Origin of the sequence: Acetobacter garciniae (genome assembly GCF_017377735.1) — a bacterium.
Classification (GTDB): domain Bacteria; phylum Pseudomonadota; class Alphaproteobacteria; order Acetobacterales; family Acetobacteraceae; genus Acetobacter; species Acetobacter garciniae.
The window spans coordinates 1-56,561 of the sequence record NZ_JAFVMH010000008.1 but is presented as its reverse complement, the minus strand read 5'-3'; the positions used below and the strand labels follow the sequence as shown (position 1 = coordinate 56,561).

Genomic DNA, 56,561 nt, shown 5'->3' with positions numbered 1-56,561 from the left:
GAAACTCCTCGGCCAGCAGCTTTGCCGCGATCTCGTAGGCCTTCTCATATCGCTCGGCATCCGTGAGTGTGGCAGCCTTTTCGTCCGTCAGGACGGTCTTGTGGCTCCAGCCCATTTCGGCCGCCTGTTCCCGCCATATCTCGCGGTCATTGGTGCCATCGTATTTCTTCGAGCGGTATGCCAGATTGGCCTGGTGGAGCACCTTGAACTTCTGGTCGGCCGACATCGTATTCCAGTCACCGCCCTGGCGTTTGACAAAGGCTTTCGCCTGCTGTTCGGCCTGCTTGCTCCGCTTCGAAAACGCCTCACACACCTCGCGCGGAATGGCGTCGATGACGATTGCCTTGCCTCGCTCGTCGGGACGAACCTGAACCCCCAGTTCCCGAAGAAGCTGGCCCAGCTCCGCCTGAAAATAGGCGCCGAACAGATGGGAGGTCGTCTTCGTGATACGGGCCGTGTCGAGGGAGCCAAGATGGCCGCTTTCCGTTGCGACCGCGTTGAAGACCGGATTATGGATATGGGCCTGCGGATCACCGGGAACCGGAATTTCCACGGACGCCGTAGCACCCCCGGCACCATCCTGGATGTGCATGGCAGGACGCGCCGTGTAATGGCGAAATGAGACCCAGGCCACCTCTCCCTTCTCGATCGAGACCAGTCCACCTTTCCCTCGCCTTGCGACCCCGATCTCGTTGGCGATCAGAGACATCGCCCTGTCATTGGCGCGCTGGATCGCATGCCAGATCAACGCCTGTTCGGCTTTCGTCGCAGCAAATTCGGCGGCAAGCGTCACCGACTTGTCAGGGGAGGCCGTGAAATCAACCGCAGAGATTGTGCGGTTCGCGTGATTACCTTCCCATTTCTCACCGTCGGACGCCCGCTTGCACTCAAACAGCCTTGCAAGGTCCAGGTCAGATGGCGGCCGACTGATATCAATGCCAAGAGCATCCGCTATTCTGGAATCAATATTCGGCCCCCAGCATCCACGGCCATCCCGCCCTGTGTAATAGCTGTTAAGCCTGTCACCGGTCTCAACGTCACGATTCACGTCGCGATCCGTCCGGACATCCGTCTCCGGCGCCAACTGATGTTCGCGAAGGTACGCGACAATCAGTTTCCCGGCCCCGTCAGCCGAAAGCTTGCGATAGGTGATCATGGCGCGGATGCCCCACCTGCCGCGATCCGCTCGACGGTGTCCTTCAGCCCACGAAGCTCAACGGTCTGCGCCTGAACGGCCGCCGTCTGCTGGGTGATGGTCTCCACAAGCTCCTGAATTACCAGCGCGATCTGGTTCTCACCCGCGTCATCAGGTTGAAGCACTGAGAGAATGGTTTTCAGAAGCTCGTGGGTCTCGGCCTGCCCCACGGAGATCTGTGTCAGAGACCTGAAGACAGCCTGAGCCACATCTGGCTCTGTCGTTTCGCGTTGCATGAATACCTCTCAAAGCCATGGCATGAGAGGCCAGCATGACGGATCAGATTGTGACCGCGCGTCGTTCGTTTACAGGTCGGCTGCAGCCTCATTCGGCAGGGCGCTCAGAGCTTCGGCAAGCACAGCCTTAACCGCGACACGATTGCCCGTTGGCAGTTTACCGATCGCCTGGGCATCGGACGCATCGATCGTGGCAATTTTCGCCGTCCGCACCATGGACGGCGCAGGCAACCCCGCAGCCGCAAAATCCGTGATGACGACATCCTGGGGCCACTGCCTGTGTGCGGACGACGTGACCATCAGGACCCACAGAAGATCCGGAGCCCCGTCCGCCACGACAACCCGCACGACCAGCGCCGGCCGCTGCTGTCGCACGGGCCGGTTAGTATACGGAAATGGCACCTTGATGATGTCCCAGACCTCAAAGCCCGGCATAAGCTTCCGCGTCTTCACGGCTGTTCCATTCGCCAAAGGACGCGAACGGATCATCCTGCTCGGGCTCGGTCGTGGCCCGGGTAAGAACCACACGCCCCTGCTCGATCACGTAAGCGACCGCATCGCCCGGCTGGAGCCCAAGGGCCAGCCGCACCGACTGCGGGATGGTAGTCTGAGACTTGCTTGTGAGTCTGCTTGTAATCATGATCCGAAGGTAAGGATTATCCTTACTGAACGCAAGGGTAATCGATCACGATGCTCGCCTGCCCGGCCATCGTTTGTTCAGGCCTGGTCGCTATGTGGCCCGCCCGTCTCAGTCAACATGGCCCGCGCGGGCGCAGACGTCGCAATGTAAGCGGCCACCCTCGCACTGCTTTCACGAATACGCTGGCGCCGGGCGTCGCGCACCGCAGTGGCAAGAATATCCCGGATCAGGGAGGCAAGAGGCACACCACGTGCTGTCGCCTCTTCCTCAAGATCGCGACGAAGATGCTCATCGAGACGAATGGATACAGGCCCTGCCATCGCACTCTCTCCTCTCACGGGACCGCAAGCGTCTAACCGATATTCATATCGCCGTGCCGCAGAACGCAACCACTGCGACCTGATTCCCCGGCCGTCAGACGCCTGCTGACGCTCTCGAGACCAGACCTTCTGGGGCGCAGACGCCCCTTACCTTCTTTCCGGTTGGAGAGTCCCCGAATAGGGGGCACCCGAAAGGGTGCATTTGTATATGGAAAAACTCTTGAGCTGACGTATGAGTGAAGTACTCATGATGGAGTCAGTATGCAAACATGACATGATATTGATGTATCCACGATGGCATGTTAATGGGCTCAGACAAGGCCATAGAAGCCGCGAGAGCACGAGGAACGGCAAAAATGTCGGCAGCAAGCATCGGGATCGAAGGGGCATTGGCGGCGCTTGATGGCGCTGCTAATGGCAAAGCCCTGCGTGCGTGGATGGAGCAGCATCGCGAGGCATTGCTGGCGCACCAGGACGGCCGCCGGATCGACTGGCGAGCACTTTGCGACTGGTTCGCCTCAGCAGGGCTACTCAACGGTAAAGGCCAGACGCCGACAATCCGCTGCGCCCAACTGACATGGTATCGTGTCGGCAAATGGCTTGAGCGACGACACGCACGCGCGGCCTCTCGTGAGGCCGAAGCGCTTCAGCGCGAGGCCGAGCGTGAAGCGCTGCTGGCGACAGCCAGGCAGGAAGCGGTGGAAAGGCAGCAGGGCAAGGAGCGGGAGCGCCAGGCGGTCATGGAGCGCATGGCGTCAGCCGAGCGGGCCGCAGCCTGGCAGCGTTCGGAAAAAGCACGGCTGGAGGCTGAAGCGCAGCGCGCCGCAGCGATGCGCCAGGCCCGTGCGACACCCATTGCAAGCGAGGTTCCCGCGCGCCAGATCGAACCGGTCCTATCGGAAAGCGGGGTTGAACTGGTGACACTGGACCTGCCCAAGATCGATGGCGTGTCGCTTGCGGCCTACACGCCTTTCGACCCGTCGCTGCCGCCGGTGCGTCAAGGCGACATAAACCCGTTTACAGGGAACGCGTGGGAATATGGTGACGACCTGCCGGGTTATCCAAGCAAGAGACATTACAGACTTGAGGATGACTGGCTCCGCGACATCGGTCGTCTGCTACTGTCTCGCCACAAGACGACACTAACGATGACTGAGGACGAAAAATCTGCCTACCGCGTAGCACGTGCCCGCATCCGCAATCTCAGACTTTAGGACATTGGTGCTGCTCTAAAACGCGGTCACAAACTGCTGGGCGATACTTTCTGAACGCGGGCATGTCGCTCGCTGTTTCAGGAGATATCGACCTTATGACAGCTTCACCCTCCATGCCCTCTCCGACGAAGAAGCGCGCCCTGTGGCGGATCGGGCGCGGCCGCAGCGGCGGCAGCCTTGGCTGCGGCGCGATTGCGCGTCGGGCTATCGGTCTCGGCCATGGCGTCCTGGTGGCGGATGGCGACATCAACAACCCGATGCTTTCGCGGATGTTCCCGCCCGAAGGCGCACACGGCGTCGCACGACCGAAGGACGCGACGCTTGAGACCTGCAAGACGTGGCTGGCCGACACGCTTGCCAGGGCTCTGGAAACGCAATCCTCCATCGTGATCGACATGGGCGGGGGAGACCGGATCAGCGAAGAACTCGCATCGGAATCCGATCTGGGACATTTCCTCGCCTCGTGCGACCTCGTGCCAACCTACGCCTATTTCACGGGCCCGGAGCGTGACGATTTCGAACATGTCTATCGCATATGGGAAACTGACGCTTTCAAGGGGGGCGACAGCGTTCTTTTCCTGAATGCAGGCCTTCAGCGCAATGCAAGCCGGACTGTCGATCCATTCAAATGGCTGCGCAACGATCCCCGCTTCAAAGCGATGCTTCAGGCAAAAGTTGTCCCGGTGGACATGCCTGCCCTGACCTGCATGAAGCACATCGAAGAAGTCGGGCTTACAGTCTTCGATGCGGTCGATGGAAAACCCGGCCGTGACGGGCGCCCTCTCAACCCCCTCTGGGCGCACATGGCCAGGAAGTGGCTGACGGACTTCTCCACGGAAATGGAAGTTGAAGGGGTCACGGAATGGCTGCCCTGACCGGAGCCGTTTCGGCGACGGGGCCGGGGGAGGCGCGCGAGCGGCTCCTTCTGGCCCTGCACGACGCCGGTATTGCGGTGGACAGTCCACTTGGCATCCTGTTCGCCCTGCTGGGCGAACAGGTCGCGCTGAGCCGCGAGATGGTCGGGCAGGCCATTACGCGGATCGAGCACGCAGAAAAAATGGCGTGCTCGGACCTGACGCGCCTGCGCGATGAACTGGCCACCGGATACGAGCGCATCCAGGGCATGAACCTGTATGTGGAAGGCCGGATCAAGGTCGAGCAGCAGCAACTCGCGCAGCGCCAGCAGGAGACGATCGACCGACTTGTCGCGTCGGTCGTCTCGGGGCTGAAGGACGCGGTGTTCGACAAGCTGCGCCAGCGCATTCCGCTGACGGAAGGGCTGTTCTACCGCGAGATGCGCTGGCGGGCCTATGCGCTGGTCTTTGTCGCGGCCGCGACACTTCTGGTGTCGGGAGCCGGGCTGGCCCTGTTCGTGACATGGCCCGAAACCCAGCGGGGGCGGTACTGCCTGACGCATGGCCACCGCGATGTCCACAAGGGACAGGACTGGTGCGAGCTGACACCGCTGACCGATCCCGGCACCCCCTGACCAGAGTGCGGCCGCGCCTGCGCGGCCGCGACGCATATTTCCGCCTTCCCCCGAATTTTCAGGCCGACCCCGGACGGCTTTGCCAGGACAGACGACGATGCCCCAGACCCAAGCAGACAGCGCGCACGACCTGTCGAGTGTGCAGCGCCGCCAGGCGTTCATGGCGCTCGGCGAAGCCGAATGCGACGCGATCCGCGCCGTTCAGGCGCTGATCGACCGTGAAATGCCCCGCGCCCTTGAAGGCTTCTATTCCCAGCTCCGGGCGACACCGGAAACACAGCGCTATTTCTCGTCCGACGCACAGATGCAGCGGGCGAGCGCCGCCCAGCAGGACCATTGGCGACATATTTCCACCGCCCGCTTCGATGAAACCTACGCCGCGCGCGTCAGCGCGATCGGGAGCGTGCATGCCCGGATCGGGCTTGAGCCGCGCTGGTATATCGGCGGTTATGCTCTGGTACTGGATCACCTGATCCACGCCATTGTCGCGGAGCTGATGCCCCGCCCTGCCCTGCTGTCCCGCAAGGGTAAGGTCGACGCCCAGGAACTGGGCGACATTCTGGGGAGCCTCGCGAAGGCGGTCCTGCTGGAAATGGACCTGACGATTTCGGTCTATCTGGATGAGGCGGAACGGGCGCGGGAACAGGCCCGCGCGCAGGCTATCCAGCATGAGCAGGATATCGTCACCAGCTCGTTTGGAGCGATCATCCAGGATGTCGCGCGCAGGAACCTGGCGCGTGATCTGGTGGCACCGGTCCCAGACTCCTATGCGCCACTGCGCGATAACCTCAATGTCGCACTGGGTTCCCTGCGCGAAGCGCTGGACACGGCGTCCGAGACGGCCCGGCTGGTGGATACACAGGCGGGCGAGCTGCACAGTGGCGCGCGGCTGCTGGCGCGCAGGACCGAGCACCAGGCGACATCCGTGGAGCGGACCGCCGCCGCAATCGAAGAGATTTCAGCCACCGTCACCTCGACGGCGTCGCGGGTTTCCGAGGCTTCGGCCTTCGTGGGCCGATGCCAGACGATGGCGGAGACGTTCTCGGACATGATCGAACGCGCGACAACGGCCATGGAGCAAATCGAGCGGTCTTCGCAGGCTATCGGGGAAATCACCGAGGTCATGGACACGATTGCGGCTCAGACCAATATCCTCGCCCTGAATACGGCGGTGGAAGCCGCGCGGGCCGGTACTGCCGGGGCCAGTTTCCGGGTTCTGGCGGAAGCGATCCGGGATCTTGCGGGCAAGGCGGGCGACGCGTCGAAAGACGTGCGACATCTTGTCGCGGGTTCACGCGAGCATGTCGCGGCCGGTGTGAGGGTGATGAACGACGCCACGGGCGGCATGCGCACGATTGTGGAAAACGTGACGGAAATCGGCGCGCATCTTCAGGCAATCGCCAATGCCGCACAGGAACAGGCGGCGGCGCTGCAGGACGTGAATGGAGCGGTGGCGACAATCGACCAGGGCACACGGGAGAACGCGGCGATGGTGGACCAGACTTCGACCGCCAGTGTGGCGATGGTCCACCAGACCCATGAACTCCGCGCCCTGCTCGAAACCTTCGCGCTTGGAACAGAGACAGCCGCAAGGCACGTGGCACGCTAAGCGTGTGTCCAAAACCGCGCAATGCCATACCACCGGCAACAGAAAAGGGCCGCACCTGGTGGCACGGCCCCTTTTCGATGGAAGCGCCTGGCGGGCTCAAAAAGGTATTTCGTCGTCCAGGTCCTGGGATACCTGCCCGCCCGCATCGGTTCGGGGAGCGGCCGCCCGCGACGGTGCCGCGTAATCGCCACCGTCCTGCCGTTCGCCACTGCCAGCGCTATCGAGCAGCACCAGCTCGCCCCGGAAACGGTCAATGATCACTTCGGTGGTAAAACGTTCCTGCCCGCCCTGATCGGTCCATTTGCGGGTCTGCAACGCGCCTTCGAGATAGACCTTGCGACCCTTGCGCAGGAAGCGTTCGGCCACATCGGCCAGACGCTCGTTGAACACGACAACGCGGTGCCATTCGGTGCGCTCACGCCGCTCGCCGGAAGCCCGGTCATTCCATGTGTCGCTGGTTGCCAGCGGGAAAGACACGATCTTCGCCCCGCTCTGAGCATGACGGACTTCGGGGTCCTTGCCGAGGTTGCCCACGAGGATGACTTTGTTAACGCTACCGGCCATGTGATTTCTCCTGTTTGACTGTGAGGCGGGATATCTTCAACCGCTCTCGATAAATACAGATTAGTACAGACCAACAAGCACAGCAAGAGAAAAACGCCACAAAACCGCAGAAAACAGCCACTAAAAGCGATATTTATTGTCCGAACAGCGCCTTTTATTGCTTGCTCGCAGAAGTAACGCGGACTGTTTTACTAGACCATATCCTGCCGGGGCGCGGGGCGGCGAGCGCCCGCGACTGCAACGAGAGTGCAGGGGATGGAGGCGTTTTTCTGAGCCACATCCTGCCATCAGGCCTGACGGGGACAGGTGCGGGTGGTCCTCACCGGAGCGTCCTGAACAAACCGGTTGTCCTGCGGGCAGCGCGGGGCCTCGGCCCTGCGATGCACGCGGGACAGCCCAGGTGCGGTGAGGGTCGCGCAGCCGCGCCAGCGGGGGCCGCAGGCCAGTGTGGACGACCCGCACCTGGCCCCGTCATGATGAACGCTGGATGCTCGGCCGCAATCCCCGGAACGTGCCCCCTGTCGCGCCCCGCGCGACAGGGGGTTGAGGCGCAGTCACGCTCCCCTCCCCCACCATCCGATACCCCTCACACCAGCGCACCAGGCCAGACCGGCACCCGCGTTACCGGGATCCGCCGTATGGCCGAGACCCCGCAGGGGGCTCGGGGCGCAGCCCGGGTCACGGGACCCCGAAGGGGGAACGCCCGATAGCTTCCCCTGCCCGTGCGGACTGTGGTCACAATCGCGAGGCGTATCCTGCCTGTGCGACAACAGGAGGATTGTATGGGATGGGCATAGAAGATCGAGACTATTACCGCGAGGAAGCGCGGGCGCGCCTGCGCCGTGCGGCGCGGTGGCGTCCCCGTCGCAAAGAGACCGGCCCGCTTTTGTGGCCGCAGGTTGTTGGCTTCCTGGTGCTGCTGGGGTTGATTGCGCTTTTGAGGTAAGCGACACGGGCGCTGAGAGGACCGCAAACACGGCGCACGGCGCGTGTTGGAATACAGCGCGTCGCATAGTTTTTTTCCGTGAAGCGTTACCGGGGCTCTGCCCCGGCTTAAGCTCTTCCGGGGCGAAGCCCCGGTCGATCTTCACCCCGGCCTGGCTTCCGCCAGGTTGGTGGGGCGTGGGCGCGTCAGTTGCGCTCCAAGGACTCCCGCCATTTGGCAAGGCGTGTCATGACCGGGCCGATAGAAAGCCCTGCGACAAGAGTAAAAATAGCGGCCGGAAGCAGGATCAACAGGAGCGACTGCGTAAAAACATCCATCTCAAGATCCCTCCTTTGTGTCGATAGTATAGGGAACATAGGCCAGCAGAGTCAAAGAACATAGTTCCAGCATAGCCCCCAGCACAAATGACAAGCCCGCATGAAAAAGGTTGAGTGCGGTGTAAGCTGTTATCAGGGGCGTTAGAATACCGAGCCCCCACGCGCTAAGGGCCAAAGTCTGAAAAATCGTCGCCAATGCCTTGAGCCTGTCTTCCTGATGCTTTGGTGTCTGTGGGGGCGGTAGCAACGCCCGCAGGATGGGGTGTGAGGGGGGTTTGTCCATTCTTTTTCCCGTGTCTGTATCAGGCCGGGGCGTGAGCCCCGGCCTTCTGGTATCAGATACCGAGTGCGTCGTCGGCCAGCGCGGCGGCTTCCTGCGTGAGGGTGCGGCTGTTCTGCTTCCCCTGATAGGGTTTCCAGTCCTCGCCGATCAGCTCGGCATAGGCGGAGCAGGCCCCGTTTGCGATGCAGGCGAGGGCATACGCCTTCATGCCGTTTTCGGCGGCGATACGGCGCAGGCCATCCACGCGGTTCTCGCCGCCGTCGATGCCCATGCGGTCGGCGTCACGGCTTTCGTTGGCCCATTGGTCGCGCGCATCCTTGGCGATCATACGGCGGCTTTCGTAGAAGTTGGCGGACCCGTAGGCGGAGCGCACGAGACCATCCACCAGCCGGTCAAGGTGCATGCGCAGGGCTGTTGTGTTTTCCTCGCCCCGGATCAGGGACACCAGAACAGGCCGCAGGGCGTCGTGCTGGTCGCGCAGCATGTTGGAGCCAAGGCCGGTCAGTTCGTCGGGATCGACGCTTTCCAGCCCGAAGGCCGGAACCATTTTTGCGATCTGGTCGTCATTGGGGGTCAGCCGCAGCACGTCGGCAAGGGTGGGGGCGGAAACCTGCCTCCGGGCCTGAGTCTGCTGGAACTGCTGCACGCGCTTGGGGGAGAGTTTGCCGGGCTTTTTGACGTTCGCGGCTTTTGTGCCTTGCGCGGTGGAGAGAGCCTGAGCCATAGCGGTGTTTGCGTCGGACATGAAACGTACCTTTCATTTCTGGCGAAGTCCCGGCTTGGTGTTGGTAGCACCGGCCGGGGCGCCTGTTCGGGGGAGACCCATTCCCGCCCCGACAAGTCAAGATTAGTACGCCCCGAAGAACGACGCAAGAGAAAAATACACAAAACCCGCAGAAATCAGCCAATAAAAGCGATCTTTATTATCCGAACAGCGTCTTTTATTGCTTGCAGGACGAAGTAAAACCGATTGTTTTACTAGACCATATCCTGCCGGGGTGCGGGGCGGCGAGCGCCCGCGACTGCAACGAGAGTGCAGGGGATGGAGGCGTTTTTCTGAGCCACATCCTGCCATCAGGCCTGACGGGGACAGGTGCGGGTGGTCCTCACCGGAGCGTCCTGAACAAGCCGGTTGTCCTGCGGGCAGCGCGGGGCCTCAGCCCTGCGATGCACGCGGGACAGCCCAGGTGCGGTGAGGGTCGCGCAGCCGCGCCAGCGGGGGCCGCAGGCCAGTGTGGACGACCCGCTCCTGGCCCCGTCATGATGAACGCTGGATGCTCGGCCGCAATCCCCGGAACGTGCCCCCTGTCGCGCCCCGCGCGACAGGGGGTTGAGGCGCAGTCACGCTCCCCTCCCCCACCATCCGGCACCCATCACAGCAGAACACCAGGCCGCACCGGCACCCGCGTTACCGGGATCCGCCGTATGGCCGAGACCCCACAGGGGGCTCGGGGCGAAGCCCGGGTCACGGGACCCCGAAGGGGGAACGCCCCACAGCTCCCCCCGCCCGCCCCGGATTTCAGCCCACGGATCGCAGCCGCCGTGCCCCGCCCATTTTTTGGCTCCAGCACAGCCCAACCCCAACCGTTCCATTTCCAACGGACCGCCCGCAAGAGCTTCATTCACCGCGGCCGAACGCTCCAGTCGTCGGACTTGCGGCCGACCGGCCGCAAGTCCGTGCGAGGGCATTGAACACGGCACTTTCGCTTTGAGGAGCACGCTCCCGGGTTGTCCACGCAATCCAGCACGTAGTGCCGTAGCGCGCAGCGCGGAGCAGCTTATCCCCGGAGGCCCGCGCCCCCATAGCGCATAGGGCCTCTGGGGATAAGCTGTGGTTTGCGCGGGCAACACCTCCACGGGAGCCTCCTGCGGTCACAAGCCGTGCGCCTAAACTCACAGGCAGGATGATCTTGGCTCGTGAGAAGGAAAGGATGCGACATGGCGCGACAGGGCGATCTGTTCGGATGGAAGCGGCCGCGGCGAAGCCCGCGGAAGCTTGCACACGCGATTGACACAGGCGATCACGGCTGTGTCTACAGCCCGGGGATGCGCATGGTTGCACTGTTCCAATGCAACCGGTGCGGCTGGGAGAGCAAATGGCGTGAGATGCCGGGCTGGGCTGCAACCAGACGCGGCATCGCCTGCGAGAGCTGCGCGACAGAGGCAGGTCCGGGCCAGACGGCGAAGCCGGCCTGCCCGGAAAACGCCGACCGACAGGCCGATCAGAACGGGATCGCGTCCCAGTCCTCTCCGTAGAGCGCTCGCATGCGCACGATGTGACGATTATAACGGGCGGCCGCCCTGCGGCCCGCCCGCGCGGCACGCCGGTTATGGGCGACCCACATGTCGCACCAGCGCGCGAGCTCCGGGAAATCCCGACATATCTCGCCGTATGGCCGTGTTGTCTCGCCCGCCACGCGGCCATAAACGTCCACGCCGGATATGACGCGACACGCCTGTGGTCCTGCGATCAGGACAATCCCGGCGACGGGATTGTAAAGCCGCTCAGGACAGGCGACATCGAAGCCTTCGAGGATCCGCCACGCCCCGATATCGGGGGCACGTCGTCCAACATGGCGCAGCCATGGAGGCGGTCGCAGACGCGGCCAGAGTGCGGCGATTCCGGGATCGATCGTGTAGAGTGTCCCGGCATCGGGCCAGCGCCGAAGGCGCGGGACAGACTGGACCGCCATAAAGGCGACCGGACTGAAAGTCCCATGCCCTCGGCAGGCCCCGCCCTGCCAGATCTCCAGCACCGTCGGATCGATCGCGGCGTGGTCACAGCACATCGCACTGAATACCTCGAATGTCAGGTGCCGGAACCGCGCCGACAGGCGGGTGAGCAGAGGCTGGTAGAAATCCTCGTGGTATTGCTCGGCCTGAAAACCCAGTGCGCTCCGTGTGGTCCACAATCCGCCCATGGGCGGAAGATGGCAGCGATCACCGTCCCCGATTTCGCGACGGATCTGATCGCGCAGGGCCGCGCGATCGGGACCCGGGCCGTGGCAGGACACGCGCACCCGCAGATCCTCACACGACATGCCCGGCCTCCGTTACCAGAACAGGCAGAGGTGCCGTGACGCAAAACCAGTGGCGGTACCACTCGGCCCCGGGATAGGCCGCATTGAGGCGATCGGCAATCGCCTGAGCCTGTTCGCGACAGGGAACTGTATCGCTCAGCTCGTGGTTCCATGATCCGTCGACGACAATCCACCAGCCGGCACGTTCTGCGTAAGTCTGCGGGTCATCGGCAAGCTGCCATGGCTGCGCCGCCAGTGGTGGCTCCGGGGCAGCCGGATCGGCCCTGTCGGATGGCGCGCCAGCGCAGGCCTGCCGGGCCATGGGTTCGAACAGGCGACACAGCGCGGGATGGTCTTCCGGCCGGGCCTGGGCACCGGCGGTGGCGCGGATCAGCTCGTCCACCAGCCGCGCGCGCACACTCTGGACCGTATCCTCCGGTGCGACAGAGACCGAAAGCAGGGCGTGGCTTGCACCGCCGCGACAAAGACTGGCAGGCAGGGCGCTGGCACGGCCGCGCCAGACACGGACGGGGGACAGGCAGGGATTTTCCATCTCGTTTTCTCCTTTGAGATGTCGCCCGGCCTGCATGGGTGGATCGCCGGGGCAACGGCGCGCGCAGCGCGGGCTTGCCGGACCGTTGCGGCGGCGAGCCATCCCGTGCGGGACCATTGGTCCTGTTGGCGGTCACAACCCTCTGGGCCAGACTGCCTGTGTTTGGCTGTTTGAGAGGTCTGATGTCTTTTTCCGTTTCTGCGCGCCGCGTCATCCGCCGGGCCCGTTTCTGTCTGGGGCTCCTGTGGTGGGGGATCGGCACGTATTTCGCGACACTTGTCGTCCTGTTCGGCCTCACAGGCCTGCTGATCGATGTCGCGGTCATGGCCGGTGCACACCGGCCAAGGTTTTCTCTCCCGGCCCTGTACTGGCTCGAACACCAGAGTTGGCCGGATCTCGCGAGCCGCGTCGTGAGCCTCATGACGCGGCTGGACAGAACCTTCCGCTTTGTCGCCTGCGGCATGGCCGCAGGCGTTGTCGGCCAGAAAGCCTGGCGCGCGCGTCAGGCCGCCATCGCCTCAGGGGCCTCCGCCGCATCATCATTGGCGCGACCCGCGGCCTGAAGCAGGAACTCCACGGCCGCCGAAGCATGACGGGCCGCAATGAAAATGGCCTGCCGGTCAGATTTCATAACGCGCAACCAGTGCTGGATATAAGCAGCATGGCGGGTGGTGGACGGAACACCCATCACCGCGCAGAGCTGCGCCGCTGCAATCTCCGCCACAAGCTCTTCCATCTGGTAGGCGTCATCGCCAAAGCGCTTGCCAAACGTGCGGGCCAGACGGTGTTCAGCTCCTGACCAATGCGCCATCTCATGCGCCTCGATCCGGAACAGGTCCTCGGGTGTCGCAAAGGCCGAGGGAGGTGGGCACTGGATGTAATCAAGGGAGGGCACATAATAGGCCTTGTCGCCCCCAAAGCGGATATCCACCCCGGTGGCGGCGACAAAGGCATCGAGATCCGCATTGGCGATCTGTGCCACGGTCTGATCCGCCTCAGGCCCGGCATCGGCGATCCCCTCGATCTGATCGCAATTGAATACCGTGAAGCGCTTGAGGAAGGGCACCGCGCGCGGATCCTCGTTGCACTCACGCGCCCTGTCCTGCTCGTTTTTCGGGACATAGGTGGAGGCCATGACGACCTGGGTGCCACGCTCGCCCTTGCGGACATGCCCGCCCGCCTCCTGCGCCTGCCTATACGTCATCCATCCGGCCGTTCCATAGCCCGCGGACATGCCCGCGATCCAGAGAAGCAGAACGTTGATCCCGCTGTAGCGCCGTCCCGTATGGGCGTTGTGTGGCAGGGTTGAAACACCCCGTGTGGCCCAGGGCCTCGTCCAGGGGATATTACCGCTTTCGACTTCAGCGACGATCCGCTGCGTCACCTCGGTGTAAATGTCCAGGCGGTTTTGAGTGTCTGCCTTGTCGCGTGCCATTTTTCTTTCTCCACGTGCGCTGCCGCCCTGCGGGGCTGCCGATGCGCAACCGGAAGGGGCCGCGAGTGGCGGGCGTGGCATGCGCAGCACGGGAGCGAAGCGGACGACCTGGCTCCGCCAGGTTGCCTCGCACGACAGCGGCCCCAGAAGGGCGTGTCGGCTGTCCCGCAGGGCAGGACGCTCTCTTTCAGCTTTATCCTTTTCTGGTCTGCTTCGGGTTTCTGCTCTTTTTGGAGTGTCGCCTGCTCTTCAGGGCAGACCCTGCTCGACCAGCCCCAGAAAGCCCGACAGGGATACGCCCTCGAACGTATAGGCGTTGGCCTGGGCGTACGCCGTCCAGGCCAGGACATTGACCGTCAGGGACACCGCAGCCGTGGCTGCGAGTGCCCAGATGCACCAGGTGCGATGTTTTTCGTCTGTCGCCATGGCTACATACCCAGGGCGCGGCGATAGATGTCGAGCAGCGTTTCCTGCTCTTCCACCTCGGCAGGCTCCTGCTTGCGGATACGGATGATCTGGCGGATCACCTTCACGTCAAAGCCGGCCGATTTGGCCTCCGTGAAAATATCCTTGATGTCGCCCCCCAGGGCCTTGCGCTCTTCTTCAAGCCGCTCGACGCGTTCGATGATGCTGCGCAGCCGGTCGGCGGCAATGCCGCCAACGGCCGTGGTGTCCGTTTCCTGGTCTTCGAATGTGCCGTCAAGCATGGTGGTAACTCCCTGTTGAAACATCGTGATACTCGGGTCGTGGATAATCCCTGTGCCCGCTTTCGAGAAGGTCCAGCCACCGCGAGGTCCGCGGACATAAGAGACCGCCCTTGGAAAGCCTGCGACGCATCGCCGTGCGCTGCTCACCGGCTCGCTCAGCGAGCGTCCGCTCGGACCATCCAATCACCAGACAGGCCCGCGCGACGCCGTGGGCACACAGTGAGGGCCTGTTCCCAAGCCCCGTGATCGTGAGTGCGAAGGGAGACACATACCGCTGATGCAGGCCGCGCAGCGCCTGCAGCCATGCGAGAAACTCCGGGTCGGCCGGTGTTCCCCGGATCCAGCGCCGGATCTGGTGCCGATCGATTCCGGACCGCCGCTCCACCTGCAGAAAACCCCAGCCAATAGTGCTGAGGCAAAGCTGGATCTCGCGGCCGCAGACAGGCCGGGGCGTCGAGGCCCGCGTGCCTCCAAACCCGCGATCCCCGTACCGCGCAAACTCACCCGGCACTTCTCCACGGGCTTGTCCACAGATTCTGGGGATAACCATGCCCTCAGACATCGCGGGCCTCACCGTGTCCGCCCCATGCAGGGAAAGCCGGCATGACGCCAGGCGCGCTGGCGGCGTCCCAGCACCACCAGCCGTCCTGGCCGTAGACGTCACGATAATAGGCTGCTTTCTCGGCACGACGGGCCTCATAGGCCTCGTCGGTCCGGCCGAACACCTCCATCGGTGTGCCACGCGGATGACCCGTATCCGTCAGCACGAAATCAGGATGGACGGTGTCGCGATGCGCATCGAAGCGCAGAGGTTTGATAAACGACCTGCTGGCCACACAGAGTGCGCGTGCGACCCGCAGCTCGTGACTGCTGGCAACTGGAATCAGCGTATCGGGCTCTACCTCCATCAGTGCGATGTCGTCAGCCCGCGCCTGGACGATCTGTCGCTCGCCCGGCCGGACCAGACGGGCCGTGGCGGCCACGAGGCCAATCACGCGAATGTCGCGATCCGCACGCTCGCGTGCCAGGGCCGTCATGGCCATGGGAAAGCGACGCCGCAGGGAGGCTGCCCAGGCCGCTTTGCCCGAGATCCGCAGATCGTAATCCTGCGCGCCATCGAAGCGGACGGAGACGAACTCCCCGCCCTGCCTGCCCGGAAGCAGGACGATCCGGTCCACGGCCCCGATAAACAACACCCGCCACTCTGCCGCGCAGCGCGCGACTGTCGCCCGGACCAGTGCTGGCGCGTCCGCATCCCTATAGCCGACGACCGCCAGATAGTCCGCGAGCGTATGTCCCCGCGCCGGCACGATCTCGCGCGAGCAGCGCTCCAGCTCATGTCGCACACCCGGCCACCAGCGGCGCCGGCGTCCTACGCCGGGCGACCAGGCGCTCAGCCCCGCTTCCTCCCACAGGAGATGCAGAAGCCCCAGAAGCGTCATGCGTGTCTGTCGCACGCCCCCACCCCCGGCTCCATTCTCCGCCCCGACCGTCCGCTCTGTCGCCTCGGCGGCCTGGTCCCGGCGTCGCAGCCCGCAGGCGAGGGCGACACGCTGGCGTCCATCGGCCATGGGCTGGATGACGCCCTGCGTATAGCCATCGCGTCCGCTGCCTCGTGGATCCCGCTCGTGAAACGGGCAGCTCACGCCGTGGAGCTCTCCCTGCCCTGGAAAGCGCGCGAGGTGATAGGCCTGAACGACGCGTCCGCCTTCACGCCGCTCGCTGCGACGCACGACAAGTTCGACTGGCGCACCCTGATGGCGACAGTCGCAGTGCGGCCTGCGATCCGCGCCGTGAACACTGGCCAGAAGGGCCTGCCAGCGCGCGGCCCGCTGCTCATCCCCATCCCAGGAACGACGTCCGCGACTGCCATCGGAGAAAGTGATCCAGTCACCCATGACGGACATCCGCGAAAAAGCGGCCTGCCGCACCGCGGCGGACGTGCCGGGCCTGGCGCAGGCTGAGCATCCGGTAGCGACCGGCATGATGGGTCTCATGAATGAGGCCGGCGTTCTCAAGCTCTGTCAGGGCGACGCGCACCTGGGCGACGGGCACGAACAGCTCATGCGACAGTTCGTCGGCCGTCGCACCCGACTTCATGGTCGTCGACAGGGTGCCAAGGATCAGATCCCGTGTCGCATTGCCCTCGACGCGACGTGTCTGCGGCATCCACGGCACCTTGACGTAAACGCTGTGGCCTACGGCTGCGACTTCACCAGCCGTAATCATTGTCTCGAGAACCGGGGCAAAAGCGCCCAGCAGATCCCGAGGCACGCCCGCGCGCAGCTCCAGCGCCGTGTGAGGTCCGCGCTGCAGAGCGTCGCGCACGACGCTCAGGATGGCCTTCATCGCGTGATCGCGTTGAGGTCCGGACATGGCCTCATATGAGATGACTTTGGGTGTCGGAATGGTACGTCGACGTGGCATCAGGTCTCTCCTGGTTGTGCCCGACCAGAATGAATCAGTCAGTTGTGACCGCGGGACGTCCATCCGCGCTCCGGCGCGCCTGCATCAGCGTGTCCCATAATCTGAGGGTGATATCGGTCAGACGGGGGTCGAAGAGCCGACCGCGCTCGTTCAGCACCATCTCGCGCACGATACGCAGTGAGACCGCCGGCTTGTAATCCCGGGGCGACGCCAGGGCGTCGATATAATCGGCAATGGCGATGACCCGGGCCGGCACGGGAATTGTCGCCCCCGACAGACCCACGGGATATCCGCTGCCATCCCAGTGCTCGTGATGAAGCAGAAGGCAGTCCGCGACATCCTGGGGCACGGCATGGACAAGGCGACAGACGATCTCCAGGCCGAAAATCGGATGCAGCTTCATGACCGCCCATTCGGCCGGGCTCAGCCGCCGGGGCGCATGCAGGATTGTCGGAGGAATGAGGCGCTTGCCGATGTCGTGCAGCCGGGCACCCAGGATGATAAGTTCGAGCCGACGGGCATCCGCCCCCGCCTCACTGAAAATGAGCGGGGCCATGCTGGCGACACGATTGCCGTGTCCATCAAGCTCGGCGCCGGCCACATCTGCCAGATCCCAAATCTGGCGTGGTTCCGTTGCTGGCGCCATCGCGGCCTGGCGAACGGACGGGATACGTACTGTCATGACCGACAGTTTGCGCGCGCCGATTGTGACCGCGCGCGCAGGCCGCTTTCAATGGATCAGTGCCGCGACACCGAACTTCGGATTACCAGCCGAAACAGGCGCGAGCCTCTTCATCGCTGACGCGGTGTCGCACTGGTGCCCCCTTGCGCGGGGCACGCAGCCAGCCGCGACACAGGGAGGCGGGCAGAATATCGTGGAGGAACGGTGACGGTCCTGCCGCACGCCCGTTGCGCCAGCCGCACCAGCTAATGGCCGCACGGCGTCGCGCCCGGGTCAGTGCGACATAAGCGAGGCGACGTTCCTCGTCCTGATCGGGATTGGTCAGACTGGGAAATTGCGTGTCCTCCCAGCCCATCAGGAACACATGACTGTATTCAAGCCCCTTGGAGCCGTGGATGGTCATAAGCCGGATGCGCCCTGCGCTGGACTGGCCGACGGCAGCCGAGCCAAGGGCTGCGTGATCGAACAGATCCTCGATCGAGGTGAAGTCACCGGCAAGGGTGATGAGCTCTTCGAGGTTTTCCAGCGCCGCCCGCCCTTCCTCACCGGCGGCGCGATGCATCTCGAGATATCCTGTGCGATCGAGAAGGCTGCGGATCCGTTCGGCCAGATTTGTCGCACCCGAGAGCTGCTCTTCGCGGATCACCCGCAGGAAGGCTCCGACCCGTTCGGCCGTGCGACTATTCGCTGTCGCGTAGAGCTCTTCGGTCGCGGCAAACAGCGAGAGCAGGGCCGTCTCGGCGCGATGCTCGATCTTCGCCAGCGATTTCGCACCGACACCCCGGGCGGGCTGGTTGACGACACGGCGGAAGGCTTCATCGCTCTGGGTGTCGTCGGGACAATCGGCCAGTCGGAGGAGAGCCAGGGCATCCTTGATGACCGCGCGCTGCCAGAAGGCGGTGTCGTTCACCAGCTCATACGGGATCTTCGCGCGCAGCAATTCCTCTTCGAGCAGGCGCGACATGAAGTTGAAGCGGTAGAGGATCGCCATGTCCTCAAGACGCACGCCTTCAAGCTGGCGACGGCCGATTTCGCGGGCGAGGCCCTGTGCCTCATCCTGACCGCTGGAAAATTCGAGAACCTCGATCTTCTCTCCCGGTCCTTCAGCCGTGAACAGCGTCTTCTCCAGACGTCCCGTGTCCTGGGCGATGACCGCGTTGGCGGCGTTGAGAATATGCCCCGTGGAGCGAAAATTCTGTTCGAGGGCCACCATCCGGGCGCCCGGGAATTCGGCTGAGAAATTGCGGATGAAGCCGACATTGGCGCCGCGCCAGCCGTAGATGCTCTGCGCATCGTCGCCTACAGCAAAGATCTGGCGGTGGTCGCGGCTGAGAAGCTGGAGCCAGAGGAACTGCAGGCGATTGACGTCCTGAAACTCGTCCGCCAGCACGGCATCGAAGCGCCCGGCCCAGTCTCGGCGATACGCCTCGTCGCGCAGCATGGCCAGTGTCGGCCAGAGCAGGAGATCACCGAAATCGGCGTGGTTCGCTTCACGCAGGGCCGCCTGGTAGGCGGGGTAGAGGGCTGCGGCCATGTGCCATGCCATGACGTCCTCGGCGTCACGCGCCCCGAAGCGACCGGTGAAGCGCTCGACGGCGGCCTGGGCGTCATGAGGGGCTACCAGATCATCCTTGAACATCGCGATGCGGGACGTCACGGATTTTACACGCTTGCGAAAGGTGTCGCCATCCGCACGGTCAAGAGCGCCCTCATCTGTCGCACGCTGCAGGAGGCGTCGGACAATCCGGCGGCTGTCCTCGGCGTCACAGACGTCGAACCCGTCCCTGAGGGACGCAATATCGGGATCGATCCGCAACTGTCGCCGTCCATGCGCATGGAAGGTCCCCAGCCACTGAGGTGTGCGTCCAGGCCCCAATGCCCGTCCGATACGCTCCCGCATTTCCTCGGCGGCCTTGTTGGTGAAGGTCACGGCGAGGATGCGATGTGGGCTGATGCCACGACGCTCGATCCGGTCAACGACGCCTGCCACCAGTGTCTTCGTCTTGCCAGTGCCCGCACCCGCCAGAACGACAACCGGCCCCTCAAGCGAGGCGGCCTCGCGTTGCACACGTGTCAGCTCAGCAATGGCCGCGTCAGGCTCGACGGAGGAGATCGGCATGATGGCCTCCTACAAGCAATGCGACACTATCCGCCTGCCCCGCTTCGAGACTGACCAGCGCGCCATCCGGCTGAAGCAGCGTGAGAAGCGAGTTAAAATCCCACACACCACTGCAGTCGACCCGGCCATCGACAATCAGTCCACGGTAGCAGTCGTCAGCAAAGCGCAGTTCGACGAAGGCATCCGGAAAGGCTTTCTCGCCCGCAAAGGCGGCAAATTCCGCCCATCTGGCCTTCAGGCGCGAACTGGACGCCCAGTGGCAGGAGGCGCGCTCAAGCTCTGCCAGAAGGATCCGTGCGTCCGGACGCCGCGGTCCCGTTCCGGGCAACCTTCCCTGGACCCAGACATCACCGCACCACCCCTTGATGGTCTGGAATTCGCCGGTCGGGACATGCTCGCAGGTAAAGATCGTGAAAACCCCGTCCAGGTCCCATGCCCCCTCATCATGCTCGCCACCGACAACGAGCCCGGTGACGGAGACTGACGGCTCGGCGCAGCGCACAAGGGTCCAGGGCAATTCATGCCCAAGGGCCGGTGTCCGGTTGAGCAAGGTCTGTGCTTCGGGGTGCGCATAGAACGCGCGCCGCAGGGTATCCATGGCTTCCCCCAGATTGGTCAGCAGCGAAAGTTCGTAATCCACCCGGTCCTCCGGGGCCTGTTTTCCATGATCAGTCACGGTGTTTATCCATCTGTTCAGGCGGCCTGGGCCGCCAGGTTCTTCAGTGTCTGGTTGAAATCCTTGGCCCGATCGGGTGGCAGGCGCCGCGTGAACGCGACACCAGCCTCATCGGCGAGGACGTAGAGCATGTCGGCAAAGTTGTTGCCTGCATCGTCGTCATCGGTTGCTACGACCAGAAGGGAGTTGGGCAGATCGCGCATTTTAGCGAGTTCCACCTTCAGGGTCGCCACGGTCTCCGGCCCCATCCCACCTGCGGTTGACACATAGTCCGTGTCTGGCGTGCGTTCCCTGTCGAGGGCCGCGAAGGACAGCGCATCGATGGCCGCTTCCGCCACCACCAGGCGGCGCACCTCAGTTCCACTTCCCGGACGGAAGCGGAAGAGCGTCTTGATGCTGCCACCGAGGCACATATGGGTTTCAGGGCCACGCAGCTCGGCGCCGCAGACCTGACCCTGCGCGTCGCGATGTGCAAACCATGCCGCATGGTATCCGTCGCGGATGCAGCCTGTGGTGATGGCGCGACGCACCACCCAGTCCGGGAGACACCGCTCGCCCGTGAGATAGGTCCAGACCTTGCCACCACGACGGGGAAGCTTGCGATCTGCCCAGCGTTCGGCAGGCGGACGCTCGTCTGCGCGCGGAGCCCGTTCCTTAACATATTTCGCACCCTTGGGTTCTACACCGACCTTTGCCCCGAGATGGGTGCAGACTTCACGCCAGGTCATCTCAGGATCGAGACGACGGGCCAGCGCGAAGACATCGCCACTCGCACCAGGCACACCCTTGGGTGTCTGGGCATCCCACCATCCCCGGTCATGATGGGTGACGATCAGGATATCATCGTTCTTGCGATACTTGAGGCAATGGCGGGTGCTTTTCTCCGCAACCAGCAGGTAGCCGTTATCTTCGAGTAACGCGGCACAGGACACGCCCGACAAGATTGCCTGGCGGTCACCCTCGGACAGTTCGAAACGCTGATAGGCCATCACGAAAATCCTCACTGCTGCGGAGAGATCCGCGCGTCGTCATAGTATCCTGGAACAGGTTCATTATTAGCACGAAACGGGACAGAAACCAAGAAATAAATGACGAAACAACGTTATTATCTCTAATAGTTTCACGTTTTACTGCAATTCTGTCCTGCGATTACTGCACGCAGCGCCCGCCCTCACGCGTCTGCCGGTCTCCCACGGGAGCTTCGGTCGTCCCCATACCCTCTTCGCCTCCTGAGCAGAAAAGGCCACGGTCCCGGCACAGGGGATTGCCAGCATCAGAGGGCGCGTGTGACGCGCCAGCCGTAGGCCGCCGAAGGCGTCTGATGGAGCCGCCACAGCAGCCCGCCCTGCTCACGCCGTATCCCTCAAAGGAAACTCTGGTACAGATGCCCTGTCTGTAGTAATAGCATCCACAATCCGCCGTGGAGACTGTAATGCAGATGATGCTCTTCCCGATCAGTGCGCGCCTGCACCGGATCAGACCTGACAGGAACGAGTGGCGCTATTATGCCATGAGCATCCAGCCCGACCTGTTCGGGGGTGCCGCACTCGTGCGCCGCTGGGGCCGGATCGGAAGACCCGGCCGTATACAGCTCGACCTGCACGCCGATGAAGGGGCCGCCGCCAATGCGCTGGCAGCCCTTGTCCGGCGTCGTCTCAGGCGCGGCTATCAGCCCGTCGGGCAGCCGCGCGACTAACAGGTTTCCCGCCAGAGTTCCCGCCCCGTCCGGCACCCTTCCGCTCAGGTGTCTTCACAATGGCTTGCGCCTTTGCGGGCTTCTCATCCACCAGCTCGCGCAGCACGGGAGACGCTTTGAAGCGCACCGTCCGGCTGGCTGCCACCTGAACAGGCTCCTGCGTGCGCGGGTTGAGCTTCTGCGCCGCCGGACGCTCCGCCCGGGTAAAGCGACCGAACCCCGGGAGAGTGAACAGACCATCCCGCTGGATCTCTCCCACGATGCCGGCGATCACGTCATCGGCCGCCCTGGCGGCCGCGACACCAGTACAGCCCAGTGAATCCTGAAGAACAGCTGCAATAAAAGCCTTGCTCATAATACCATCCTGAAATTGCGAAATCCGCCTGCGCTCCAGGCTGCTCCCAGTGACTGCGACATGCCGATCCTACGCGAAAGGATTGGCCATGGGGTGAGTGTTTTCCGCAAGCGTGCTCTTTGCGGGCAGATCGGGGATTTTCTCCAGGGCTTCCACGATGGACGCCATCCGCTGCATGAGCTGACGCGCAGCACTCAGCCCGGCCTGGTCCTTGCGAAAGGCGATCTGGCCATACAGCGCGATGCTGTCGGCACCGTTTTCAAGTGTGAGGCCATCGAGACTTTCGCTCAGACCATCGTCGGTAAAAGGGGCAAAGGGCATGATCTCAGTCCTCCTCGAACATGTGGGCGAGACGGCGCGCACCCGCACGCAACAACCGCCGTGTTGTCTGATCGGCATCACCTTCCGTGGTGCGCCTGGGGTGATAGGGGCTGGTCTGCGGATGTGGCAGGTCCATGGCCGTGGCCTTCAGGTCATCAGATAATGCGGGAAACGGGTCGATGCCCACAACCCGGATCAGGGTCGCGACACTGACCATCGCACAGCTCGGCCGGTCCAGGTTCTTGCAGACATAGACCCCCGTGCCCTGTTGCTGTGGATCGTAGATCGCTTTCCAGGTCGAGGTCGGGACCAGAACCCCATTGCCGATCCCTCGCGTGCTGCCGTGGAACGCCGGACCGGTGACAACGTAGACCTCGCCATCCCGACGGGCGAGATCGCGCACGGCCATCTCCACACCCGTCCAGACCCCTTCATTGAGGGCTGCGGTCTGCGGCACGACATTGGCCAGCGAGTATGTCTGCTCCTGGGCCGAAACACTCGGCATGTCCCCGCTTGGGGTCATATGGCCACGGTCATATCCCGAGTGCCGGTAATCGGCCAGCGTGCTGCCATCGCCATCCGCCAGACGCTCATCCGCATGAAAGCGGGTCGTGACACGCCCGATGCCGGCCGCCGCGTCAACGTCTTCGTCCGTCAGATGCTCGGCCGACCAGAGGGGCTCATGCACCAGCCCGGAATTGAGCGAGGCATATCCCGCGTTGCAAAGGAGCGTGGTCCGGGGCTGAAGCTTCGCGTCAACCAGACGAGGCAGTTCACCACCCGGCCCGAACTGGCCACACTCCGGGCCAGGTGTGTCCCCGTGTGCGGGACCGCCCAGAAGAAGCCCCATGAGCATGAGCGTCATGCCCATGGCGCCAGGCCACCGGAAGGATGTGCGTGTTTTGACGGTCATGGCACTTTCCTCAAGCGGGCACGTCAAGAAGCAGGAGCCGCGCCCTGCGGCCCGCCCTGCAGGCACGCCGCCGGAATGTCGCGCGCGTGGTCGAGGACAATGTCGCACAGGACGCTTCGTCCTCCAGGCAGCTTTTTTCGTCAAGCAGGTTTCGGGCCAACCTCATGCGGGCACCCTCGCTGAGATGGAAAAGGGCGTGTCGGGCGCCACGCGGGATCGTAAGCGGACGCAGGGGAGCGGTGGCGGACATAGAACATCCTTTCCGGTTGGCACGCCGCTGGCGGCGTGAGATCGCACCCGCGCACTCGGAACGCGACGGGTATGATCATCCTGCCCGCAAGGTTTGTGACCGCGAGCAGGATGAGGTGAAACAGAGGGGGGCTAGCGACCGGCCAGCAGATGCTGGCGGGCCATGGCGACCGGGTGGTCATCCGCGATGGCGGCAAGAATGTCGGGCGCGACAAACAGGCAGAGCACGGCTCCAGCCACGCAGATCGTGCCGACGAGCAGGCCCGCGATGTCGAGCACGTCGCGGAAGTTCTGGGATCTGAGGAATTTGTTCATCTGGCCGTCCCTCAGTCCTGCTCGCGCTGTGCGGCACGTTGGCCAGTCCGGCTGCTCCGCCGCAGATGCGTGTAGCTTTCCCCGGATGCGACATCCCGATCGGTTGCGGGAACGACCAGTGTGTTGCGACCCAGCCTGAACAGCTCAGGCAGGCCTGCAATGCGGTACTGGCCCCGGTCGACCTTGCGATGGACGCTCCCTTTCGGGGAGGCCGCAAACCGGAAATGGGCTCCGACTGGCAGTTCGCCGAAAGGCATCGCGCCATCGGCTATGGGGGCACGGTTGCGCCGGGTGTGGGGGAGGTTGATCCTGCGCTCTGTCATGGCTGCTTCTCCTTGGGTTTTTTGACCCTTTCGCAGCCTCATGGGGGTGTGGGCGTGTCCAGGGCGGCGCTTTGCGCCGGGAGCCTGCGACACCCCCTGGACACGCCCACACCCCCATGAGAGCGGTTCTCTTCCTGTGTTTTTCTTTGTCTTTTTGTTTTTCCCTTTCTCCTTTTTCCTTCTCCACCTTGCAGCAGGCCGTTCACGCTGCATTGGGCAGGGAGCCTGCCGGGCTCCCGTGGCGGATGGGGCGAAAGCCGCAGCCGCCAGGCTGTTCGTCAGAACAGCCCCAGTTGTGCGGCCTCCGGCTGTGCCGCCCCGTCAGATCCATACCGCGCGAGCAGGGCGGCGAGCTGACGGCGCTCGTTCCCTTCGCGTTCGCGCGCGCAGGCGTCGCGATACGCCTCCAGCAGGCTGTGTTCGCGGATACGGGTCGCGATCTCGCGCTCGACGTCGCACCAGGTGAACGCGGCCTGGCCGAAACAGGGATAGCGCGCGATCTGTTCGAGGAAGCCGACGCGCCCTGCCGTGCTCGCCAGATGTCGCCCCCAGAAGCCGTCGCGGTTGTAGCAGGCGATAAAGCCCCACATGGAGGACACACGCGTGTAGAGGGCTTTTGAAAACCCTGTCTGCGGCATGCCGCGTGCGATAAAAGACAGAATGGCATCGCCCATCCGGGCTTTCTCCTCGGCACTCGAGAACTGCGTGGGCGTGAGCCCGCGCGCATCGAGGCCGGGACGCCGCAGGCGCGCGCATGCGATGGTGGCGAACATGTCGCTCTCTCCTGAAGATATGGGGAAATTTCGGGGTCTTTACCCTGCGGGGCAGGCTTCAGCCTGCTCCGCAGGGGGTGAACTCAATCCTCGTCGAACCAGGGCAGCGCGTCGTCGCGAGGGCCATCGGCATCGAGCAGGACATAATCGCAGGCCTGGGCGCGCGCATGCGCGAAAATCCGGGGCAACGCGTCCGTCCCCTCCCACTCAGGGACGATCGCGTTTTCTGGAACATGCATGAACCAGCCGAACGGCCCGGGCATGATGCCAAAAGGCATGATCCTGGAGGATGCCCATACCGCAAGCCGGTCACGATCGGCACGGGGCAGGTGGCCGGTACTCAGGTCGAGAAACTGTCGCACGGCACTCATGCGCACTGCGCCCTGAGATAAGCGAGCAGGCGTCTGCTGGCCTCAATGCATTCTGGATACGCTGTGTCCAAAATTGCGCGCTCGAGTAGCTCGCACAGCGCATGCGTCTCTTCGATGCCGGGATCGAAGATGAGCGAGTATCCAAACACGCCAAGGGGCGTATCATCAGCGATGGCGCGGACTTCGGCAGTAACCTCGCTATGCGTCACCTCGCGCGGCTCCAGGCTGCCTGCCTGGCCATCGGGGAGAACGATGCAACGTGCGCCGTCCGCATCGGTGTCGTCAGGGACCGCAGCGAGGGCCACATAGGCCGCGTCTGCTGGGGAGGCCGCTTCGATTTCGAAGGTGGTGTCATCGGCTTCTATCACACGCTCGATAAGCGTGACCTTGTATCTGGGCATGTCACAAACCTCATGGTCTCGCCAGCGCACGTGGCGTTCTCGTCGTCTCTGGGATCAGACATGACCGGGCCGCCTCTCTTGGCGGCCTGCGGTTTCCTGGTGGGTGCAGCCATTCCCCTGCGGGCTGCATTGGGCAGGAGGCCCCGGCCCGGCGTCAGGCCGCAATCTCCTGCGGTGACGCGCGCAAGGCGTCCTGCGCTGTGATCATCGGATGGCGGCGTTCGGCGTAAGCCGCGCGCAGGGCCTCAAGGGATGCGACCTCCAGAACGCTGGCCACAGCAGGGCGCAGTTTCCGCACGCGGGCATCGGTGGCCCGGAGCCAGCCATGCAGCCCCATACAGCCATCGGCAGGATCCGTGAATGGATCGGGCGTCACCTCGGGCCAGAGCGGTGCGCAGCCATCAAACTGGAAGGGCGTCGTCTTCGTACCCCACGACGCCACGCCGTAATCATCAGCACAGGGCTCAGGCTTGCGAATGATCTCACGCAGCCAGGTATCGGTGCCGAGTTTGCCAGACCGGTAAGCGGCATCGAACCCCGCGGGCCTGCGCTGGCCACGCGGCACGGTGATCACGATGGCAAAGCTCTGGTGTGGCCGCTCCGCCGCGACACGCGCACCATACTGCGCCACCTCGCCGGCGATCTGATCGAGGCGGGTGGCGATGATTTCCTGCCCTGGATACCAGTCGCTCATGAGTTCGGTAATTGTGTAGCTGCCGTCACGCGTATGCATGCGGGTTGCGAGACATGCCTGAAGAATCAGATGGGCCATGGCTGGCGTCCTTTGTTTTCTGTGCTTTCAACCCTTCCGCGTCGGCCACGTCTGGCGGGCCGGGGCCAGAGCGAAGCCTCTGGTGGCGGCCCGCCAGACGTGGCAGCGGGCCTTTTGCTGGATTGCTTGTGGTTTTTTCTGCCCTGCTTTCTTACGCGGCCGGGCGTCCGTCATTGCCCTGCGGATGTCCTTGTCCACACGCAGGGTCCAGAACTCGAAGGGTACACGCCGCACTTCGGGCACCAGCCGTGCGCTGGCCACGATATCCAGCAGCCAGCCCGCGCCATGCGACGCCAGATAATGGGTACCGTCCGTCAGAAGGAGCCCCATCAAGTAGCGATAATAACGTGTCGTGCCGATAAAGCCCGCCAGAGTGCCCGGCGTAATGGTGTCAAGTGTTTCCGACATCGGAAAAGCCTCTCATATTTCAGTAGGAATGCGTAAATTCGTTACGCGCGATGTAATTTTCGGTATGCTCGACCAGGATCTGGGAGCGCTGCACGTCGAACGTCACCGAACCATTGCCGCCCTCGTTGTTTTCCCAACCGCCATGCTCACGCGCGACACACTGCATCGCCATGGTTTCAAGAGCCTCGTGTAGCGGCTGAGGTGAGGCGACAAGCTCGGTTTTGCCCCACTCGGCACTCTGGATGACGCAGGGGATCGTCAGGTCAGGGGCCTCGTCAGAGCCGTGAACCTCGAAATCCTCAATCCCGCCAGAGTCCGCATAACCATCGTAGATCACCACGACACTCGTAATCCTGTGTCCTTCCAGGGCTGCTAAGATCGTGCTTCTGTTGGCCTGGAACGCCTCTTGCGACAGTTCGGAAAACCGCTGCATCAGCTCGGTCGTATCGGGCATGAAAACTCTCCTGTTGGTAAAACGGTGCGCAGGCAGGCTCTACTCCCGCCTCCTGCATTCCCCTCAGGCAGCCAGAACCCGGGCCGGTGGCGAGCCTGTCAGCACAGGGCGCGTGCGCGGCAGCGGACTGGCCGAAAGCGGGAGCGGCTTGTCGTGGCGGCCGTCCCAGCTCAGCCCGTCGCAACGGATCAGAAGACCTGCGCGCCGCGCGTCCTGGTCGCGCTGGTGGCAGACGCGTTCGTTGCCCCCCTCAGGGCGCTGGCACGGCTGGCCTGAACGCGCCCCGCATCCACGGCAGGGCAGCCGGTAGGCCGGATCTCCATCAGGCCATTCATGGTGACAGCGACGACAGGTCACGGTGGCGTCCACGCACGCCCAGCGGGTTGGGGCCGTGGGCCGCGTGCGGGATGTCGTGAACGGAAGGACTGTATGGCGCATGGGCTTGCTCCTTTCTGGATGCCCTTTCGCCTGGCGGGCGGCGACGCCGCGCTCAAATGCGGCGCGCAGCGCCGGGAGCACAGCCCGTGGCGGGGGCGAAGCCGACGACGCGGGCGCGCACCCACCATTTGAACGCGGGGGCGCTGTCTGGCAGGCCCCCTGCGTTTTCCTTCCGGCTTTCTGCTTTTTTGCGCCGCCCTGAGCGTCAGGCGACCTGGATCACCTCAAGGTGGCTGCGAAGATGATCCCTTGCCGCTTCGGCATTGTCCTGGTCGACGCCAGCACCCGGCATCGCCACGACAACCGCCGCTTCGATCAGACGTTCCTTCAGCCCGTCATCGGGGTCTGGTGTCGTGTCCTCTTCACCGCCTTCCTGAGTGGCTGTATCCTCGACGTCGTCGATCTCAACGCGATCGTCTTCCTCTGCGTCCTCCAGACCGTCCTCTTCGTCGTCAGCGTTCCAGGCGGCTGCCTGCGCTGCCTTCTTGGCAAATTCGGCTTCCCATGCTGCCACACCCTGTGTGAATCCTGCCGCCGCAGGCACCCAGCGACCATCCTGGCCGACATGGGCAAGAATGGCCTGTCGCATCCCCTTGCCTGTCTCATGGGCGGCAAGCCCGAGGCCCTGCCCTGCATTCATGATGCCGGGTTTGCTGTAGCACTTGAGGAAGTCTTCGAACGCCATGCTCGGCATATGAGCGTCCGCGTTGAACAGCAGCCCCATGATCTGCGCAGGCAATCCGCTGCCGCTATGCAGGCTGACGGTGCAGTTCGCGACACTTTTCAGGACCGCCACGGCATGATGGCGCAGCACCCCCGGATCACGGACCAGAACACCCTCGGGAAACAGGGCCTGCATGGCAAAGTCGCGGGCCGACGGCTGATGATAGCGCGTGTGGCTGCTGTCACCCTGCACAGTCACGTTGTCAGCCTTCAGAGCAAGCAGAAGGGCTGCAACCAGATCCCACGGATCGACGTCCTCTTCAGCCGCATCGAGTGCAGCATGCAGCGCCCGCGTACGGACTTCGCCGATGATTTTAAGCCCCGTGCCCGAAATCTCGGCCCGCTCCCTGGGTTTTTCAGGGACCACCAGCCGGGTCACGGAGCGTCGTTCCGGATCGACGGTCGCAAGACTTTCGCGAATGGCGATTTCCTCGATCTTCAGACTGTTGGGATTGAGGAAATAGCCAACACTGTCCGTCTCCCGCTTGGCCATGTAGCTGTAGACCAGCACATACCCCTCGGGCATCACGGGCCGCCCGTGTTCACCAGCTTCCAGTAGGATTCCGCCTTCAGGCAGGCTTTGAGCAAGCCAGTCTTCCTGAGCAGCGCCATACGCCCGGCCATCCTCGGTAAAGCGGTTATCCTGCCCGCCTTCGCCGAACAGATCCTCGGTCCAGGCAATGCCGCGGGCCTTGGCCACTTCGCGGTCGAAGCGCGCATCGCGCGCATAATAGCGGTCCTGACTGAAGGCGCGGGCGATTTCCGTCCACGGTACCTCGTCGTCGGGATCGTCAGCCTTGAGACGATACTCGGCCGGATCCGTGTCATCTTCCACACTTTCCGCGAAAAGCTCAGCCCAGACCGCGCGCTGGTCGTCCAGCGAGGCCGTCGCGATGATTTTCAGCTCCCGGTCATCCGGCCCACGTCCGATGTCGATGGCGTCAAGGATGGGCTCGTGCAGGCCTGCCAGCAACGAAAGCTGTTTCAGATAGGCCGGTGTCACCATCAGCGCCTTGGCGATCTGGCCGTCCGACATCTGCTTTTCGCGGCGCATCCCGTCCACGAACCGCCATTGTTCGGACTGCGTCATGTTCTCACGGATAATGTTTTCGGAACCGGCGACAAGCCCATCGAGCTTATCAGGGGCCGACGTCACCAACACGGGGATCGTATCGAACTTGGCCAGGACACTGGCCCGACGACGTCTGTGCCCGGCAATAATCATCAGGCTACCGTCGGACATCTCACGCACGATCGGGGGGTGGATCACGCCTGCCGCCTTGATGTTGAAGGCGAAACGGCGATCCGCTTCGGCATTGGGGGCCGTAGTGCGCGGATTGTTGGGGTTGTCGAGAAGCGACTTGGGGTCAACGAAACGAAGTTCCATGAAAGGCGGCTCCTGATGCGAGGAAATATCCAGGCTCAGCACGGGCTCTTTTCGCCCCGTTTGCTGATTGCCTGATGTTTCCCCGCTGTCGCGCGCCGTCCGGGCGGGCAAGGCCGCGCCGCAGGCGCGCTCGCCTTGGCCTTGAGCGCCCGGACGGGGTGTGGCAGCGAGCCTTATTGATTTTTTTACCACTTCTTTTTTGCAATGATATTGCAGAGTCTCACGCTCGGGCGGCGAGGTTGCGTGGCCGCGACGTTCCGCCTCCGACAAACCTAGCAGTTTCGCCCGATGACCAGCCTCACCTGACGAGCGTGAACTACTGATTTGAGGAAACCTTCTTCTGCGTGTTTGGCAAAAGGCATGCTATGCTGGAACGGCTTAACCGGCTTATCGAACGCATTCAAATCTAAAGATTGAAATGGAAATTATCTATGAGCGAGTCAGAAAGCACCGTCCTGCCAAGTGATCTTTATGACATTCTTGATCTCTGCACTAATGAAGAGCTAAGTCCAATTGTAGAAACACTCGAAAAATCACCCGTAAGCATTCTAAAAATCACTCGGGCATTTGAGAGAAATGCTCCTAATCATCAGTCCTACGCAGATCAGATCGGCGACGAAGCATATAGACTTGCTTTAATGGCTCTGGGACGTAGTACCTCGACACGACCGTCCTACGCAGAGATGCTTGCAGGCTTTTGTAAGCAGATAGGCTTTTCAGCCAAATTGACTGACATATCAGAGGATGAAGCAACACTCATAAACCTGTTCTCCACGCAATATATGTCATTCTCCCTCTCCTCGGGCAACACACAGCAAATAATGAATGAGGCGAGCGCCGCTGCTGCCGCTGCCGTACGGGGCATATTGAGCTCGGACGCATGGCCGCCGTTTGCGTCGATTTTGTTGCAGATCATATACCTGCGGCACAAATTGATGGATGACGGCAGGATCTCCTGCCCCGAAGCTGAAATTCAAAAAAACAGCAAGCAGGCAGATCAAGCAGCAAGTTCCATTGTCATTCAAACCGAGGATGGAGAACCCGTTCTCGCTCTTGCAACACTCCCGGATGACAAGACCTCAGAATGGCAGGATCTAAAATCCAACCTCGGTTTACAGAACGCCTTGATCCCATTACTGAAAGCTGCGCAGCCGTTTATGTCCACCGAGCAAATGCTCGCTGACGGGAATTACTGTCACGCCGAAATGGCGCTCTCGTATAGCAAAAAACTGGGCCATTACGTGGGCACATCCAAAGGTCATTCAGGCATGGTTCGACTTGATCCAGCTTCGGTAACCAAACTCGCGTCACCAACAGCTATGCTGACTTTAGCTTGCGCTCTGGCGGAACAGAAAAAGCTTCAAAATATTGAAAAAAGCCTGGACGAGATTAAGGCATCAATCAAAGATGTGGCGGCGTTTCAGCAGAATGAGCGCCGATCTGTAATAACGGCGTCTATCCGCTATCTTCAACAGATCGCATCTTCAGTTTTGGCTGGAGAACTGGCTGATGAGATTCTACAAGAAATTGAACGTCATGAGGTAGATCTTGTAAGAGTCCAAGAGCATTTAACAAGCGATCTTAACACTCAAATAGCGGCCTTCCGCACGGTGAAGAAAGAGGGATGGGGCTCGGGAAAATATACAACCGCCTTAGCAGAATCTCAGGGCACCCTTGAAAGCATATGGAACGATCTTCTCCTTTGCATCCGCGCGAGAGCATGTGGCTATCAACTCCTGTGCGCATTTCCTGAACGCGAGGCGCGGAAAAAGACGCGTCTGCAAGATATCATCAACTCTTTGAGTTCCTTTTCGCCTGAAAGTGAGGTCGGATCATTGTTTGACCAGACGCTCCGCGAAAAACTTCAAATCATATCTGCAAATGACACTAAGGCGTTTTTTGTTCAAAGAGAACAAACTCTTTTCAAGAATTTTTCTGCGCAGACAAAAAATATAGTCCAAAATTTGGATAGTTCAGCGAAAGAAATCTCTGAAAGAGATGAGTTATTGCAGATCGACATTAAAATGCAGGACGGGACTCCGGTTGCCTTTCGGATGGCATGATGATGCAGTTTGGTTCTTGCAAAAGGGAATTGAATAAAGTGCGCCGATCCGCCCGTTTGACCCTTCACCCCGGCCCCGCCATCTCGCCGAAAGCTCCTGCCGGGAGCGTCCATCTCCCTGTCACAACAGCCCCATCCCAGTAATCCATCAGCGCCCGCGCAACCAGGTCAGGCCGCGCCAGAGCCGCCGGATAGATACGGCCTCGATCCGCAAAACGATCGAGGCTGCCATCGCGCTTGATGGTACAGCCAAATTCCCGCTCGTAAGCCACAAACGCCGCAAACCTCTCAGGCATGATGAACCGCAAGGTCGCCGCCTGATCGAAGCTCATGAAGACGCACAGCGCGCAGGACAGCCGCCCGAAACCGATCTGGTAGGGAAGTGCTGGAATAACGCCATACCGCTCCAGAATGCGCCAGACAGCGGCCTCGCTCCACGCATGAACAGGCCGCCAATGGTCCACATGTCGGCGCCGACGCGTGCCTGAGCGCGTGTCGGTGCGATGCGGTTCCAGCACGGCGTAGCGTGCCCGATTGGGACTTTCCTCAGCCCGCTCGCCGGTCACGAACAGCGTCCGGCGGTTCAAAAAACGGTCCTGGGCGCGGAGCGCCATGTCCGCGACATCGATCTTGGCGACAGCGCTGCAATAGCGCGTGGACAGACTGGCACTCACCTGCGGGAACCGTAGCCGGGTGCCCAGCCTGCCATTGCCGCCACGCCTGACGATGCCATCGGGTGTTTCACACAACACGGCACCTGTCGGCATGTTGTCGCGCAGGATCTCGCCCCTGAGCCCGCCTTCCCGCCATGACAGGTAACACGGCGACCCGAAATATGCGGCCAGGGCGCGCACATAGGGGCGCGTGGACGGCCAGTCCATGAAGGGCGATCCGTGCCCGTCCACGTCGTGATGCCAGATCTCGATCGTCTCGGCCGGTACGCCGCAATCCAGAAGGTGCAGCCACGCGGCCACACTGTCCTTGCCGCCGCTGCAGGCCAGAACGATGCTGTCGTAGAAGGTAAGGTCCGGTGTCATGGCACTCGTCCAGTCCGTTGTCTTTGCGATGATCCTGCGCCCGTCTTTTGTGACTGCGATGGATATGCACGGCCGGGCCGGTGGACTGCGCGCAACAGTGCCGCCTGCGGCAGGATCGCAGGCCGCTATGCGGGCTGCGACCCACCTGTTGCGGGTGGGCCGTCGGTCTGGCAGGCGATGTTACGCCGCGAGTGTCTGCCTCCCCTCCCCTTCTGCTTCCGGTTTGTTGTCGTCATTGGCCGATACAGTTTTAGCGTCGGCCTCGGCCTGCCGGCTCTCTGACTCGAGTTCGGCTTCCAGCTCGGCGAGGGCGTTACGCTTCTCGTCAAGCAGGGCCTGCTCGCGGAAGGGTGCATTGAGCCTGGCCTGCCAGGCCGGCAGACGGCGTTCGGTTTCCTCCTTCAGGGACACGGCTTCGGCGTGAGCAGAGTCCAACCGCAGGATGGCATTCTCGATGCGGGCAACCAGCCCCTGCCCTTTCGTCTCAAGGTCCCAGGCGATGTCCTGCCGGGCATGGCTGAACGCGATGGCGAGGCTCGCCTCGACCGTGGGCTTCCCGCTTTTCAGCAGGAGACGCTCACTGGCCTCCAGAACGATCTCAAAGCCACCGATCGTTCCCAGAGCCCAGCGTCCTTCCTGCCCGGCCTTCTCGGCCATCCGGGCCTGAGACAGCAGGAACGCCCCCGCCTTCTCGCGTTCGGTGATGACACCGCGCGTGCCTTCAAACCGGAACGCGTCGCCGCGGGTCGGAATCCTGCGGGCGAGATCGGCTTCGAGCTTCGGAATCCTGGCCTCCGCTATCGCCACATCACGCTCAGCGGACTGAATGGCCCGCCTTACGGCGAACTGGTCGTCGTAATGGGCGGCGTAAAGCCGTTCAAACCGCGCCAATTCGGCTTCGAGCCCGGCTTTCTGCATCAGCCGGGCATCGCCGGACGCCAGGGCCTTGGCCATCGCGAACTGGTTGCCTTCGCCGTTGACGTCCTCGATCCGCCGGATCGAACGATCGCCAGACATGGCCAGACCGATGAAGCGCAGCTTGCGTTCGAGGAGCTGCCAGTTGGTCGCGTCCACCGACCCTTCCTGGGCGTAGGCGTAAATCCGGATTTCGGGGTTCTGGTTACCCTGTCGCTCGATGCGCCCTTCACGCTGCACGATGTCGGAGACCAGCCACGGCACATCCAGATGATGCAGGGCAATCAGCCGCTGCTGGGCGTTCACTCCGGTGCCCATGGTCGCCGTGCTGCCGATGAGTATCCTCTTGCGCCCGGCATTGAGATCGCCAAAAAGCTTCTGCTTGGCCGACGATTTCTTGTAATCCTGCATGAAGGCGATCTGCTCGCGGGGCACGCCCAGACGGATCAGCTCGTCACGGATCCACAGATAGGCCGAGAAACCACGCTTGGCTTCAGCACCCAGGGTGCCAAGGTCCGAGAACACCATCTGCACGGCGCCAGGAAGGTCATACGCCTGCCCGGTCTCGGGGTTCGTGTAGCGGTTGTCGGCTGTTTCCTGCCAGATCTGCGCGATGTTGCGGATCATGGCGTCCAGCTTGCTCGGTGCCGCGTTATTGGCGTGACCTGGCCAGACAAACCGCAGATCGATGGCGGCGTGACGGGCATCCCCGATGACGGAGAGCAGGATGTCGTCGCCCTTCTGCGGCCTGCCCTCGCGGGCTTCGATCATCCTGATGCGTTCGGCCAGTTGCTTCTGATAGGCGCGGAAATTGTCGTTGACGGGTGCCACCACAATCTGGCGATGCCCGCCTCGCACGGTCGGCAGGGAGACGTAGCGTCGCAGATCGTCCTGCTGCACGACGTCCGCGAAATCGCGATACATCGCCATCAGGTCGGCGACATTCACGAATTCCGTAAACCGGGTGACAGGCTTGTAGAGCCCGCTGGGCTGCAGTTCGAGCTCGGTCCGGGTTTCCCCGAAATTGGCGGCCCAGGCGTCGAACTCGTGCAGGTCGCGGGCCTGCAGGCTTTCGAGGTCCATGAAGCGCTGGACGGTGAACAGCTCGCCCAGCGTGTTGGTGATCGGGCTGCCCGAGGCGAGGATCAGGGGACGGTCCGGGTTCGTCCGCCACAGGTAGCGGGTTTTCACGAACAGGTCCCAGGCCCGCTGCGAGCCGTCCGGTGCCACACCCTTGAGGTCGGACTGGTTTGTCGCAAAGGACAGTTTGCGGAACTGCTGGGCTTCATCGACCAGGATCTGATCGATCCCGATCTCGCCCAGATGCAGGAGGTCATCCTTTCTGGTGGCCAGCCCCTCAAGCTTCGCTTCCATCCCCTCCTTCATGCGCTCGATGCGCTTGCGTGAAAGCCTGTCGTCGCTGTCCACCTGCCTCAGGAGATCCTCGTAGGAGGCAATCTGGTCCTCGATCATCCGCCCCTCGAACGACGCTTCGACCGGGATGAAGCGGAAGGCGTCATGGGTGATGATGATGGCGTCCCAGTTCCCTGTCGCCGCCCGGGCCAGAAAGCGCTGGCGCTTCTCCTTCACGAAATTCGTCTCGTCCGCCACCAGGATCCGCGCGGTCGGGTAGAGCATCAGGAATTCACGCGCCATCTGGGCCAGGCAGTGCCCGGGCACGACGATCATCGCCTTGGAGATCAGGCCCAGCCGTCTCTGCTCCATGACGGCCGCGCACATGGAGAAGGTTTTGCCCGACCCCACGGCATGCGCGATATAGGTGCCGCCCGAGGCGATGATGCGCCAGATGACGCGCTTCTGGTGGTCGCGCAGACGGATCGCGCTACTCGCCCCCGGCAGGCGCAGATGCGAGCCGTCGAAGACACGCGGCACGAGGTTGTTGTAGGTCTCGTTATAGAGCTGGACCAGCCGGTCGGCCCGGTCCGCATCCTGCCAGACCCAGTCCTGGAAGGCCTGACGGATGGCGGCGAGCTTTTCTCGGGCAGCTTCGGTCTCCGTCGTGTTGAGGATGCGGACCTCCTTGCCGTCGCTGTCGCGCGAGGTGTCCCAGATTTTGGGCGACGCCTGGGTGAGGGCGTCTTCGAGCAGCTCACCGGCATGGCGTCGTGCGGTCCCCCAGGTCGAGATCGCCTCGGCCTTGCCCTGGAAGGGCCCCTTCTCGACGGTCCAGCATGCCACAGCGGCCGTATGGCGGATTGTGGTCTCCACCCCCAGCACCTCCCGCGTGAAGGCCCGGATGTCGGCGACCGGGATCCAGGGCGCACCGAGACGGGCCGTAATGTCGCTCGGCCGCAGGTCCTCGGGCTGGGCCGCTTCCAGTGCCGTGACGTTGCGCCGATAACGTGGGTCCGTCTGCGCCGCCTCACGCGCCTCGGTCAATTTGGTGCGCACCGCCCCCGAGAGCATTTCGTCGGCCGTGACCCACACATCGTCACCCGGGGCTGATTGCCCGGGGTCGAGATAGATCGCCTCACCCAGCTCGCGGATCACCTCCTGCTCGCTGGAGCCCATCAGATCCGCGATCAGGGGCAACCGGACAGCCCCCGCCTCATGGAGGCAGACCGCCAGGGCGTCATGGGCCGAGTGGATTTCAGGCTCCACGGGCGCGTGGATGACACGCTCGGTGAAAATCGCTCCGGGCCGGCCGGTCTGCGTGGCTTCGTCATACTCTTCGATGGAGGAGACCAGCCACACATCGGGATCGTCGTAGAAGGGCTGGAGATTGGGACGGCGCTGTGTCTCGGTTTCCTCGCCCGCGGCGTTCACACGCACCGTGGTGTTGGTGAGGTTGATCGGGCCGAACTGCCTGTTGAAGCTCTGCCAGGCCCGCCTGAGATCGCGCTGGTGGCGTGCAAAGGGCAGGTTGTCCATCTGGGCGCGCAGCACGGCCCGGGCGGCGTCACGGATCGGAATCAGGCCTTCGATGATCCGCGCATGCTTCTGGAAGATCCCCTCCTTCTGCTCACCCTTGCGGATGGCTACCACCCTGCCCTGCCCGCCCGTGACCTGGTGCAGCACGCCATCAGCCACGAAATAACTGCCTTCCTTGAGCTCCGCCCCCTCGGCCGCCGTGCCGATCGCCCGCCCGTCTGTCGCGGGACGGGTGATGCGTTCGTCCAGCGGATCGGGGAAGCGGACGTCCGGGGCGATCCGGGCCAGAGCCTCGGGAAGTGCGACGGCAACAGACAGCCCATCCACGGGTGCGCAGGTGTAGTCGGGACCGAACTGGGTCGAGGTCCAGTCATGACGACCGAGAACCTGCCCGGGTTGATCAAGGAAATACCGGTTGATGCGCAGCGGGCCATTGCCGTGGTCGCTGCCTGGCACGGCATCCACCTGGAGCCATGCGTCGTCGCCGGGCAGATCGCCGATGGCCCGCTTGCGGAAGACCACCACATCCACCACGACGTCGGTGCCGGCATCGTCGCGCATGGTTGTCGCGGGCAGGCGCACGGCTCCCAGCAGGTCGGCAGAGGCGAACATCTGCGTGCGTGCCGCTGGATCGCTTTTGTCGAGGGTATGACGCGAGGTCACGAAGGCGGCGATCCCGCCCGGACGCAAGGTCTCGATGGCCCGGGCGATGAAGAAGTCGTGCAGGCTGAAGCCCCAGAGATCGCGCAGGTCCGGGTTATGGACGGTGCGATTGGAAAAGGGCGGATTGCCGATCGCCAGGTCGTAGCCTGTGGGCAGCGTCACCTTGGTGAAATCTTCCTGACGGATCCACTGCTTCGGATAGAGCTTGCGGGCGATCCGCGCGGTGATGGCATCGAATTCGATCCCGGTAAACGCGATATGGCCCTCAAGACGCTCCGGCCGGGCGGCGATGAACAGGCCTGTGCCGCATCCGGGCTCCAGGACCGAGCCCCCCCGGAACCCGCGGGCCACCAGCATGGTCCAAATGGCCGTGACAATAGGGTCCGGGGTGAAGTGGGCATACTGCGTAGCCCTTGCGAGAGAGGCCCTCTCAGCCTCGCTGGTGGCGTTGTGGAGGGCAGCGCCTATGTCTTCCCATCCCGCCCGGCACCCCTCTCCTGCCCTCGGGAAAAGGCTGTTGGCGAGATCGCTGGCCCCGAAGCCCACGAAACGGCTGAGAATGGCCTGCTCTTCCGGTGTGGCGTTCCGGTCTTCGCGCTCGAGGATCGCAAGTGTTTCGATGGCGGCGACATTGTCCCTGGCCCGTGCTTTCCAGCCGTGGGCGAGTGTGCGCGGCCCGCTCAGATGGCAATCCGTCTGGGGAACGATCAGGGGCTCGGTGGCCAGGACTTCGTCCATAGCCGTGTCCTCGCCTTCGAGGTCGCCCCAGTAGAGGGGTGCTGACGTGCCGTTCAGGGCTGATGTGCCGAACAGGCTCAACTGGTTGCCGAATAGATCGCTCATGGAAAGCTCCGGGCAAACGCCGGCTGCCGCCCATTCGTGTGCAGGGCGGTGGCCGGGGATGATGGAATGTCGGATGGTTTGAAGAGCGTCCCGCCTTGTGGGCCGGGTGTTTTCTTCTCTTCTGCTTTCCAGGCGAGCGGGCCTGGGGGGCGCGGGCAAAGGCGGCGCGGTCATGCGCCGGGATCGGGCTGACCTGTCAGACCGACCCACCCTTTGCGCGCGACGCTCAGGGCTGGTTGAGGGTTTAGGCGTATTTTGTGGGGTTTAGGTTTTTCTTGGTTTGGCTGTCGGTCACGGAGCCTGACCAAGTTGGTAGGTGTGGAGGATATCCACAGCCGTTAGGTTAGATTGTTATTTGAATCTGTTTGAAAGTTAAGTGCGGGGCGGCAAGCGAAAAACGCTTAAAAAATATGGCATTGGCGTTGCTCGGCTGTTCTCGAAGTGTCGGTTCGCCGTTCCTGATATGTCGGATATGACGTTCCTAATGTGTCGACCACCTGTTCCTGGAGTGTCGAGAGGCGTTCCTGAAAGATCGAAAACCCAGATAGGTGGAGGAGTTTCGTAGCGAATTTGAATCATCAAATTGGCTTCATCGGTGGATTTCGTTCAAAGCCGGGGCGCGGCGCTCGTTGATGCTGTGTTTTGGGTGGTGCTTAGATTTCACACGCGACACTTCGGGAACATCTTGACCAGCATCGCCTCTCAGTGGTGGTTCCGTGGAAAGCCGCTTATTTCGTACTGTTGCGCGCGTGGTGCTGCTGGACAAAGCCGATGAACGCGGCCTGATAGTTCACAGGTGTTCTTTCCGGGGAAGCTGCGATCCAGTCCATAAATGTCTCATGTAACACGTCGAGATCCCACCCTGGGCATTCACGTGTCAGTTTGGCGCGTGTCTTGTGTGTAATGACCGGTGTGGGTTCAGTCGGATTATGCGCCTGATCGAATTGCTGGCTTCTGTTATCGCGTTTGCGCATTCGGACCAGTGGCTCGGGAGATGAGGCTCCTGTTTCTATTTCGAGTGCATATCCAGGCAATTCATTGCGAGAAATGATTTTTAATATTTCAAACTTAAATCGCCTGTATTCTCCTTCGGCTCCGGACTTTAGAAACAGAGTTGGCATGGAAATAGCAAACCCTTGTTCACCTGCTCCGCCTGCGTGTTTTCTTGCCACTTTATATAGCCATCTCTCTCGACCGCCTCGTATATCGAAGTAGGCGCGATCAATTGATAAGACGCCGCCGGCCATGAGTACGCCCTCGTAGAACCAGTTTGATATTTCGATTGTCATACCCCGGCTGCGCTCGGTCTTTTCATCTACAAGCTGTGTCCATCCGTCTAGCCAAGAGAAGGTAGCCTCGCGGCGGTTCTCTGCACGAATGTTAGTTTTGACGGTTGTGGCTACGAGACGGTCCAGGGACTGTCCGAGAAGCTCGTAGGCCCGCCCCGTTGTGGGGCGGCCTATTGCGCGAAGCAGGTCGTAAGGCATGATCTTTAAAGTGCGGGGAATATCGTTAATTCCTCGCCTAGCCATGTCGGCAAGGACGCTTGCGCAATAAATTAAGATATCGGCATCCCATATTGTGGCCATGCCATAGTCCGAGTTCGCTGAAACATGTACCCATAGCTTACCGTCGGGACTCGTGTATTCGATCGGTTTGACACGTTTGCTTTTGGCAAGACTAAAGAACGGTCGCTCCATTACCTCGCGTTGATCTCGCATAGGGATATCAGCAATGTAGGGGAGGAATATATTGAGCTGCTCTTGGGGGGAGGATTTGGGTGTTTTCGGCATCGGACTTCTTACGTGGAGCGAGAATAGTGGGCCGTAGCAAGGTGAAAACTTTCCCCGGGGAAAGTTTTCAGGTTCGCGATAATGAGCTAGAAACTTTCCCCGGGGAAAGTTTTCACCTCAATTAACGATGATCCCCGTCGCCTGGAGTTTCTCCAGAACTTCCCTAAAAGCCTTAGCTAAATCTTCTGCGCTTTCGCCGGATCCCGAATGTACCTTGAAGGTAATTCCTTGGCGACCACAGTTTTCTACAGAAAGAGCTACACGTCCGGTCTTTCCATGAGTTGCGTAACCTGTCCAGTCCTTCGCAGGTGCATCTTTCGCGGTCGACTTGAGCAATCGTCTAAGCACATCAGGGCCAGCTAACGCGGACTTCCCAGACGCCTTCAACGCTTGCTGTTCGAACACAATTACCTTCGCCTCGGCGTCTATTTTTTCTCGCCGATCGGCAACCTCATAAGCTTTCGCGAGTTCGTAAGCAGGCTTTAAAAGCACGTCTTCTAAGCTGTTGAAAGCGTCAAGAACAGAATCTGGTAATGCCGCGACTTTTAGCATTTTTGACAGCCAACCTTCGGAGACTTTCAGACGTTCTGCCATCCTTCGCTGCTTGCCGCCGTAATGCGCTTCTAATGCCCCGAGATAGTTTCGGGCACGCTCGATATCCGAAACATCTTTCCGCGAGCGGTTCTCTATATCAGCCAGACGGAAGGCGGCTTCGTCATCAAGGTTGTGGACTTGAGCGAGAAACTTGAAATCAGGATACGAATGGGCACGCAACCACTTCACTGCCCAGTGCCGTCGTGTTCCTGCAATGACCTCGTAGTCTGCGTGGGGATCATTGGTTATTCGGCGCACAACAGCGGGGATTTTCTGTCCATTTTCGGCGACAAGGGCATCCAACAAGTCTGCGCAATTTTCTTCGGTCAGACTGTCGTAGCGCCGAGCATTTCCAGGCCACACCTTCACGCGGCTCGGGTCTAGCTCAAGTTGAGTGACCTGCTTGACTTCGCCGGACTGGACGCGTGCTAGGGCTGACGCTCTGTTGAGGAGTGTCGTGGGCTTAGCCCGTTCCTGCGTGGGCGCTCCGGGTTCTTTCTCGTCACCGAGCAGCCCCTCAAGATATTTAGCCTGTTTCCGGCTCATGTGCTCGAATTCCCTCGTGTTGGATCGTTAAAAATTATTGGCTCGTAAGAGCCAAAGAGGCATCGGCAGAGGCCTGACGTGTCCACATTCCTTTGATTAGAATTTCAATTTGGCCCATAACCTCGTCGAGGTTTGCTCGGCATCTCTTGTGCGTTTTTGCACTACCAACCGCACGGTCTAATTCATAGACGGACATCATCCGGATAGCTGCATGACTAATCTCTGCAGATTCTAAAATTGGTGTCGGAAGCAGTGCGGCTCCGAACGTCTTCGCCATAATTTCGCGAACCATTGAGTGAGCAGGATCATTGCTCGCAAATTTTGAACACACCAAGCGGACAAATTGGTAGTCGATTTCGAACCCGGCAGCGGTAAGCTGAGCAATTACTTGATCCATCATCGATAGGAACTGGACCGTCGAACAGAAATCGGGGATTGTGGCCGCAAGAGGCACAAGTAGCGCGTTCGCCGCCTGCATAACTGCCAGTGAGATCGTTCCCAATGCGGGTGGCGGATCCAGTAAAATGATATCGTAATTTCGGCCAATTTGGGCCAGGCCCTGCTTCAGCTTGCGAAAACGCGTCGCTAAGACCGACTGCCCGTCAACACCAGCCGCAGCGAGTTCATATTCGACGTCAAACAACTCGAGATTTGACGGTATAAGATCAATGTTTGGCCACGGCGTCCGCTTTATCGCATAGTCCAGATCGTCTTGCGTTGGTTCGATGGACAGATAGGGATAAAGCGTCTCGTCCCGACTTATATTGAAGTGCGGGTTGAATCCGAAAAGCGTTGTAGTGGTGGCCTGGCTATCACAGTCAACGACAAGCACGCGATATCCTTGAATGGCCAGATAGTGAGCAAGATGTACGGTCACGGTTGACTTGCCGACACCTCCTTTGAAATTCTGAACGGCCATAATTGCTGGCATATCGCCGTCGGGTCGTGAAGGAGACGCCCCGAGCACTTTACGCATCAGTTGTAGCTCTTCGATCGTGTAACCTGGTCGCCGTCCGTTTTCGGTTGGAACTGGGGGCGGGAGCCGTCCATCGTCTTCAGCCATGCGAATTCGATTAGTTGAGCAGCCGAGTAATTGTGCAGCCTCGGCGATCCCAAACCGGAGGTTTAGTGCTTTACGAGCTTCGGGAAGAAAAGCCTTTTGCCTGAGGCGTTCAATCATCTGCTCGCCAGCATTAGCTAAAATTGCGATTTCATCAGGGATAGCGTTCACGTTGGGGGCGCTCCGTTGAACGAGAAAACTTGAAACAACTCTCGTTAGCGTTCAACGTACGCATAATGCAAGGGAAAACACTCAAAAATAATTAAAAACCATCCTAAACGTTCAACGGCAGCGATACTCTGCATTAGTTTCTGATAGGGGCTACTTGCCCGAAGCAGGTGGGATTAGGGCATGCTCGTCGAATGGATCACCCAGTTCGAGATAATCACCCAGTGCCGCATAAGATGAATGTCGCGCCAGCCGCTTGAGTTTCACCGGATGCGCACCGGCTTGCATCCCGGTCGTAAGGGCGCCGCGCTTCAGGCTGTGCCCCCCAAAACTTGAGCCATCAAGTCCGATAGCGGCGGCCCGTGCCTGGATGATTCTTGCGATCGAGCGGTCGGTCAGAGCTTCGCTGCCTAGTGGGGACAGGGCAGGGGAGGGGCGCTGTCCTTTCTCCTTGCGAACGCGTCGGAAGACCGCACCAGCGCTGATTTCCGAGATGGTCATCCACGCAGCGTACGCCTTAACCGGGCACAGTTCATTATGGGTGTGGGGGAGGGCAACGTCTACACCGTGATCCGCCCGGTCTCCTTTCGAGTGTGGCAGAGTGATGAGAAGGCCTTTGCCGGTCAGGCTGACGTGCCTGACGTCAAGCGATGCAAGTTCCGAACGCCTGAAGGCTCCGTAAAATCCCATCAGAAGCAATGCCCGGTCCCGGAGGCCAGCCAGCGTTGTGATGTCGACTGAAGCGATGATCTGGCGCAGAATGTCGAGGGTGGCGGGGGCTTTCCGCCGCGGGGTGAAACCTTCCCGGGCCGCAGTTTTGCGAATTCCCGCCATTGTTTCGCCAACCGCGGCATCGGCAGTCGGCACCGGACAGCCAGCGAGGCGGTGAAGATATGTGAGAGAGGCCCTGCGCAGCTCCAGGGTGCCAGGTGTCATGCCGCGTCCGCGCTCATCCGCCAGAAAGGCGGCAACATCTGCGGCGCGCGCAGGCAGGCAGGGCAGGGCATGTTTTTCTGCCCAGGCGCACCACGCCCGCACGCCAGCCCGGTAGGCCTTACGGGTATTGGGAGCTTTCGCATTGAGCGCATAGGCGGAAGCCGCGTCGCGTGCAGTTTCCAGAGATCCGTCACGCTCGGGAACTAGCGTGCCCAAGGTCGTGTCGAACCAGCGGACGATTGTTCGGGGCGCCTGACCGACGGGGGAGGGGAGGGGGGGCGCATCTCCAGCCGCGACTGGCGCAAAAACAATCTCGATCTGGGCCAGGAAATAAGGTGTGGACGACAGGTGCAGGGAAATCACGAGTTCCGAAGCGTCTGGCGCGCATCCGAAGTGTTCTGCGGCAAGCGCGCGAGCGCGGGCAGGGAAGGGGACATCTGTTGCCGCGACCAGGTCCTCGGCTTTTGAGCCGGCCAGCCGCAGACCCAAAATTCTGAGAGGAAGTCCTGGGGAGAACTGCGCTGTCGACAGGACCTGGCGCAGGGTTTCGGGATCCGATCCATTCTGACTGAGACGATGAAACGTCGTTCGATCGCACCGATCGAGCAACTGCGCGAAGGCGCGATCCTTGCGACCATGGAGAACAACATCGTCCAGCATGTATGGGCCTTGTTCCCGGAGATCGAAGTGTTGTGGTTACTAGAAGAACTTTACCAGATCCGCTTTAAGCGATGACAGAAATTCTCACACGACCATATGGTCGCGGCTGCTTGCCTATGTCATTTTCTACAATAGCTGTGTCACGCATGAAAGATACTGAGCATTGGATCATACGGAATTAGTCAAGGCATTAGGCACTTTCATCGCGATCATGAACCCGTTTCTAAGCCTGCCAGTTTTTCTTGCGATGACAGCAGGGTTTACGGATACGCAGCAGCGGGCCCTCGCACTCAAGGTTACTGCGTATTCTGGGATCATGTGTCTGGTCATTCTGCTGGCCGGGCAAAAGATCATAGGCTTCTTTGGTATCACGATTGACCAGTTTCGGGTCGCTGGCGGCCTCGTCCTGGCCCAGATTTCATGCTCGATGCTCAACGGCAGCACAATTGCCTCACATCAGGGAAGCAACCAGGAGCAGGCGCAATTGCAGAACCTCTCGGGGCTTGCGTTTTATCCTTTGACATTTCCGCTGGTGATCGGTCCTGGCACGATAGCGACCATCATCATTTATGCCGGCCATCGAAGCTCACTGATGGAGACGGTCGAAATCGGTGGCATTATTCTCGGGATACTATCTGTCCTTTTCATCACCCTGTTTTTTGCCGCGGCGATCGGCAAGGTGCTGAGTGAGACAATGCGCACGATCACGACCCGCCTGATGGGGATGATCCTGCTGGCTATTTCTGTTGGTATGGTCATCGCTGGGTTGAGGGCACTCCTCCCAGGCCTGGCCCAGTGACTGCCGCCAGGCTCCTGCAAGTTGGCTGGCAACTTTCGGGGGAGTTCGTAGGGAAAGTTGCCATTGTTATCTTACACCGAAACCGGATGCTGCGAGCATAGGCAATTCATTACAGCGCCAGCCTGACATTCGCCGCCAATTGATGTATTTCCAACTCGGACGCCAATTTGGACTCAGCCTTTGCCATAATGTCGTTGAGCCGGCCACGCTGCTGGTGTGTAAGGTCGCCGCCAGCTTGAAGATAGTTGATCACTCCATTGAAGATTAAGCTGTATGGCTGGGCCGCGACACGATGTCTGCGCTCTTCGATACTTATGGCCTCGGACAACCGCTCGAAGGCCTCATCGAACGACATCTTTCTGTTCACGTCGCGAGCCAACATTTCACTAAGCAGAACCTTGCCTAAAGTGGTTAAAGGAAACGGATGATGCTCAACCGCGACGGCGTGCCGGGCACGCGTAACAGCATCATCCAGATACTCCATGGCCGTCTTATGATCGCTTGAGGTCTGGTATCTGGCGAGGTTTAGCAGAGCGACTTGCTCCCAGTAGCGCGAGTTCCACTCCCATGCCGGTTTCACATGCTCGTAAAATTTTTCAGCATCATGGCCGAGGAATTTGCTGACGACCGAATCGAAATCGAAAAGGCGGCCTGACAATCTCGGCTCGGGCGCTCTTGCGATGATCGTCTCTCGATTGACCCATGGAGCCAGTTCGTTGGCGAGCTTTATGAAAGTCGACAGGGTAAGATCGGGATCGCGAGTACTGTAGCGCACCAAAATCTTATCCGATAGGATCGCGTTTTCCGGAATGACGAACTGGCGTGCGTCGTCGTAGTAGTCGAGCGGCAAGGGATAGTTGACCTCGAACTGGGCCGTCGCTCCAACGGCCCCAAAAGCCGCAATCAGAATCTCATAGCGGATTCCGCCGTAGAAGCAGTGCTGAGCCAGAGAAGCTGCTAAGTACCGTTCCAGTGCCGGCTTAGAGGCATCCGCTGTCATGCTGTCTACGATACGGTCAAGAGGGCGAAAATCATTCAGGATGCGGCAGCATGCCAGCGCGATAGGGTCGTCCTGGACTCGGCGAGCAAATTCGTCTTTCCGTTTGACAACCGTATGGTCGCCAATCGCCCCAGCATCGGCATAGCGCTCTATTAAGCGACGGGCCTGTGGTATCGACATTGGCAACTGACCGATGAAATCGAACTTGTGTCCCGCGAGCACCTGTTTGATGTAATTCATTCGATAGGAGCGCTCGGCGCAGACGAAGATAACGTCAGGTTTCTCCAGGCGGTCGAGCAGATCCGGCAACGCTGTGACTTGCTCGGCAAGATTGTCGATCACGACAACTACTGGACCGTCGACCAAATCGATGACATCTGCAGTCGTGTTAGCTATGCGGCTCAACGCGGAGCACATAAGCGTCTTGATGCCGTGCTTCGCCAGTTCGAAGGCAACGCGACGTAGGACAGTCGACTTGCCTGCGCCAGAAATTTCCGAAAGGATTAGCACCCGAGCACAATGTATAGGGTCCGCTAAACGTTTCTCGATATCCACGATGACATCAGATACTAGAGGTCGGGCTATGTCCCGGTTTGCTTCGAGATCGCCCCAGTTCGGGACGTGGCCGTACATGAAGCGCGAGTTGGTGGAAGGCTTAGTTACCCCGGGGACCAGTTCAAAATCGGCATTGAAGGACATCGCCGTCGACTTGCTAACACCGACGGGGAGGAGCTGACGCGTTGCCAGCGGAATCAACTCGGCGGGGGTCGGCGGGTTGGGGATTACCGATTTGCAGTATTCAAAGAAGTCGTTCGAATACCCCACGAAGTGCAGAAGACCATGACGCTCGCACAACATGGTGGCTATAGGGTCGTCTACTTCCACTAAGATTGAAGGGCCCCGATCGTCTCGGGCGCTTTCACCGGTACGCAGCGCAAGGTAGTAGTCAAGATCGGGTTCGTCTAAAGTGCTGCCCGCGATGATCATAGGCTCCGACAGCATGCGCTGCGTCAGTACTGTCATCCACGGGTTTATCTTGGTGGTCTGATTGACGTACTGGTCCCGCGAGAATACATAGCCTTTCTCGGGTTGGCCTACGAAACCATGCAAATGAATGACGAAGAGCTCCTCAAGGTTTAGTGGGTCGGTATAAACATCGTTGAAATGCTTCGGGATAGCGCGCTGAAGCGCTTGTTCGTTGTCGTAGACATTCTCGATTACGTCATCGACATTCCAAGTGAATACCCGTCTCCATACAAAGGATGCCATCAGCTTGGCCGTAGGGCCGGGTTGGGCATCAACGAACCTATTGGTGATTAGCTTCTGCACCAGGGGCGGGGTAAGCAATTGATAGAGTCGCTGTAGGCTGCTCTTTCGAGCAGACGTGGCATCGGCCAGTTCGCCAAGAAGTGTATCTCCGCTTGGTAAAATCCCTTTCTTATTCCTCGAATCCATGCTGAAGCCGGCCCCGAGTAAAAGGTTGTATTGACCGGCGCGAAGTGAAGAAACAAAGGCATCTTCCTGTTTCCCGGTAATGTTCTTGAACGGCATAGCCCCCCCCCTTTCAACTGAGCAGGTAGGTTAGCGAGCCTAAATTTTAACTACTAGTGATGGATAGTCTGTTCTGGTCGTCATTACCCGATTCAGCTTGAGGTCAAGGTATGTTGCAACCAATGCCAGATTCTAGAGGTTCTCAATAAGCCCATAATCGACCGATAGGAGGGCGTGCGCAGCCATCGAGCAATGACCTGGGTGGCCATCACAATTTAATTGCTTTTTGGCCTGCGGGTGCAGCACCGTTTGTCTTGCGTTCGGCAAGGACACCGAGGGCCCGGAAAGCCCGGTGTCCTGCCAATTATCCCCATATTCTGGATTTTGCCGATTGGCTTTCGGGTTGGATTTTTTACGTCCGACAAGGGAGATTATCGGACGTAAAACGCGGGGAAGGGGGCAGAAATGGAAATTATCGTTGTTTGAAATTAAAGTGTCATTAAGGTAAATAGAAAGTCGCCCTAGCTTGCGGACCTTGCCTCTTCGGCCTGACAAATGATATCTATCATGATACCTATTAATTCCGGAGTGTCCCATGTCGGATACTGCCAAGATTTTCATGACTGGCCGCAGCCAGGCGGTTCGTCTGCCCGCAGCCTATCGGTTCGATACGTCCGAGGTCAGCATCCGTCGCGATCCGGAAACGGGTGATGTCATTCTCTCTGCCCGGCCCAGGGACTGGGGCGCGGTTTTCTCGGATATCCGGCGTAGTCGGGGAGCGGAACTGTTTCCGGCCGGTCGGGAACAGGGGCAACCGGCACCCGATCCTTTCGCGGGGTTCGAAGGGTGAACGCCTGGATGTTTGATACGAAGACGGTCAGCGACATCGTGCGCGGTGACGAGACGATTCTGCGGCATGTCGAGCGTCTTGATCCCCGTCAATGCTGCGTCTCGGCCGTGACGGCCGGCGAGGTCGCTTACGGGCTTGCCCGGCGTCCGGACGCCACGCGGCTGCATCGTCTGACGCATGCGGTGATGTCTCGCCTGGAGGTCCTTCCCTGGGACCAGGACACCGCACAGCGTTACGGGAAGCTGCGCGTCAGCCAGGAGCGGCATGGCCTGTCCCTCGGAGCACTGGACATGATGATCGCAGCCCATGCCTTGGCTTGTAAGCTGACTCTGGTCACTAGCGACCAGGCCTTTGCGGCGGTCAAGGGGTTGAGCGTGCGCAATTTCCGGTCCGGATGAAGCAGGGTGCGCCATGCTGCCAGAATTGTCGATCAGGGGGTGAGTGTGGAAAACGAGACTGAACGTTCATGACGGCGTCGCAGTCTGGCGTCTTGCCACCCCTGAAAGGTGGACTGCCTGCCCTGGGCGATGTGGCTGCGGTTTTAACCCGGACCGCCACGCTCTGCGGGCAACTCGACCAGTGGCTTCACCGGCACCCTCTGCGCGAGGTGATCCTCTTTCGGGCGCGCCTGGAGGCGGCCCGCAACTGTGCGGCCGTCGATGGCTTTCTGGTTGATCCCTGGTATCTGGCCGCCGTTCTTGAGGGGCTGCGGCCACGGATCCGGGGCCAGGACGTTTTTGAGCGCGGCAATGAGGTCGACGCCGCCCATGCGACGTTCGAACAGTATCAATGGCTGGCCAGGCCCACGGGCCTGCAACGGGAGGCGATTGCTCAGGCGATGGATGCCATCAAGCCTTTCACCCAAGTCGTGGGGCCGTTGCTTGGCGGTGCGCTGGCCTTCCGTCAGTGGATAGAGGCTGGACACGGTCGGGCCCCGTTGCGCGGCGCACTTGTGCGTTTGTGGTGCGAGGAAGGGCTGCTGCGCACGGCCCTTCCTCTGACGGGGGCCGCGGCCTTCCGGTCGGGAACATCCTGGACAGCCCGGACCTGGGTGCCCTGCTGGCTTAGAGCTATCGGTGATGAGGCTGAGGTCATCCGCGACATGACCCGAACGCTGGAGGCTTCCTGGCATCAGGCGCGTCTTCAGGCCGGCGACCAGAGACGGAATTCGCGTGCCTCTGCCGCCATCGATGTTATCGCCGCCCATCCGGTGATTTCGGCGACGTCGCTGGCCGCCCGGCTTTCGATGTCGATCAAGGCCGCCTGCCTGCTGCTCGAGCGCTTCCTGGAGCGCGGCCTGATCGTGGAAGTCACGCACCGGTCGGCCCGGCGGCTTTTCGCGTTACGCGATATGGCTCCACTCAGGGAGGCTGTGCAGCCACGGCCAAAGGCCATGCCCGGCCGGAAACGCGGCAGGCCCCGGGCCTCAGATGTGGCTGACGTCCAGGATTTTGAGGACAGTCGCGTCGAGCAAAATTTTCAGCCGCTTGAGCGTTGGACGCCGGACTATTCCGAACTCGAGGCGGCTATGGCCGAAGTCGATCTGCTTTGTCGTAGAAGCCAGGCTTGAAGGATCCAACCAGACTGCCTAGTAGAGAGGAACACGCGGGAACGATTACTCATTCCCGCGTTCAGGATCACCAGTAATATTCGTGTGGCCGTCGGGTTCCGGTATACGGAAAGACCGCCTCGGCAGGATTGAGGTGACCCTTGATGATCAGACGGGCAATATGCCTGTCATGATGACGGCCAGGGCGGATATCATGCAGATGGCTGTACCAGTTAGGGGATTCAGAGGCTTCACGTGAGCCTCCATACCCACAGCGATCCGGACGACTGGCCCAGCGATGATCACGGCCATGTTTCCGGCTGTGATGATAGGTGCGAGACATGGGAGATTTCCTTCCATGACGCGCGGAGTGATTTCCGAGCGTACCTACATCGCCCGATCTCCCCTGTGTTCTGATTGGAATATGCGTTACCGCGCTTGTGCGACATCGGTCTCCAGCAGCATCCGGGCATAGCGGGTGTAAGGGATACCCTTCGCCCTGGCGTTTACAGCGTCTGGCAAGAATGCTGGCAGGCGAATAACGCGATGTCTTCTTCTCCACCATAAGGCTCATCCTCCGAGAGTTTTACTCTCCGGCAAGCCCGGGGCAGTTCAGTAGGTTGTAAACGGTTATTTTTCCTTTCCACTCTCTCCTCAAGTCAATTGGACAGATCAGGAATGATGGATAAAAGAATATCCATACCAGATGCGATAGCACTGACTGGTGTGCGCTCGTTCAGACCATGCATAAAATTTTCCGATGGCTTGATGAACAGGGGGCTGGCTTTGTAACTCGGCACATTATGATTGCGAAACCACATATTATCTGACGCACCCACCCCCATGGATGGGATGACGGGCAGACCCGGATAAACACCATGCACTGCCCTGGTAACTGCTGCAGTAAAGCTTGTGTCCATCGGGGATGCATTGGTAGAGACTGAACCAGCAGACACATCTCGTATCTGTACATTGGGGTCTGCAACGACTTTTTGCAGTTCTGTCTGAATGTCAGATTTGGAGTGACCAGGGAAAATACGGCAGTTGATATTCGCAGTTGCCCGTTGCGGGAGTGCGTTCAACGCATGTCCTGCGCGTACCATCGTGGCAACACAAGTAGTCCCAATCTTGCCTACCATGGACGGGTCGGCCGATAAGGTCTCGATCGCTTTTTGATCCGTTGTGTCGGCGGCGAACGCCGTCATTGCGGCTCCCAGCTTGGCGGGTTCCAGCTTTGCCGCATTTTCGAAATATGCATGCGTAATAGCGTTTTCTTCCGGTTTAAACTGGTATTTCTGCACACGCAGCAAAGCAACGGACAGTTCATAAATTGCATTGTCCGCCCGGGGATGGGATGAATGACCTCCCGGATTGGTCACGGTCAGTTCGTAATCGGCGTATGCCTTCTCTGCCGCACCCCACGAGAAATATTCCGGCCTGCCTGTTTCTTCGTTCAATACACCGTCTGCGCCATCAACATTCAGTACCATTCCCGCGTCAGATAGTTGATCTGCCAGGGCCGCGCCGGTGCGCATGTCTGTTTCCTCATCGCCCGAGAAGGCAAGGATAATCGTACGTTTCGGCATGTAACCTTCGCGCCGCAATTCAATGAGAGCGGCAATTGCCAGAGTATCATCCAGCTTCATGTCTGTGGCTCCACGGCCGTACAGGTAACCGTGTTCTACTACCGGGGTAAACGGATCGCGTTGCCAGTCGGCAGGTTTTGCCTCTACCACATCCATATGGCCAAGAATTACAAATGGTTTGAGCGAGGGATCAGTTCCATGCCAGGTCGCTGTCATGTAAACGGTATTATTTGCCGGAACGATCTGAATATCTTTTTTAGAATAACCACCGTCAACTAATGCTCTGCTAAACAGCCGCGCGACATCTGCCGTCATATTTCCTGGCCCTGCGACTGATCGCAAGGCAATCGCCTTTTCGGCAAGCGCCAATGCCTGCGCTTCGGCCTGCGGATGTGTCGCCACATCAGCGTATGCTATGGAAGGAAAAGCCGTAAGGGCTAGCAGTGTCATGGCCTTGAACATTGGCAGGATACTTTTCAAAATATTATTTCTGAAAAACAATGACATAAAACCTTTGCCCTCACCAGCTATGCACCTCAACTTCCGATACGGCTGCTTTGACGGGAAATATTGGGAGGAAATCCCTTCGGGTCATTTCTGGTAGAGGCCACCCATATGGAGGGATCGAACACCTAAAAGTGGGTCGCGTCAAACCGCTCAAACAGTCTTTCAATCGCACCAGCCTGGATCAGACGCTCACGAAACAGCCAGACCGTTTTGGCATCAGGCACACAATCCGACAGCCCAAGCCCCAGAAAGCGCATGAAGGAGAGACGGTCGTTGATCAGGTATTCTGTCCGCTCATCGGACAGGTTGTTCAACGTCTGGATCACCAGGATTTTGAACATCAGCACCGGATCAAACGGCGGACGCCCGCCCTTGCGTCCGTCTGAATAAGCCAGAGCCTGCTCCAGATCAGGGCGGAAGACTTCAAAATCCACAGCCCGGGAAAAGGCTTCAAGTTGATCACCAAGACCGCTCAGACGGGCCAGCCGCTCCTCAACATCAAAGAAACCGGGCTGCTTCACCATACATCCTCCCACCATCACACCAACGATGGAATCACAGCCAACAGTTCAGAGCCAGGGGTTCTTCGAACCCTCCACGTTCACCGCCGGCTTGCGCCTCACGGGGATGACCGCACCCTTCGTGCATGAGGGCGCCATGAACGGCGAGATTTTTCAGGCCTATGTCGAGCATGTTCTCGTGCCGACGCTGAGCCCGGGCGATATCGTCGTGCTGGATAATTTGCCCGCTCATAAGATGCCGGGCGCGCGAAAGGCCATCGAACGAGCCGGGGCACAGATGATGTTCCTACCTCCCTATAGTCCCGATTTCAACCCGATCGAAATGGCGTTCGCCAAGTTCAGGGCCCTCTTGCGAGCCAAGGCAGCAAGAACCGTCACAGCACTATGGGACGCCGCCGGATCAGTCCTGGATGCTTTCACTCCTGATGAATGTGCCAACTTCTTCACCGCCGCAGGCTATGAACCGGAATAACGTGGACGTGCTCTAGCGGATTTTCACGGACAGAGCTCGAGTTAAAATGTTCTTCCAATTTTACGGCCAGCGCTTTGCTATTTTTTCCTTACGTTAATCGCCACAATCAAGCCGTGGCTTTTCCAAACGTCTGGCGAGCGACACGAAATAACGTCTCCCGAAGCCAGCGATGGACTGGATCCATATCCCGTCGTGGGTGCCACGCTTGAAAAGCCTCGACATTTGGTAGAGCAAAAGGAAATTCGAAAGCGGTCAGGCCAAGAGCGTCCAGTGAAATATGATCGATGACTATCCCGGGGAGCGGCAGAATCAAATCAGTATGTTTCATGCTTTCTATCATTGAGTGGTAATTAGGGACGATCATCGCGATGCCGCGCGTCAGACCGAATTGACTCTGCAAAATCCAGTCGATCGGTCCACGACCTCGCCCGCGACGCGAAACACTAATGTAATCGTATCGCACCATAGCCTCGGGTGTAACGGGCTTCGCCAGTATCGGATGTCCCTGACGGACCAGGCCCCGCATGTGATCACGAACTATAGTCTGGCGGCGGATCTCTGGTTTCATCAGTTCCGTAGCACTGAATTGCCCCGGGTTTTGTGGAGACGTTTTTTATCTGATTTAAGCGGCTAATGCATGTGATTTCTGTTGTGCATAAAAGCGTGCTTCGGCTTCTGCTGGCGGGATGTTTCCAATGGAGGACAGGAGCCGCCGATTATTGAACCAGTCGACCCATTTCAGTGTTGCCAGTTCAACAGTTTCCCTGTTTTTCCATGGCCCCTGCCGATAGATGAGTTCGGTTTTGTAAAGTCCGTTAATGGTTTCCGCCAGAGCGTTATCATAGGAATCCCCAACACTGCCGACAGAAGCAACAAGGCCCGCTTCAGCCAGTCTTTGCGTGTAGCGAATGGATACATATTGACAGCCGCGGTCGGAATGGTGGGTCACTTTTCCCTCAGGCTGCCTCTGGCACAGAGCCTGCTCAAGGGCATCCAGTACGAAGTCGGTATGAGCCGTTGAGGAGACGCGCCAGCCCACAATAACCCGTGCAAAGACGTCAATGATGAAGGCCACATAAACAAAGCCCTGCCAGGTGGAAACGTAAGTAAAATCCGAAACCCAGAGCCTGTTAGGTGCTGGTGCATGAAACTGTCGCTGCACCAGATCCTGTGGACAGGGCCGCGCCGGAACGGGCCGTGTGGTTCTGACACCCTTACCACGAATGACGCCTTTCAGTCCCATCCGGCGCATCAGCCGCTCTACCGTGCAGCGGGCGACATCCAGACCATCACGTCTGAGCTGATGCCAGACCTTGCGCACTCCGTAGACGCAGAAATTATCGTTCCAGACCCTGCGGATTTCATGACATAGCTCTTTGTCTTTCTGGCTGCACACACAGGGTTTTTTCTGTCTCGCCCGATAAGCGTAATAGGCAGATGGTGCAATCGACAGAACCCTGCAGATTGACCCGACACCATATGTCTGCCGATGCTCCTCAATGAAGCGTGTCATGGCCTGAACCGGCGGTCGAGTTCCGCCTGGGCAAAATATGCTGACGCCTTGCGCAGGATTTCATTGGCCTGCCGCAATTCGCGGTTCTCTCGTTCCAGTTGCCTGATCTTCTCCCGATCAGGCAGGTCACTTACCGCAGGCGCATTGGCACGTTCATGCAGACGGGTCCATTTTGACAGCGTGTCAGGATGAATATCCAGCTTTGGCGCTATCATCATCACCGCGGACCAGCGTGATGGATGGTTCTTCTCTTCCTCCAGAACCATACGGGCTGCACGGTCACGAAATTCAGGCGGAAAACGCTTCGATTTGTTGCTCATGAATCCTTCTTACCTCTCGGGTCGTTCTGTCTCCACAAAACCCGGGGCAATTCAATTAACGCCGCCGCGTAACAATCCAGAGCATGCAGCCCTCTCTCTGCTCTGGCGTCCACATCCAGAGCTTGAATCACATCAGACCGATTTTCCAAACAGGCTCTAATAAAATATCAATGACCCTTCATTAATTTGTGTATAAAAATATAAAAAGAAGCGGGTTATTAATTAAAAATCCTTACTTTAAGTATTAATGAAACGTAAATGTCGCTTTTTTGTCTTGTTTTGTCGGTTTATTTCTCCCTTATTAGGGTTTCGGGATACGAGATGGAGCGTCAAAAATGACCACATGGAGAGGGCGTGCTTGCTCTTTTTTTATGTCAAAAAATAGAACCAAAACGGTACTGTTTTTTGAAATTCAAATAGTCACGTTTGCTGTATTCTCTGCCATGGAGATAAAAAGCCCGCGTGCTTATGCACAGGCTACAAACCCCTATAGTGTAGCAGCAGGAGCAACAGGATATATCGCTAAAGGCACGACAGTTCTTTCTGATTCAGTGGGTATTTATGGAACGTTGACTGTCGATGGGGGTTCTCTTCTTACCACAATCGACAATACAGGCAGCTATAAAGTTGGACTTATTTACGTCAACGGAAGCCTTGCCGATCATTCCACAATCACAGTCACAAATGGCGGCACTGTTTCCACCACGTCGAAGGGGAATATCGTGGCTGGTCTGGACGCGGGCACGATTGGTACACTGACAGTAACCGGCGTGGGTTCAAGTCTATCATCCGGCTTTCTTCAGGCCGGTAACCACGGTGATGGCACGATCAATATTCTTGACGGAGCAACGGCCAAGGCTACCGTAACCCTTAGTGCCAATTTCTCTGGTACCACTGCTGCGATCAATCTCTCAGGAGCCGGCTCAACCCTGACAACGGGCATGCTTTACATCAATGCTGATGGTGATGGCGTGGATACCATTAGTGATGGCGCGAGGGCTATTGTTAACACGCAGGTTGTTTTCGGGTCGCAGGGAGGGACATATGGTGAACTGAATATCGATAGCGGTGGTACGCTGTCTGTTGGGGGTGCCAACAGTATTGTCGATGATGAAGGCATGGGTGGCAGTTATCTGTTCAGGATCGATAACGGCACGCTGGAAGATATCCAGTCAGACCTTGTTACGTCGGTTAATATCAATGTCGTTAATACCGCAACCATCCAGACAAATTCTTACGTAACCACCCTTTACGGTCAGATGTATGGCACGGGGAGCGTAAACAAAACGGGTGCGGGTACGCTGATTCTGAGTGCGGACAATACCTATACCGGGGCAACCACCATTGCGCAGGGCGTGCTGCAACTGGGCAATGGTGGCACCACGGGTTTGATCGCAGCCTCCTCGGCCATTCATGATAACGGCTCCCTGGTTGTCGATCATAGCAACACGGT

At 60.2% G+C, this 56,561-nt stretch carries 55 protein-coding genes, 4 pseudogenes and 1 other annotated feature (1 of these 60 running past the window's edge); of the genes and pseudogenes, 14 read left to right on the top strand and 45 right to left on the bottom strand.

All coding sequences use genetic code 11. The features are described from left to right. The 5 genes from mobF to J2D77_RS13830 all read right to left on the bottom strand — a co-directional run. Positions 1-1,156, bottom strand: the 5' end (the start) of a protein-coding gene (gene mobF, locus J2D77_RS13850; RefSeq protein WP_207846921.1) for a MobF family relaxase. The gene continues 2,027 nt to the left of window position 1, outside the view; 1,156 of the gene's 3,183 nt are visible here — the first part of the coding sequence; its start codon is at positions 1,154-1,156; the stop codon falls past the left edge of the window. Continuing rightward, positions 1,153-1,404 (bottom strand): hypothetical protein, encoded by a 252-nt coding sequence (locus tag J2D77_RS13845; protein WP_207846920.1) that lies wholly within the window; start codon positions 1,402-1,404, stop codon positions 1,153-1,155. Before J2D77_RS13845 ends, mobF begins: the two co-directional genes overlap by 4 nt. A gap of 96 nt (positions 1,405-1,500) precedes the next feature. Beyond that, on the bottom strand, positions 1,501-1,884 hold the full coding sequence (locus J2D77_RS13840) for a type II toxin-antitoxin system PemK/MazF family toxin (protein ID WP_331000170.1): 384 nt from the start codon (positions 1,882-1,884) through the stop codon (positions 1,501-1,503). After that, complete coding sequence (locus J2D77_RS13835) at positions 1,853-2,071, bottom strand: AbrB/MazE/SpoVT family DNA-binding domain-containing protein (RefSeq protein WP_207846919.1); 219 nt, start codon at positions 2,069-2,071, stop codon at positions 1,853-1,855. The genes J2D77_RS13840 and J2D77_RS13835 overlap by 32 nt, the downstream gene beginning before the upstream one ends. A gap of 77 nt (positions 2,072-2,148) precedes the next feature. Continuing rightward, positions 2,149-2,391, bottom strand: a complete 243-nt coding sequence (locus J2D77_RS13830) for a BrnA antitoxin family protein (protein ID WP_230975822.1) — start codon at positions 2,389-2,391, stop codon at positions 2,149-2,151. Positions 2,392-2,747: 356 nt separating this feature from the next. On the opposite strand from J2D77_RS13830, the gene J2D77_RS13825 reads away from it, so the two are divergent. The 4 genes from J2D77_RS13825 (at position 2,748) to J2D77_RS13810 (ending at position 6,703) form a co-directional block, all read left to right on the top strand. Then, positions 2,748-3,605, top strand: a complete 858-nt coding sequence (locus tag J2D77_RS13825) for a hypothetical protein (protein WP_207846917.1) — start codon at positions 2,748-2,750, stop codon at positions 3,603-3,605. Positions 3,606-3,700: 95 nt separating this feature from the next. Further along, entirely contained in the window at positions 3,701-4,480 is a 780-nt protein-coding gene (locus J2D77_RS13820; protein WP_207846916.1) for a hypothetical protein, read from the top strand. Beyond that, complete coding sequence (locus J2D77_RS13815; RefSeq protein ID WP_207846915.1) at positions 4,468-5,094, top strand: hypothetical protein; 627 nt, start codon at positions 4,468-4,470, stop codon at positions 5,092-5,094. The genes J2D77_RS13820 and J2D77_RS13815 overlap by 13 nt, the downstream gene beginning before the upstream one ends. A gap of 97 nt (positions 5,095-5,191) precedes the next feature. After that, positions 5,192-6,703, top strand: a complete 1,512-nt coding sequence (locus J2D77_RS13810) for a methyl-accepting chemotaxis protein (RefSeq protein ID WP_207846914.1) — start codon at positions 5,192-5,194, stop codon at positions 6,701-6,703. Between the two features lie 96 nt (positions 6,704-6,799). On the opposite strand, the gene ssb is transcribed toward J2D77_RS13810, so the two are convergent. Next, the gene (ssb, locus tag J2D77_RS13805; RefSeq protein ID WP_207846913.1) at positions 6,800-7,267 is read right to left on the bottom strand and encodes a single-stranded DNA-binding protein; all 468 of its coding nucleotides are present in this window, start codon (positions 7,265-7,267) and stop codon (positions 6,800-6,802) included. Between the two features lie 787 nt (positions 7,268-8,054). On the opposite strand from ssb, the gene J2D77_RS13800 reads away from it, so the two are divergent. Continuing rightward, entirely contained in the window at positions 8,055-8,213 is a 159-nt protein-coding gene (locus J2D77_RS13800) for a hypothetical protein (RefSeq protein ID WP_207846912.1), read from the top strand. A gap of 185 nt (positions 8,214-8,398) precedes the next feature. Here J2D77_RS13800 and J2D77_RS17470 read toward each other — a convergent pair whose 3' ends face one another. From J2D77_RS17470 to J2D77_RS13785, 4 genes are all read right to left on the bottom strand, one after another. After that, a complete protein-coding gene (locus tag J2D77_RS17470; RefSeq protein WP_269142563.1) occupies positions 8,399-8,530 on the bottom strand; it encodes a hypothetical protein in 132 nt (43 codons plus the stop codon). A 335-nt stretch (positions 8,531-8,865) separates the two neighbouring features. Then, complete coding sequence (locus J2D77_RS13795) at positions 8,866-9,558, bottom strand: hypothetical protein (protein ID WP_207846911.1); 693 nt, start codon at positions 9,556-9,558, stop codon at positions 8,866-8,868. 1,477 nt (positions 9,559-11,035) lie between these two features. Next, on the bottom strand, positions 11,036-11,854 hold the full coding sequence (locus tag J2D77_RS13790; RefSeq protein WP_207846910.1) for a hypothetical protein: 819 nt from the start codon (positions 11,852-11,854) through the stop codon (positions 11,036-11,038). After that, complete coding sequence (locus J2D77_RS13785; protein ID WP_207846909.1) at positions 11,844-12,386, bottom strand: hypothetical protein; 543 nt, start codon at positions 12,384-12,386, stop codon at positions 11,844-11,846. The genes J2D77_RS13790 and J2D77_RS13785 overlap by 11 nt, the downstream gene beginning before the upstream one ends. Before the next feature lie 182 nt (positions 12,387-12,568). On the opposite strand from J2D77_RS13785, the gene J2D77_RS13780 reads away from it, so the two are divergent. Next, the gene (locus J2D77_RS13780) at positions 12,569-12,949 is read left to right on the top strand and encodes a hypothetical protein (RefSeq protein WP_207846908.1); all 381 of its coding nucleotides are present in this window, start codon (positions 12,569-12,571) and stop codon (positions 12,947-12,949) included. On the opposite strand, the gene J2D77_RS13775 is transcribed toward J2D77_RS13780, so the two are convergent. From J2D77_RS13775 to J2D77_RS13735, 9 genes are all read right to left on the bottom strand, one after another. Continuing rightward, positions 12,889-13,821: an ArdC family protein gene (locus J2D77_RS13775; protein WP_207846907.1), complete on the bottom strand. Its 933-nt coding sequence runs from the start codon at positions 13,819-13,821 to the stop codon at positions 12,889-12,891. The genes J2D77_RS13780 and J2D77_RS13775 overlap by 61 nt on opposite strands. A gap of 249 nt (positions 13,822-14,070) precedes the next feature. Beyond that, complete coding sequence (locus J2D77_RS13770) at positions 14,071-14,247, bottom strand: hypothetical protein (RefSeq protein WP_207846906.1); 177 nt, start codon at positions 14,245-14,247, stop codon at positions 14,071-14,073. Positions 14,248-14,249: 2 nt separating this feature from the next. Next, positions 14,250-14,528, bottom strand: a complete 279-nt coding sequence (locus J2D77_RS13765; protein WP_207846905.1) for a DUF2312 domain-containing protein — start codon at positions 14,526-14,528, stop codon at positions 14,250-14,252. Positions 14,529-15,082: 554 nt separating this feature from the next. Continuing rightward, complete coding sequence (locus J2D77_RS13760; RefSeq protein WP_207846904.1) at positions 15,083-16,426, bottom strand: DUF1173 family protein; 1,344 nt, start codon at positions 16,424-16,426, stop codon at positions 15,083-15,085. Then, complete coding sequence (locus tag J2D77_RS13755; protein ID WP_207846903.1) at positions 16,419-16,955, bottom strand: winged helix-turn-helix domain-containing protein; 537 nt, start codon at positions 16,953-16,955, stop codon at positions 16,419-16,421. Before J2D77_RS13755 ends, J2D77_RS13760 begins: the two co-directional genes overlap by 8 nt. 34 nt (positions 16,956-16,989) lie before the next feature. Continuing rightward, a complete protein-coding gene (locus tag J2D77_RS13750; protein ID WP_207846902.1) occupies positions 16,990-17,637 on the bottom strand; it encodes an HD-GYP domain-containing protein in 648 nt (215 codons plus the stop codon). Between the two features lie 82 nt (positions 17,638-17,719). Next, complete coding sequence (locus J2D77_RS13745) at positions 17,720-19,756, bottom strand: ATP-dependent helicase (protein WP_207846901.1); 2,037 nt, start codon at positions 19,754-19,756, stop codon at positions 17,720-17,722. Then, positions 19,731-20,432: a hypothetical protein gene (locus J2D77_RS13740; RefSeq protein ID WP_207846900.1), complete on the bottom strand. Its 702-nt coding sequence runs from the start codon at positions 20,430-20,432 to the stop codon at positions 19,731-19,733. Before J2D77_RS13740 ends, J2D77_RS13745 begins: the two co-directional genes overlap by 26 nt. A gap of 17 nt (positions 20,433-20,449) precedes the next feature. Beyond that, entirely contained in the window at positions 20,450-21,436 is a 987-nt protein-coding gene (locus tag J2D77_RS13735) for a DUF3991 and TOPRIM domain-containing protein (RefSeq protein WP_331000121.1), read from the bottom strand. A 428-nt stretch (positions 21,437-21,864) separates the two neighbouring features. On the opposite strand from J2D77_RS13735, the gene J2D77_RS13730 reads away from it, so the two are divergent. After that, positions 21,865-22,128, top strand: coding sequence for a WGR domain-containing protein (locus J2D77_RS13730; protein WP_207846899.1), 264 nt, complete (start codon positions 21,865-21,867; stop codon positions 22,126-22,128). An 88-nt stretch (positions 22,129-22,216) separates the two neighbouring features. On the opposite strand, the pseudogene J2D77_RS13725 reads toward J2D77_RS13730, so the two are convergent. The 14 genes and pseudogenes from J2D77_RS13725 to J2D77_RS13660 all read right to left on the bottom strand — a co-directional run. Continuing rightward, positions 22,217-22,483, bottom strand: a pseudogene (locus J2D77_RS13725) (HU family DNA-binding protein); the annotation flags it as partial. 69 nt (positions 22,484-22,552) lie between these two features. Then, positions 22,553-22,804, bottom strand: a complete 252-nt coding sequence (locus J2D77_RS13720; RefSeq protein WP_207846897.1) for a hypothetical protein — start codon at positions 22,802-22,804, stop codon at positions 22,553-22,555. A 4-nt stretch (positions 22,805-22,808) separates the two neighbouring features. Beyond that, entirely contained in the window at positions 22,809-23,717 is a 909-nt protein-coding gene (locus J2D77_RS13715) for a DNA/RNA non-specific endonuclease (protein WP_230975821.1), read from the bottom strand. A 10-nt stretch (positions 23,718-23,727) separates the two neighbouring features. Further along, complete coding sequence (locus tag J2D77_RS13710; protein ID WP_207846896.1) at positions 23,728-23,967, bottom strand: hypothetical protein; 240 nt, start codon at positions 23,965-23,967, stop codon at positions 23,728-23,730. A gap of 131 nt (positions 23,968-24,098) precedes the next feature. Beyond that, the gene (locus J2D77_RS13705; RefSeq protein WP_207846895.1) at positions 24,099-24,281 is read right to left on the bottom strand and encodes a hypothetical protein; all 183 of its coding nucleotides are present in this window, start codon (positions 24,279-24,281) and stop codon (positions 24,099-24,101) included. A gap of 11 nt (positions 24,282-24,292) precedes the next feature. Next, positions 24,293-24,604 (bottom strand): hypothetical protein, encoded by a 312-nt coding sequence (locus J2D77_RS13700; protein WP_207846894.1) that lies wholly within the window; start codon positions 24,602-24,604, stop codon positions 24,293-24,295. Positions 24,605-24,882: 278 nt separating this feature from the next. Beyond that, positions 24,883-25,377 (bottom strand): hypothetical protein, encoded by a 495-nt coding sequence (locus J2D77_RS13695; RefSeq protein ID WP_207846893.1) that lies wholly within the window; start codon positions 25,375-25,377, stop codon positions 24,883-24,885. 83 nt (positions 25,378-25,460) lie between these two features. After that, positions 25,461-25,748: a DUF5983 family protein gene (locus tag J2D77_RS13690; protein ID WP_207846892.1), complete on the bottom strand. Its 288-nt coding sequence runs from the start codon at positions 25,746-25,748 to the stop codon at positions 25,461-25,463. Next, positions 25,745-26,149, bottom strand: a complete 405-nt coding sequence (locus J2D77_RS13685; protein ID WP_207846891.1) for a hypothetical protein — start codon at positions 26,147-26,149, stop codon at positions 25,745-25,747. The genes J2D77_RS13690 and J2D77_RS13685 overlap by 4 nt, the downstream gene beginning before the upstream one ends. 154 nt (positions 26,150-26,303) lie before the next feature. Further along, positions 26,304-26,921: a hypothetical protein gene (locus tag J2D77_RS13680; RefSeq protein WP_207846890.1), complete on the bottom strand. Its 618-nt coding sequence runs from the start codon at positions 26,919-26,921 to the stop codon at positions 26,304-26,306. A gap of 27 nt (positions 26,922-26,948) precedes the next feature. Beyond that, on the bottom strand, positions 26,949-27,329 hold the full coding sequence (locus J2D77_RS13675; protein WP_207846889.1) for a DUF6876 family protein: 381 nt from the start codon (positions 27,327-27,329) through the stop codon (positions 26,949-26,951). Positions 27,330-27,348: 19 nt separating this feature from the next. Next, positions 27,349-27,783, bottom strand: coding sequence for a DUF6878 family protein (locus J2D77_RS13670; RefSeq protein WP_207846888.1), 435 nt, complete (start codon positions 27,781-27,783; stop codon positions 27,349-27,351). Positions 27,784-27,846: 63 nt separating this feature from the next. Next, complete coding sequence (locus J2D77_RS13665) at positions 27,847-28,221, bottom strand: hypothetical protein (protein WP_207846967.1); 375 nt, start codon at positions 28,219-28,221, stop codon at positions 27,847-27,849. Positions 28,222-28,426: 205 nt separating this feature from the next. Further along, entirely contained in the window at positions 28,427-30,331 is a 1,905-nt protein-coding gene (locus tag J2D77_RS13660) for a ParB/RepB/Spo0J family partition protein (RefSeq protein ID WP_207846887.1), read from the bottom strand. Positions 30,332-30,762: 431 nt separating this feature from the next. On the opposite strand from J2D77_RS13660, the gene J2D77_RS13655 reads away from it, so the two are divergent. Then, positions 30,763-32,394: a hypothetical protein gene (locus J2D77_RS13655; RefSeq protein WP_207846886.1), complete on the top strand. Its 1,632-nt coding sequence runs from the start codon at positions 30,763-30,765 to the stop codon at positions 32,392-32,394. 64 nt (positions 32,395-32,458) lie between these two features. Here J2D77_RS13655 and J2D77_RS13650 read toward each other — a convergent pair whose 3' ends face one another. From J2D77_RS13650 to J2D77_RS13625, 6 genes are all read right to left on the bottom strand, one after another. Next, positions 32,459-33,430 (bottom strand): phosphoadenosine phosphosulfate reductase domain-containing protein, encoded by a 972-nt coding sequence (locus tag J2D77_RS13650; RefSeq protein WP_207846885.1) that lies wholly within the window; start codon positions 33,428-33,430, stop codon positions 32,459-32,461. Between the two features lie 180 nt (positions 33,431-33,610). After that, positions 33,611-38,743 carry a DEAD/DEAH box helicase family protein gene (locus J2D77_RS13645; RefSeq protein WP_207846884.1) on the bottom strand — a complete coding sequence of 1,711 codons (5,133 nt, stop codon included), beginning with the start codon at positions 38,741-38,743 and terminating at the stop codon, positions 33,611-33,613. Between the two features lie 728 nt (positions 38,744-39,471). After that, complete coding sequence (locus tag J2D77_RS13640; protein ID WP_207846883.1) at positions 39,472-40,536, bottom strand: replication initiator protein A; 1,065 nt, start codon at positions 40,534-40,536, stop codon at positions 39,472-39,474. Positions 40,537-40,653: 117 nt separating this feature from the next. Further along, positions 40,654-41,676 (bottom strand): ParB/RepB/Spo0J family partition protein, encoded by a 1,023-nt coding sequence (locus J2D77_RS13635; RefSeq protein ID WP_207846882.1) that lies wholly within the window; start codon positions 41,674-41,676, stop codon positions 40,654-40,656. 34 nt (positions 41,677-41,710) lie between these two features. After that, positions 41,711-42,907 carry an AAA family ATPase gene (locus J2D77_RS13630; protein WP_207846881.1) on the bottom strand — a complete coding sequence of 399 codons (1,197 nt, stop codon included), beginning with the start codon at positions 42,905-42,907 and terminating at the stop codon, positions 41,711-41,713. 150 nt (positions 42,908-43,057) lie between these two features. Then, the gene (locus J2D77_RS13625; protein ID WP_207846880.1) at positions 43,058-44,500 is read right to left on the bottom strand and encodes a site-specific integrase; all 1,443 of its coding nucleotides are present in this window, start codon (positions 44,498-44,500) and stop codon (positions 43,058-43,060) included. 163 nt (positions 44,501-44,663) lie between these two features. Here J2D77_RS13625 and J2D77_RS13620 point away from each other — a divergent pair, with 163 nt between their 5' ends. Beyond that, complete coding sequence (locus J2D77_RS13620) at positions 44,664-45,299, top strand: MarC family protein (protein WP_207846879.1); 636 nt, start codon at positions 44,664-44,666, stop codon at positions 45,297-45,299. A gap of 109 nt (positions 45,300-45,408) precedes the next feature. On the opposite strand, the gene J2D77_RS13615 is transcribed toward J2D77_RS13620, so the two are convergent. Further along, complete coding sequence (locus J2D77_RS13615) at positions 45,409-47,850, bottom strand: P-loop NTPase (RefSeq protein ID WP_207846878.1); 2,442 nt, start codon at positions 47,848-47,850, stop codon at positions 45,409-45,411. 535 nt (positions 47,851-48,385) lie between these two features. On the opposite strand from J2D77_RS13615, the gene J2D77_RS13610 reads away from it, so the two are divergent. The 3 genes from J2D77_RS13610 (at position 48,386) to J2D77_RS13600 (ending at position 50,210) form a co-directional block, all read left to right on the top strand. After that, positions 48,386-48,640, top strand: a complete 255-nt coding sequence (locus J2D77_RS13610; protein WP_207846877.1) for an antitoxin — start codon at positions 48,386-48,388, stop codon at positions 48,638-48,640. Positions 48,641-48,648: 8 nt separating this feature from the next. Continuing rightward, on the top strand, positions 48,649-49,038 hold the full coding sequence (locus tag J2D77_RS13605) for a type II toxin-antitoxin system VapC family toxin (protein WP_207846876.1): 390 nt from the start codon (positions 48,649-48,651) through the stop codon (positions 49,036-49,038). Between the two features lie 68 nt (positions 49,039-49,106). Then, positions 49,107-50,210 (top strand): hypothetical protein, encoded by a 1,104-nt coding sequence (locus tag J2D77_RS13600; RefSeq protein ID WP_230975820.1) that lies wholly within the window; start codon positions 49,107-49,109, stop codon positions 50,208-50,210. Positions 50,211-50,277: 67 nt separating this feature from the next. On the opposite strand, the gene J2D77_RS17540 is transcribed toward J2D77_RS13600, so the two are convergent. The 3 genes and pseudogenes from J2D77_RS17540 to J2D77_RS13590 all read right to left on the bottom strand — a co-directional run. Continuing rightward, positions 50,278-50,532: a hypothetical protein gene (locus tag J2D77_RS17540; RefSeq protein ID WP_331000122.1), complete on the bottom strand. Its 255-nt coding sequence runs from the start codon at positions 50,530-50,532 to the stop codon at positions 50,278-50,280. Between the two features lie 316 nt (positions 50,533-50,848). Further along, on the bottom strand, positions 50,849-52,237 hold the full coding sequence (locus J2D77_RS13595; RefSeq protein ID WP_207846961.1) for a M20/M25/M40 family metallo-hydrolase: 1,389 nt from the start codon (positions 52,235-52,237) through the stop codon (positions 50,849-50,851). A gap of 182 nt (positions 52,238-52,419) precedes the next feature. Next, positions 52,420-52,806 (bottom strand): annotated as a pseudogene (locus J2D77_RS13590) (transposase); the annotation flags it as partial. A 70-nt stretch (positions 52,807-52,876) separates the two neighbouring features. Here J2D77_RS13590 and J2D77_RS13585 point away from each other — a divergent pair. Next, positions 52,877-53,275 (top strand): annotated as a pseudogene (locus J2D77_RS13585) (transposase); the annotation flags it as partial. A gap of 106 nt (positions 53,276-53,381) precedes the next feature. Here J2D77_RS13585 and J2D77_RS13580 read toward each other — a convergent pair. Next, positions 53,382-53,855: pseudogene (locus J2D77_RS13580) on the bottom strand (LysR substrate-binding domain-containing protein); the annotation flags it as partial. A 42-nt stretch (positions 53,856-53,897) separates the two neighbouring features. Next, positions 53,898-55,108 (bottom strand): IS3 family transposase gene (locus J2D77_RS13575; RefSeq protein WP_207846874.1). Its coding sequence is split into 2 segments (ribosomal slippage): positions 53,898-54,823 and positions 54,823-55,108, totalling 1,212 coding nucleotides; the frame shifts between segments, so codons are not numbered across the junction. Further along, positions 54,714-54,830 (bottom strand) — a sequence feature (AL1L pseudoknot). Its footprint overlaps the gene before it by 117 nt. A 335-nt stretch (positions 55,109-55,443) precedes the next feature. On the opposite strand from J2D77_RS13575, the gene J2D77_RS13570 reads away from it, so the two are divergent. Then, positions 55,444-56,561, top strand: a 1,118-nt coding sequence (locus tag J2D77_RS13570; protein ID WP_207846873.1) for an autotransporter-associated beta strand repeat-containing protein, incomplete at its 3' end; no start/stop codon positions are given.

Coding starts and splice junctions, on each gene's coding strand:
- J2D77_RS13835 (WP_207846919.1), bottom strand. CDS start 2,071: ATGATTACAAGCAGACTCACAAGCAAGTCTCAGACTACCATCCCGCAG.
- J2D77_RS13830 (WP_230975822.1), bottom strand. CDS start 2,391: ATGGCAGGGCCTGTATCCATTCGTCTCGATGAGCATCTTCGTCGCGAT.
- J2D77_RS13825 (WP_207846917.1), top strand. CDS start 2,748: ATGTCGGCAGCAAGCATCGGGATCGAAGGGGCATTGGCGGCGCTTGAT.
- J2D77_RS13820 (WP_207846916.1), top strand. CDS start 3,701: ATGACAGCTTCACCCTCCATGCCCTCTCCGACGAAGAAGCGCGCCCTG.
- J2D77_RS13815 (WP_207846915.1), top strand. CDS start 4,468: ATGGCTGCCCTGACCGGAGCCGTTTCGGCGACGGGGCCGGGGGAGGCG.
- J2D77_RS13810 (WP_207846914.1), top strand. CDS start 5,192: ATGCCCCAGACCCAAGCAGACAGCGCGCACGACCTGTCGAGTGTGCAG.
- ssb (WP_207846913.1), bottom strand. CDS start 7,267: ATGGCCGGTAGCGTTAACAAAGTCATCCTCGTGGGCAACCTCGGCAAG.
- J2D77_RS13800 (WP_207846912.1), top strand. CDS start 8,055: ATGGGCATAGAAGATCGAGACTATTACCGCGAGGAAGCGCGGGCGCGC.
- J2D77_RS17470 (WP_269142563.1), bottom strand. CDS start 8,530: ATGGATGTTTTTACGCAGTCGCTCCTGTTGATCCTGCTTCCGGCCGCT.
- J2D77_RS13795 (WP_207846911.1), bottom strand. CDS start 9,558: ATGTCCGACGCAAACACCGCTATGGCTCAGGCTCTCTCCACCGCGCAA.
- J2D77_RS13790 (WP_207846910.1), bottom strand. CDS start 11,854: ATGTCGTGTGAGGATCTGCGGGTGCGCGTGTCCTGCCACGGCCCGGGT.
- J2D77_RS13785 (WP_207846909.1), bottom strand. CDS start 12,386: ATGGAAAATCCCTGCCTGTCCCCCGTCCGTGTCTGGCGCGGCCGTGCC.
- J2D77_RS13780 (WP_207846908.1), top strand. CDS start 12,569: ATGTCTTTTTCCGTTTCTGCGCGCCGCGTCATCCGCCGGGCCCGTTTC.
- J2D77_RS13775 (WP_207846907.1), bottom strand. CDS start 13,821: ATGGCACGCGACAAGGCAGACACTCAAAACCGCCTGGACATTTACACC.
- J2D77_RS13770 (WP_207846906.1), bottom strand. CDS start 14,247: ATGGCGACAGACGAAAAACATCGCACCTGGTGCATCTGGGCACTCGCA.
- J2D77_RS13765 (WP_207846905.1), bottom strand. CDS start 14,528: ATGCTTGACGGCACATTCGAAGACCAGGAAACGGACACCACGGCCGTT.
- J2D77_RS13760 (WP_207846904.1), bottom strand. CDS start 16,426: ATGGGTGACTGGATCACTTTCTCCGATGGCAGTCGCGGACGTCGTTCC.
- J2D77_RS13755 (WP_207846903.1), bottom strand. CDS start 16,955: ATGCCACGTCGACGTACCATTCCGACACCCAAAGTCATCTCATATGAG.
- J2D77_RS13750 (WP_207846902.1), bottom strand. CDS start 17,637: ATGACAGTACGTATCCCGTCCGTTCGCCAGGCCGCGATGGCGCCAGCA.
- J2D77_RS13745 (WP_207846901.1), bottom strand. CDS start 19,756: ATGCCGATCTCCTCCGTCGAGCCTGACGCGGCCATTGCTGAGCTGACA.
- J2D77_RS13730 (WP_207846899.1), top strand. CDS start 21,865: ATGCAGATGATGCTCTTCCCGATCAGTGCGCGCCTGCACCGGATCAGA.
- J2D77_RS13720 (WP_207846897.1), bottom strand. CDS start 22,804: ATGCCCTTTGCCCCTTTTACCGACGATGGTCTGAGCGAAAGTCTCGAT.
- J2D77_RS13715 (WP_230975821.1), bottom strand. CDS start 23,717: ATGACCGTCAAAACACGCACATCCTTCCGGTGGCCTGGCGCCATGGGC.
- J2D77_RS13710 (WP_207846896.1), bottom strand. CDS start 23,967: ATGTCCGCCACCGCTCCCCTGCGTCCGCTTACGATCCCGCGTGGCGCC.
- J2D77_RS13705 (WP_207846895.1), bottom strand. CDS start 24,281: ATGAACAAATTCCTCAGATCCCAGAACTTCCGCGACGTGCTCGACATC.
- J2D77_RS13700 (WP_207846894.1), bottom strand. CDS start 24,604: ATGACAGAGCGCAGGATCAACCTCCCCCACACCCGGCGCAACCGTGCC.
- J2D77_RS13695 (WP_207846893.1), bottom strand. CDS start 25,377: ATGTTCGCCACCATCGCATGCGCGCGCCTGCGGCGTCCCGGCCTCGAT.
- J2D77_RS13690 (WP_207846892.1), bottom strand. CDS start 25,748: ATGAGTGCCGTGCGACAGTTTCTCGACCTGAGTACCGGCCACCTGCCC.
- J2D77_RS13685 (WP_207846891.1), bottom strand. CDS start 26,149: ATGCCCAGATACAAGGTCACGCTTATCGAGCGTGTGATAGAAGCCGAT.
- J2D77_RS13680 (WP_207846890.1), bottom strand. CDS start 26,921: ATGGCCCATCTGATTCTTCAGGCATGTCTCGCAACCCGCATGCATACG.
- J2D77_RS13675 (WP_207846889.1), bottom strand. CDS start 27,329: ATGTCGGAAACACTTGACACCATTACGCCGGGCACTCTGGCGGGCTTT.
- J2D77_RS13670 (WP_207846888.1), bottom strand. CDS start 27,783: ATGCCCGATACGACCGAGCTGATGCAGCGGTTTTCCGAACTGTCGCAA.
- J2D77_RS13665 (WP_207846967.1), bottom strand. CDS start 28,221: ATGCGCCATACAGTCCTTCCGTTCACGACATCCCGCACGCGGCCCACG.
- J2D77_RS13660 (WP_207846887.1), bottom strand. CDS start 30,331: ATGGAACTTCGTTTCGTTGACCCCAAGTCGCTTCTCGACAACCCCAAC.
- J2D77_RS13655 (WP_207846886.1), top strand. CDS start 30,763: ATGAGCGAGTCAGAAAGCACCGTCCTGCCAAGTGATCTTTATGACATT.
- J2D77_RS13650 (WP_207846885.1), bottom strand. CDS start 33,430: ATGACACCGGACCTTACCTTCTACGACAGCATCGTTCTGGCCTGCAGC.
- J2D77_RS13645 (WP_207846884.1), bottom strand. CDS start 38,743: ATGAGCGATCTATTCGGCAACCAGTTGAGCCTGTTCGGCACATCAGCC.
- J2D77_RS13640 (WP_207846883.1), bottom strand. CDS start 40,536: ATGCCGAAAACACCCAAATCCTCCCCCCAAGAGCAGCTCAATATATTC.
- J2D77_RS13635 (WP_207846882.1), bottom strand. CDS start 41,676: ATGAGCCGGAAACAGGCTAAATATCTTGAGGGGCTGCTCGGTGACGAG.
- J2D77_RS13625 (WP_207846880.1), bottom strand. CDS start 44,500: ATGCTGGACGATGTTGTTCTCCATGGTCGCAAGGATCGCGCCTTCGCG.
- J2D77_RS13615 (WP_207846878.1), bottom strand. CDS start 47,850: ATGCCGTTCAAGAACATTACCGGGAAACAGGAAGATGCCTTTGTTTCT.
- J2D77_RS13610 (WP_207846877.1), top strand. CDS start 48,386: ATGTCGGATACTGCCAAGATTTTCATGACTGGCCGCAGCCAGGCGGTT.
- J2D77_RS13605 (WP_207846876.1), top strand. CDS start 48,649: ATGTTTGATACGAAGACGGTCAGCGACATCGTGCGCGGTGACGAGACG.
- J2D77_RS13600 (WP_230975820.1), top strand. CDS start 49,107: ATGACGGCGTCGCAGTCTGGCGTCTTGCCACCCCTGAAAGGTGGACTG.
- J2D77_RS17540 (WP_331000122.1), bottom strand. CDS start 50,532: ATGTCTCGCACCTATCATCACAGCCGGAAACATGGCCGTGATCATCGC.
- J2D77_RS13595 (WP_207846961.1), bottom strand. CDS start 52,237: ATGTTCAAGGCCATGACACTGCTAGCCCTTACGGCTTTTCCTTCCATA.